At 39.2% G+C, this 49,820-nt stretch carries 42 protein-coding genes and 1 pseudogene; 34 read left to right on the top strand and 9 right to left on the bottom strand.

All coding sequences use genetic code 11. The annotated features are described in order from the left end of the window. Window positions 1–126 precede the first annotated feature (126 nt). A pseudogene (locus H5088_RS18370) lies at window positions 127–378 on the top strand (peptidylprolyl isomerase); the annotation flags it as partial. 71 nt (window positions 379–449) lie between these two features. Here the strand turns inward: H5088_RS18370 and H5088_RS18365 are convergent. Further along, window positions 450–866 carry an MAPEG family protein gene (locus H5088_RS18365; RefSeq protein ID WP_076925639.1) on the bottom strand — a complete coding sequence of 139 codons (417 nt, stop codon included), beginning with the start codon at window positions 864–866 and terminating at the stop codon, window positions 450–452. Window positions 867–1,102: 236 nt separating this feature from the next. Between H5088_RS18365 and H5088_RS18360 the strand changes: the two genes are divergently transcribed. After that, window positions 1,103–3,985 (top strand): insulinase family protein, encoded by a 2,883-nt coding sequence (locus H5088_RS18360; protein WP_182754080.1) that lies wholly within the window; start codon window positions 1,103–1,105, stop codon window positions 3,983–3,985. A 67-nt stretch (window positions 3,986–4,052) separates the two neighbouring features. On the opposite strand, the gene H5088_RS18355 is transcribed toward H5088_RS18360, so the two are convergent. Then, on the bottom strand, window positions 4,053–5,435 hold the full coding sequence (locus H5088_RS18355) for a Na+/H+ antiporter NhaC family protein (RefSeq protein WP_024604188.1): 1,383 nt from the start codon (window positions 5,433–5,435) through the stop codon (window positions 4,053–4,055). 323 nt (window positions 5,436–5,758) lie between these two features. Between H5088_RS18355 and H5088_RS18350 the strand changes: the two genes are divergently transcribed. Next, window positions 5,759–6,265 carry a GNAT family N-acetyltransferase gene (locus H5088_RS18350; RefSeq protein ID WP_182754078.1) on the top strand — a complete coding sequence of 169 codons (507 nt, stop codon included), beginning with the start codon at window positions 5,759–5,761 and terminating at the stop codon, window positions 6,263–6,265. On the opposite strand, the gene H5088_RS18345 is transcribed toward H5088_RS18350, so the two are convergent. The 3 genes from H5088_RS18345 to H5088_RS18335 are packed head-to-tail and all read right to left on the bottom strand — an operon-like array spanning window position 6,262 to window position 9,688. Further along, the gene (locus H5088_RS18345) at window positions 6,262–6,870 is read right to left on the bottom strand and encodes a PqiC family protein (RefSeq protein WP_024595769.1); all 609 of its coding nucleotides are present in this window, start codon (window positions 6,868–6,870) and stop codon (window positions 6,262–6,264) included. The two genes, H5088_RS18350 and H5088_RS18345, sit on opposite strands and share 4 nt — an antisense overlap. Beyond that, complete coding sequence (pqiB, locus tag H5088_RS18340; protein WP_182695179.1) at window positions 6,870–8,525, bottom strand: intermembrane transport protein PqiB; 1,656 nt, start codon at window positions 8,523–8,525, stop codon at window positions 6,870–6,872. The genes H5088_RS18345 and pqiB overlap by 1 nt, the downstream gene beginning before the upstream one ends. Then, window positions 8,522–9,688: a paraquat-inducible protein A gene (locus tag H5088_RS18335; RefSeq protein WP_024595565.1), complete on the bottom strand. Its 1,167-nt coding sequence runs from the start codon at window positions 9,686–9,688 to the stop codon at window positions 8,522–8,524. Before H5088_RS18335 ends, pqiB begins: the two co-directional genes overlap by 4 nt. A 164-nt stretch (window positions 9,689–9,852) precedes the next feature. Here H5088_RS18335 and H5088_RS18330 point away from each other — a divergent pair, with 164 nt between their 5' ends. Continuing rightward, window positions 9,853–10,599, top strand: a complete 747-nt coding sequence (locus H5088_RS18330) for an ABC transporter substrate-binding protein (RefSeq protein WP_182754076.1) — start codon at window positions 9,853–9,855, stop codon at window positions 10,597–10,599. Here the strand turns inward: H5088_RS18330 and H5088_RS18325 are convergent. After that, window positions 10,588–11,403, bottom strand: coding sequence for a thioesterase family protein (locus H5088_RS18325; RefSeq protein WP_182754074.1), 816 nt, complete (start codon window positions 11,401–11,403; stop codon window positions 10,588–10,590). The genes H5088_RS18330 and H5088_RS18325 overlap by 12 nt on opposite strands. Window positions 11,404–11,644: 241 nt before the next feature. Here H5088_RS18325 and dnaK point away from each other — a divergent pair, with 241 nt between their 5' ends. From dnaK to H5088_RS18265, 12 genes are all read left to right on the top strand, one after another. Next, window positions 11,645–13,561, top strand: a complete 1,917-nt coding sequence (gene dnaK, locus H5088_RS18320) for a molecular chaperone DnaK (protein ID WP_002959064.1) — start codon at window positions 11,645–11,647, stop codon at window positions 13,559–13,561. A gap of 202 nt (window positions 13,562–13,763) precedes the next feature. After that, a complete protein-coding gene (gene dnaJ, locus H5088_RS18315) occupies window positions 13,764–14,903 on the top strand; it encodes a molecular chaperone DnaJ (protein ID WP_002959065.1) in 1,140 nt (379 codons plus the stop codon). 100 nt (window positions 14,904–15,003) lie between these two features. Further along, window positions 15,004–15,465 carry a Cys-tRNA(Pro) deacylase gene (gene ybaK / locus H5088_RS18310; protein ID WP_182754072.1) on the top strand — a complete coding sequence of 154 codons (462 nt, stop codon included), beginning with the start codon at window positions 15,004–15,006 and terminating at the stop codon, window positions 15,463–15,465. Window positions 15,466–15,615: 150 nt separating this feature from the next. Continuing rightward, complete coding sequence (locus H5088_RS18305) at window positions 15,616–16,020, top strand: DUF1761 domain-containing protein (protein WP_182754068.1); 405 nt, start codon at window positions 15,616–15,618, stop codon at window positions 16,018–16,020. A gap of 92 nt (window positions 16,021–16,112) precedes the next feature. Further along, window positions 16,113–16,481, top strand: coding sequence for a response regulator (locus H5088_RS18300; RefSeq protein WP_024595560.1), 369 nt, complete (start codon window positions 16,113–16,115; stop codon window positions 16,479–16,481). A gap of 305 nt (window positions 16,482–16,786) precedes the next feature. After that, entirely contained in the window at window positions 16,787–17,038 is a 252-nt protein-coding gene (locus H5088_RS18295) for a hypothetical protein (protein ID WP_024595559.1), read from the top strand. A 161-nt stretch (window positions 17,039–17,199) separates the two neighbouring features. Further along, window positions 17,200–17,463, top strand: a complete 264-nt coding sequence (locus H5088_RS18290; RefSeq protein ID WP_024595558.1) for a hypothetical protein — start codon at window positions 17,200–17,202, stop codon at window positions 17,461–17,463. Between the two features lie 190 nt (window positions 17,464–17,653). Next, entirely contained in the window at window positions 17,654–19,384 is a 1,731-nt protein-coding gene (locus H5088_RS18285) for an ATP-binding protein (RefSeq protein ID WP_182712322.1), read from the top strand. After that, window positions 19,377–20,741: a sigma-54 dependent transcriptional regulator gene (locus tag H5088_RS18280; protein WP_039488492.1), complete on the top strand. Its 1,365-nt coding sequence runs from the start codon at window positions 19,377–19,379 to the stop codon at window positions 20,739–20,741. Before H5088_RS18285 ends, H5088_RS18280 begins: the two co-directional genes overlap by 8 nt. 176 nt (window positions 20,742–20,917) lie before the next feature. Continuing rightward, window positions 20,918–21,874, top strand: coding sequence for a porin (locus H5088_RS18275; RefSeq protein ID WP_182671145.1), 957 nt, complete (start codon window positions 20,918–20,920; stop codon window positions 21,872–21,874). 9 nt (window positions 21,875–21,883) lie between these two features. Further along, window positions 21,884–23,359 (top strand): SLC13 family permease, encoded by a 1,476-nt coding sequence (locus H5088_RS18270; RefSeq protein WP_182693760.1) that lies wholly within the window; start codon window positions 21,884–21,886, stop codon window positions 23,357–23,359. A 214-nt stretch (window positions 23,360–23,573) separates the two neighbouring features. Next, complete coding sequence (locus tag H5088_RS18265) at window positions 23,574–24,968, top strand: coniferyl aldehyde dehydrogenase (RefSeq protein ID WP_404936297.1); 1,395 nt, start codon at window positions 23,574–23,576, stop codon at window positions 24,966–24,968. 136 nt (window positions 24,969–25,104) lie between these two features. Here H5088_RS18265 and H5088_RS18260 read toward each other — a convergent pair whose 3' ends face one another. Further along, window positions 25,105–25,830 carry a tetratricopeptide repeat protein gene (locus H5088_RS18260; RefSeq protein WP_024595553.1) on the bottom strand — a complete coding sequence of 242 codons (726 nt, stop codon included), beginning with the start codon at window positions 25,828–25,830 and terminating at the stop codon, window positions 25,105–25,107. A gap of 782 nt (window positions 25,831–26,612) precedes the next feature. On the opposite strand from H5088_RS18260, the gene H5088_RS18255 reads away from it, so the two are divergent. From H5088_RS18255 to H5088_RS18225, 7 genes are all read left to right on the top strand, one after another. Further along, window positions 26,613–27,476, top strand: coding sequence for a DUF6279 family lipoprotein (locus H5088_RS18255; RefSeq protein WP_182754066.1), 864 nt, complete (start codon window positions 26,613–26,615; stop codon window positions 27,474–27,476). Between the two features lie 85 nt (window positions 27,477–27,561). Further along, on the top strand, window positions 27,562–28,590 hold the full coding sequence (locus H5088_RS18250; RefSeq protein WP_182754065.1) for an XdhC family protein: 1,029 nt from the start codon (window positions 27,562–27,564) through the stop codon (window positions 28,588–28,590). Beyond that, window positions 28,584–29,177, top strand: coding sequence for a nucleotidyltransferase family protein (locus tag H5088_RS18245; protein ID WP_182754064.1), 594 nt, complete (start codon window positions 28,584–28,586; stop codon window positions 29,175–29,177). Before H5088_RS18250 ends, H5088_RS18245 begins: the two co-directional genes overlap by 7 nt. A gap of 200 nt (window positions 29,178–29,377) precedes the next feature. Then, complete coding sequence (locus tag H5088_RS18240) at window positions 29,378–29,866, top strand: (2Fe-2S)-binding protein (protein WP_007582016.1); 489 nt, start codon at window positions 29,378–29,380, stop codon at window positions 29,864–29,866. Between the two features lie 12 nt (window positions 29,867–29,878). Continuing rightward, window positions 29,879–32,170 (top strand): xanthine dehydrogenase family protein molybdopterin-binding subunit, encoded by a 2,292-nt coding sequence (locus H5088_RS18235; RefSeq protein ID WP_182754063.1) that lies wholly within the window; start codon window positions 29,879–29,881, stop codon window positions 32,168–32,170. A gap of 186 nt (window positions 32,171–32,356) precedes the next feature. Further along, complete coding sequence (gene moaA, locus H5088_RS18230) at window positions 32,357–33,328, top strand: GTP 3',8-cyclase MoaA (RefSeq protein ID WP_007582018.1); 972 nt, start codon at window positions 32,357–32,359, stop codon at window positions 33,326–33,328. 168 nt (window positions 33,329–33,496) lie between these two features. Further along, window positions 33,497–34,534, top strand: a complete 1,038-nt coding sequence (locus H5088_RS18225; protein WP_182754062.1) for a GGDEF domain-containing protein — start codon at window positions 33,497–33,499, stop codon at window positions 34,532–34,534. A gap of 10 nt (window positions 34,535–34,544) precedes the next feature. On the opposite strand, the gene H5088_RS18220 is transcribed toward H5088_RS18225, so the two are convergent. Beyond that, window positions 34,545–35,483 (bottom strand): LysR family transcriptional regulator, encoded by a 939-nt coding sequence (locus H5088_RS18220; protein ID WP_076925596.1) that lies wholly within the window; start codon window positions 35,481–35,483, stop codon window positions 34,545–34,547. A 119-nt stretch (window positions 35,484–35,602) separates the two neighbouring features. Between H5088_RS18220 and H5088_RS18215 the strand changes: the two genes are divergently transcribed. The 5 genes from H5088_RS18215 (at window position 35,603) to H5088_RS18195 (ending at window position 44,973) form a co-directional block, all read left to right on the top strand. Then, window positions 35,603–36,772 carry an efflux RND transporter periplasmic adaptor subunit gene (locus tag H5088_RS18215; RefSeq protein WP_024595653.1) on the top strand — a complete coding sequence of 390 codons (1,170 nt, stop codon included), beginning with the start codon at window positions 35,603–35,605 and terminating at the stop codon, window positions 36,770–36,772. Window positions 36,773–36,781: 9 nt separating this feature from the next. Next, the gene (locus H5088_RS18210; protein WP_182754060.1) at window positions 36,782–39,934 is read left to right on the top strand and encodes an efflux RND transporter permease subunit; all 3,153 of its coding nucleotides are present in this window, start codon (window positions 36,782–36,784) and stop codon (window positions 39,932–39,934) included. Beyond that, window positions 39,927–41,339, top strand: a complete 1,413-nt coding sequence (locus tag H5088_RS18205; RefSeq protein ID WP_182754058.1) for a TolC family protein — start codon at window positions 39,927–39,929, stop codon at window positions 41,337–41,339. Before H5088_RS18210 ends, H5088_RS18205 begins: the two co-directional genes overlap by 8 nt. A gap of 10 nt (window positions 41,340–41,349) precedes the next feature. Next, window positions 41,350–42,378, top strand: coding sequence for a zinc-binding dehydrogenase (locus tag H5088_RS18200; protein ID WP_182754056.1), 1,029 nt, complete (start codon window positions 41,350–41,352; stop codon window positions 42,376–42,378). A gap of 339 nt (window positions 42,379–42,717) precedes the next feature. Beyond that, the gene (locus H5088_RS18195) at window positions 42,718–44,973 is read left to right on the top strand and encodes an acyl-CoA dehydrogenase (RefSeq protein WP_149603631.1); all 2,256 of its coding nucleotides are present in this window, start codon (window positions 42,718–42,720) and stop codon (window positions 44,971–44,973) included. A gap of 192 nt (window positions 44,974–45,165) precedes the next feature. Here H5088_RS18195 and H5088_RS18190 read toward each other — a convergent pair whose 3' ends face one another. Beyond that, complete coding sequence (locus tag H5088_RS18190; RefSeq protein WP_182695165.1) at window positions 45,166–46,134, bottom strand: integron integrase; 969 nt, start codon at window positions 46,132–46,134, stop codon at window positions 45,166–45,168. A gap of 105 nt (window positions 46,135–46,239) precedes the next feature. On the opposite strand from H5088_RS18190, the gene H5088_RS18185 reads away from it, so the two are divergent. The 6 genes from H5088_RS18185 to H5088_RS20205 all read left to right on the top strand — a co-directional run bounded on the left by H5088_RS18185 (window position 46,240) and on the right by H5088_RS20205 (window position 49,787). Then, entirely contained in the window at window positions 46,240–46,986 is a 747-nt protein-coding gene (locus H5088_RS18185) for a HEAT repeat domain-containing protein (protein ID WP_182754054.1), read from the top strand. Between the two features lie 161 nt (window positions 46,987–47,147). Next, window positions 47,148–47,564, top strand: coding sequence for a hypothetical protein (locus tag H5088_RS18180; RefSeq protein WP_058428809.1), 417 nt, complete (start codon window positions 47,148–47,150; stop codon window positions 47,562–47,564). A gap of 77 nt (window positions 47,565–47,641) precedes the next feature. Next, a complete protein-coding gene (locus tag H5088_RS18175) occupies window positions 47,642–48,013 on the top strand; it encodes a hypothetical protein (RefSeq protein ID WP_058558386.1) in 372 nt (123 codons plus the stop codon). A 117-nt stretch (window positions 48,014–48,130) separates the two neighbouring features. After that, window positions 48,131–48,823 (top strand): hypothetical protein, encoded by a 693-nt coding sequence (locus H5088_RS18170; protein ID WP_182696585.1) that lies wholly within the window; start codon window positions 48,131–48,133, stop codon window positions 48,821–48,823. Window positions 48,824–48,926: 103 nt separating this feature from the next. Continuing rightward, a complete protein-coding gene (locus H5088_RS18165; RefSeq protein WP_182754052.1) occupies window positions 48,927–49,325 on the top strand; it encodes a hypothetical protein in 399 nt (132 codons plus the stop codon). 111 nt (window positions 49,326–49,436) lie between these two features. Next, the gene (locus H5088_RS20205; RefSeq protein ID WP_220488897.1) at window positions 49,437–49,787 is read left to right on the top strand and encodes a hypothetical protein; all 351 of its coding nucleotides are present in this window, start codon (window positions 49,437–49,439) and stop codon (window positions 49,785–49,787) included. The last annotated feature ends 33 nt before the right edge of the window (window positions 49,788–49,820 follow it).

Raw genomic sequence — 49,820 nt, 5'->3', positions numbered from 1 at the left:
ATGCATGTTTAAAGTACTTATGGCAAACTGATGTCTCAGGCATAGCAGTTGTGACTTATGTGGGTTGTGGTGATTTACATAAGATCATAAATTGCTGTGCCTGTCACGTTTTGGGGATTCGTCAGACCGGTGATTGGTATTACCACTGAGCAATGCTCAAGCAGTGATGTAGCAATTAGTAGTGCTAATTTGGTAACTATTCAAAGTGTAACTGTTATGGATGATGATCCTAATTCAGCCGTAGGCCTTACTGTAACTGAAAACACGTTAATTGACTCAGGTGCACCAATAGGTTCAGATAGTAGTTCTGGCGGTGGGCTAGGGTGGCTTTTAGGCGCTTTTTTACTTGTGTTTCCTCGTTTAAAACGTGCTAAATAATTAAATCTTATGTAATAGTAATGTGGCAGACGTAAATTACCTTTCACATTACTCTTATTAAACTTTGCTATTTAAAGTAATACTCGCCAAACCATAGCAAGCCAAATTGAAAATACACAAATACAACCTAGCAAAAATACTTTAAAACGTGCGCGTACGTTATTTTCACCTAAATGAATAACACTATGCACAATGCGTGTTGCTACAAATAAACAGGCCAGTATAGCCACAAGTGTACTGGCGCTATTTAGTTGTAGTGCAAGTAAACATCCCGCGTAAAAAAGTACAGGTATTTCAAACTGATTCGAAAAGTTTCTATCTGCCACCCTAATAGTGTCGCCAGCCTTATCTAACTGCATTGTTTTAAAATCACTTAAATCTAGTTGTTTATTTTTAGCTGCGGCAAAGCGCCTTTTACCCATAATGAGCATGACAACCAGTGAAAGCGTAACTTGTGCAAACATGGCAAGTATGATGATTTTTTCCATTGTTTTTCCTTATTATTTAGAATTTGCGTATTTTTTGATATTGAATGATTTTTAGTCTCGCAAGGTTGGCAGACTCCCAACTAATATCCAATTATGAAGACATTTTTCACAATGTGTTACACAAAATAGCGTTATTTTGTAGAAAGTTATTAATTGAAAATGTTAGTTTAGCTTAACTATATTGCTTTGAATTGGCGCACGCTATTTTGCGCAATACTTTTTAATGGAAAACAAAAATGAAAAAGATTATTGGTTTTAGTGCAATCGCACTTGCAGTTTTAAGTGGTTGTTCAAATACGGCTTCGGTTTCAGTGGCGCCTCAGGCCTCTTTACTATCAGATACGTTAGTCGTAAGTCCTAACGATAACCGCGAATATAAAACACTTAAGCTGGCAAACGACATTGAAGTAATTTTAGTGTCAGATCCAGGTGCTGAAAAATCTGCAGCGGCACTAAGCGTTGGTGTTGGTTTACTGCACGACCCAATGTCGCAACAAGGTATGGCGCATTATTTAGAGCACATGTTGTTTTTAGGCACAGATCGCTACCCAGACACAAAAGGGTATTCTGATTTTATGACCAAAAATGGTGGCGCGCACAATGCTTACACGTGGCTCGATATTACTAATTACATGTTTAAAATTAATAACGACGCGTTTGATGAAGGGCTAGACCGTTTTGCTGACTTTTTCAAAGCGCCTAAGTTATACCCAGAATACACAGATAAAGAAAAAAATGCAGTGAATGCAGAGTGGTCAATGCGCCGTGAAATGGACTTTTTTGGACAATTTAAACTCGCGCGTAAAATGATGGGCGATCACCCGGCTAATCGCTTTTTAATTGGTAACCTAGAAACCCTTGGCGATAAAGAAAACAGTTCACTTCATAAAGAAACGGTTGATTTTTATAATAAATACTACTCTTCAAATATTATGAAAGTTGCGCTTATTTCTAATTTACCTATTGCTGAAATGGAGCAAAAAGCGCAAAAATACTTTGCTGACATAAAAAATAAAAATATCGAAAAACCAACAGTGACTGCAAAACTTGATTTTGATAACGCTGGCGGAAAACGCGTGTTTTATGCACCAAATGAAGATGTAAAACAGCTGCAACTTGATTTCACCATTGCTAATAATAATAGCGAATTTGCACTTAAACCAAACCGATTTGTAGCGTATTTACTAAGTAATGAAATGCCGGGCAGCCCAGCGCAACTTCTTCGTGATAAAGGGTGGGTGTCTCAGCTTTCAGCTTCAGCTGCACCAAATCAATATGGCAACTACGGTTCGTTAAATGTAAATGTAGAGCTTACCGATGAAGGCATGAAAAATCGTGACGAAATAGTTGCGACTATTATGCAGTACATCGATTTAATTAAAAAAGAAGGCGTTGATAGCAAGTATTTCAACGAAATTCGTACTTCCCTTAATAACCAGTTTAAGTTTTTAGAAAAAGGTGATGAGTTTAATTATGTAAGCTCGCTTACGCAAAGCATGCAAGACTATCCGTTAAATCACGCTATTAATGCACCTTATTATTATGCAAAGTTTGACGCTGACGCTGTAAACAATGTACTTGAGCAGTTAAATGCCGACACCCTTCGTATTTGGTATGTATCGCAGCAAGAAGAGACAGACTCACAACTACACTTTTACGACGGTAAATACCGCATCAGTGACATTAGCGATGATGAAATTGCCAGCTGGAAAAAACCAAGCGAATTTAAGTTAGCACTACCAACAGTAAACAATTTATTGCCTGAAAATTTTGCAATAAAAACGCAAGCATTTAAAGAGCAAAAACACCCAGAACTTGCTTACGATAAAAGTGGTGTAAAAGTATGGCGCCAAGCAAGTCAAAAATTTGCAGAGCAGCCAAAAGGGCTTGTTGAAGTTTATATAAATACTCAACCCGGTTTGAACGATATTAAAGCAGAAGTCCTTTATTCTGTTTGGGCCGATTTATATAATATTCAACAAAGTCAGTTAAGTACCGAAGCAGCGATCGCCGGTATGAGTGTAAGCTTAGCACCGAGTAATGGCCTTGTTTTATCTATGAGTGGTTTTACAGATAAGCAAGATGTATTGCTTAAACAAGCTTTAACCGGCTTAAAAGCTGATGAAACAGCACAAGCATTTAACCAAGCCGTAGATCGTTTTAAACGTAATTTACTAAACCAACAAAAGCAGTTTCCGTATGCACAAGCATTTGGCGAGTATTCAAAACTAACGCGTACAGGTGGCTTTGATACAGATGCGCTTATTAAAGCCGCTGACTCACTGAGTGTTGCCGACTTAGCACAATTAAAAACAGCTACGTTTGCACAAAACGATTTACGTGTATTTAGTTACGGTAACTACGATCAGCAAGATATTGACGCGATTGCACAAGAGTTAAGTGCAACATTACCAAGTAATCATAAGCGCAGTGAATTTGCACGAAGCAAAGCGTGGTTGCCACAACCGGGCGAAACACTGGTACTGCAAAAAGATATCGATGTAGCCGATGTAGCGGTGGTTGATATGACCGTTCACCCTGTTGCGGGTTACAAACAAAAAGCAGAAGCAGCTGTATTACAAAGCCACTTTAGAACTGTTGCGTTTGATAAAATGCGTACTGAGGAGCAACTTGCATACGCAGTAGGTGCGTTAGCTCGCCCAATTGAAGATTACTCAGCAATTGGTTTGTATATTCAAACACCGGTTAAAGGACCAAAAGAAATACAAGCTCGTTTTGATAAGTTTAAAAAAGAATACGCAGTTGAACTTGATAACATGAGCGAAGAGACTTTTGAGCAGCTGAAAAACTCTACCCTTGTATCACTTAAAGAGCAGCCTAAAAACTTAAGTGACGAAATGAGCCCACTGATAAACGATTGGTATCGTGAAAACTTTACCTTTGATTCTAAGCAAAAGCTGATTGATGAAGTTGAAAAAGTAACGCTTGCAGATATAAAAGACTACTACAAGCAAACAATGCTTAACCCTAATGCTGCACGTTTAAATGTGCAATTACGCGGGACTAAGTTTATAGAAAGTGACTTTGCCGATTTACCTAATCAAACTAAAATCACAACGCTTGATGCCCATTACAATGGTATTAAACTACAAAAATAAGCTTTATCTATGTAGCTAAAAATAAACCCCAATGTATCACTACATTGGGGTTTTTATTTAAGCAAATTTAAGCCATTATCAAAAAGCCTATAACAGCTAATGCCGCAGCAATCAGTGTATATGGCAATTGTGTAACGGCATGGCTCATTAAATTACAACCAGAACCTTGCGCTGCGAGTACGGTTGAATCTGAGTAAAAACACGCTTGGCTACCAAAAGAAGAAGCCGATAATAGCGCCCCAATGACTAGTGGTATGTTTGCATCAACCGCATTAGCCAGTGGCATAACAATGGGAATTGATACAGCAAAAATACCCCAGCTAGACCCCGTTGCAAACGCTAATATAGCCATTGAAATAAATACCACGGCTGGTAAGTATGCAGCGGTCATATAAGGGCTTAAGCTGCCAATAACAAACTGAGGCAAACCAATTAAGTCGCATACATCTTTAAATATAAACGCAGCTATAACAGTACCAATCGCGGGGATCATACTTTTAAAGCCATCAAGCATGCGTTCAATCATTTCACTTACACTCATTAATTTTTGTAGAGCATAAAACGGGAGAGTGACCGCCATTGTTGCTAATAAGCCTTTGTATACGTCTATTTCAAAGTAAACAGTAAATGCAACCAGTAAAATAATCGGCACCAAAAAGTTACGTAATTTACCTTTAGGATCAGCATCTTCAAAGTTTTCTTCTACGGCTTTTACCGCATATTCATCCGCTGTTTGAACGTCATTGTATTGAGCAGGGTCGACTTGAGCTTGCTCAATTTGCGCCATTTGCTCTGCTTTTTTCATTGGACCAATCGCAGGAATAATACCCAGCACAACAAGTAAAACAACAAGCACTGCAAACCACGCATAAAACATATACGGTATGGCTTGGATATAAACTGCAATCCCTTTGCCTTCTTCTGCAATACCGTTATCTACAAGTAAGCCACCAAAAAAAACCGCCCAAGTAGATAAAGGGACAAGTACACAAATTGGTGCAGCAGTAGAGTCTACAACATAGGCAAGCATCTCACGGCTCACTTTAAATTTATCGGTAATGCGTTTCATGGTTTCACCCACGGTAAGCGCATTTAAGTAGTCATCAATAAAAATAACTACACCCAAACAAAAGGTCATAAACAAAGATGAGCGTTTACCTTTAGTGTATTTAAGGGCTAACTTGCCAAAAGCCGATGCGCCACCTGTGCGCACTAATAGCGCGATCAAAGCACCAAAGCCACCACATACAAGTATTAGCCAGCCGATGGTTTCGTCTGTCATCACTTTTAGCGATGTACTCGCAAAGTTAGTAAGTACCTGTGCAGGATCGGCGATAACTAAACCAACTAAAGCACCAATAAGTAAAGATAAAATAGGGCGGCGTAATACAACAGCCAATACAACTACCACCAACGGTGGCAGTAAACTTAACGCAGAAGGTTCAAGCATTTAAGTATTCACAAAATTAAAAGCATGTATAAAAATTACAATAGTATTAATTTTTAAACTGCTTATACAAAAACAAAGAAGATGATAAGTTTGTTGTAAAATCATCTTCCAAGTCACTGCTTTTGTACGCGAGGGAGGGACACATAAACAGTCATGTTAAATAGCAGCTTAAGTGAAACGCGTTGGCTTTGGCGCCAGACGGTGCAAGGAGTGCAAACCGCTATTGTTGTGCCTGTAAAAACATCGGCGCAAAAATAATCTGCTTTTTAATTTCAGTCAACAAAAAGTTACATGCAAAACAAAGTTTTTTAAAGGAGCTTACATTGAACGCTGTATTTAAAACAAATCGACTGTTGTTGCGCCATGCAAATGAGCTTGATGCAGCTATTTTACTTAAGCTAGTTAATCAGGCGAGTTTCATAGAGCATATTGGTGATAAAGCAATCTATACCCTTGATGATGCCAAGTCGTACATCAATCAGTCATTTATTGCTTCTCATGTACGCCAAGGCTTTGGGCCTTACATTATTACTTTGCATAATGCTGTAGTGGTTGGCGTTGTTGGGTTTTATAAACGAGCAGCGTTACAACAACCTGATTTAGGTTTTGCACTTGTAAGCGGTTTTGAAAAAAAGGGTTATGTTTTTGAAGCGGCCAGCGCACTTTTGCAACATAAGCATGAATTTGGAATTACAAAACTGTGTGCAATAACATCACCAGATAATAGGGCATCGCAGAATGTGTTGTTAAAATTGGGTTTTAAAATAGAGGGCAAGGCGGTTATCAATGATGATAAAACCGCCGTGATTATATTGTCACTTAACGATTAAAGTCTTGCTTGTTCTATTTGTTTTGCAACATTTAGGTTTATATTTAGCCATGTTGCTTCAAGTGTTGAAACTAAACCGTCATAGCCATCATCATCAATAGGGACCAATTGCGAAAAATTATTAATACTTATAAGGCGTCGGCCTGTTTCAGGGTGTGTGTAATATAAACGCCAAAGCCCAGAAATATCAGCGTTACCTTGCATATCGCCATTAAAGTGGTGAATTTCGTATTCAAGCTCATAAAACGTTTGTTGATCAAGTTCAGTAATGACCGGTAAGCCTTTTATTACCATCCAGTTGGGCATAGCATTAAAAAGTGTTTGCTGGGCTGTTGCAGTAAGCATTACATCCGGCGATTCGCCCCACAGGTTATAATTTGCAGCATGAATTTGGTTGCTATCTATTTTCATAGCAATGCCCAAATTATTTAAAGCGCCTCTAAGTACAACAGTTTGTATTCTTAGTTGCGCATCTGTATCTGCAACGTTTCGAGACGATGCACCTATAGGCTGCTCAAACTGGTAATACTGTGTCGCAGTTTGTATTGATGAACTACAACCTGCCAATAGTAATAATAAACTTGCAGTTAAAAATAACGATTTCATTATTGCTTCCTTGGTTTTGGATCTGCTGGTAATGATTTATCAAAAATTAGCATATTAGGTTGCTCGTTTAATCCGCGAGTTAGAGGCTGTAGGCCCTCACTTAAACGTTTAAACTCTTTTAACGTTTGCTGTATTTGATGATGAAGTTCAGAACCGGCTTGGTAACTGGCCATGGTTTTATCAAATTGGCGCATAGTGACTTCAAACTGCTCCATGCTTTTTGTCATCTTTTCGAAATTACGGTTAAAGTCGCCAGGTAAGTTTTGTGTATCTTTTTGGCTTAGCAGCTCTCGCATTTCATTAGCAAGCGCTCGGTAATCGGTAAATGTAGCTTGCATTTGTGCCAAGCTATCTTCAACTTTTAAGTTATTTACCTTATTAAGTACGTCAGAAACTTGATCTGCTAATACAGTTATACCGCTTGAAATACTCGGAAAAACATCATACTGCACAAGTTTACCTAGGTGCGCTTCTGGCGCGTCGGGGTATATATCAAAATCTACATACACAGCACCCGTTAATAAATTACCAGGCTTTAACGAGGCGCGCATACCACTTTCAATCCAGCCCTTTAAACTGCCTTGCCAATACTCTTTTGCTGAAGCACTGTCATGATACAAGCGTCCGTATTCTACTTTTATAAGCACTGGAACCGCCGTATTATGGTTTCTAAAGTGGGCAGGTTTACCGTCAATAATTACATTGGCAGGGGTTTCAACAACAGTACCTACACGCATACCTCTGTATTCGACAGGTGCACCTGTGCGTAGTCCTCGAACTGATTGTTCAAATTCAATTAGGTAGTAATCAAAATCATAAAAGCGCTCTTCTAACGCCTCTTTATAGCTTTGGCTTAATGAAAAGCTATGCCCATCTTGTGCTATTTCACCCGGGGCCTGTTGTTCAGGTAAACCAACCGAAATACCGCCTTTTAATAGTTTACTCAAAGAGCCCGTATTAATATTGATACCATCGGCAGATAGGTCAATTTCAATTCCTGCGTTCACCCAAAAAATAGAGTTCATGGTGATCAGATTTTGATAAGGGGCTTTAATAAATACGCCGTACTTCATTGCTTGGTTTTCCCAATCAAAAGTGGCGGTTTCTATTTGCCCTATTTTATAATTTTTGAAGAATATACCGGTGCTTACATCAAGTACTTCAGCGTTGTAACTCATTAATTTAAAACGACCACCTTTCACATCTTTACCAATAAGGGCGGGTTCATCTTGTAACTTAAAACGCTCTTTTAGTTCTTTACTTTCACCGGGTGAAAACTCTAAATATACACCAGACAATAACGTACTCATCCCGCTAATACCTGTTTCATCAATGCGTGGTTTCACGACCCAAATTTTGGCATCGTTAGTCAGTAGCTCGTTGTAATTTTTATCTATTTGCGCGCGAGCAATTACGCTGTCTTGCGTGTCGGATAGCCTAACATGATCAATTTGACCTATTTTTACACTGCGCACTTTTATTTCAGTCTTACCTGCAATAATACCTTCTGCTTGTGGCATTTCGATAAAAATAGTAGGGCCTTTATTAGCTTGGTATTGGTATAACATCCACATGCCCACTAAAAGCGCAATTGCCGGAATGATCCAGATAGCGGAAATTTTCGGTTCTTTTGTTATTTCGGCGGTTTCGGTCATGCTTTGTTCTCTGATTTTTTGTTTTTAGGGGAATCCCACAATAAGCGTGGGTCAAAGGCATGGGCAGCCATCATTTGGCATATTACCATAACTGTAAAAAATACAATGCCTAATCCTGGCGTTACTGACATTAAATTACCCAGTTGAACTAAGGCCACTAAAATAGCAACCACGAATACATCTATCATCGACCATTTACCAATAAACTCAGTCAGTTGATAAATTCGGGTGTAACTTTTTGTATGTTTATTGGCAGGCCTTGTAACCATAAAGCATAAAAAGCTCAATACAAATGCCTTAGCAAGCGGTACAACCACACTGGCTAAAAATATAATAGCGGCAATAGGGTAGGAGCCACTTTTCCAAAGAGTAATAACACCACCAATTAAAGTCGAAGGGGATTCATCCCCAAGGCTAGTGGTGTGCATAATAGGTAAAACATTTGCTGGAATATAACAAACAACAGAAGTAATTAGCCAAGCTGCTGCTTTTTGTACGCTATAAGGGTTTCTGACGTGTGTTTTTGTATGGCAACGCTGGCAAATATTACCGGTACATAGTTGATGGCACACATGGCAGGCTTTAATATTTTCATCTATTGCACGTTTAGCATGCTCTGCGCCTTCGAGTACTTTTACAGGCTTTATTTGAGCCCATAAGCGTGGGCGATTTAAGTGAACAAGTGCAGCTATGTATAAAATAACAAACCCCACATAAGCCCAAAAACTCGTGCCGAAGCTAATATCAGCCAGCGACATGATTTTAACCATACTAACAAGTACGCCAATTAAAAATATTTCCGACATAATCCAAGGCTCTAACGCCAAAGTGAACTTTAGTAGTCGCCTTGCAATGCTCTCTGGTAATGCTTTTAAAAGCCCAAGATGCAAAGGAATTAAAATAACAAGCAAACCCATGGGCAGGGCAATAATGCTCAAATCAATAAATAAGCCAAGTAGCTCACTATCATAATTAAACAAAATTCGAGCCGCGTCGGGCAGTGTAATAGTTTGAGTTATACCGCTACTACTAAATGAAATAAAAGGGTAAAACATACTGCTGAGCAACATTAATAGTGCGCTAAAGCTTAGTGCTACTATGCGACTGTCGTGATTAACATCGGCTTCGCAAAGTTTATGGTGGCAATGTGGGCATATCGCCATTTGTTTTGCGATTATGCGAGGTATATCTATGATCAGATCGCAGCAGGGGCAGACAGTTTGCAATTTAATACCAAGCAAGAAGAATATTTCTTCAATTTTGCTATATTTAATACATTAATACAACGCGTTCTGCCATCAAGCTGCTCGTTATGTAAAGGAAGCGTGTGAAATATTATTTGTACTGCATACTAATGTGGCTCTTTATTTGTTCGCAAAATGCTGTGGCTAGTAATAAAGAGCGAGAAGTAATTATCGCCGCGAGCGCATCAATTCCGCCCTATGTTTTTGAAAAAACAGACTCGGGTATACACCTAGGTTTAATCAAAGCCGCGTTAAAGGCTAATGGATTTGCCAATATTAATGTGCAATATATGTCGAATAAACGCGCTGAGCATCAATTGCATAATAAAGGAGTAGATATACTTTTAAATTATGCAGGAGAAAGTAGTGCAGGTATTTACTCAAGTAAACCGGTACTTAGTTATGAAAATGTAGCCATCACACTCAAGCGAAATAAATATAATATTGATGAAATAGAAGGCATGTTTAATAAAAACGTCCTTGCTTTTCAAAATGCAACTGCATATCTGCCTTCTATATTTAAAAGTAATGTTAAACACTTTAGCTCATATCAAGAGGTTATTAATCAAAAGGCGCAGGTAGATAAGCTGTTAAAAGGTTGGGTGGATGTAATTGTGTTAGATAAGCGTATTTTTTACTATTACTACAATAAACATAAATCACCCGAAGTTGTGCAAATTTACACTTTATTTCCAAAAGCAGAGCGACCTGCTTATTTTAATAACCTATCTTTAGCTACTGAGTTTGATATAGGTTTGGCGCTCATCAAGCAAAACGGTACTTATAAAAGAATTGTTGATGAAGGCCAAACCCATTCATCAATCAAATAACGCCACTGTTTGACGTGTAAGCGCTATTAGCTCACCGGATTGTGACCATATACAGCCATCTTCTAAACCATAGCCATCTTTTGAATGATGAGTGATTGCTTCAAAGCCAAGCCATTCGCCAGGTGATAAGTTTGGCTCTTGTACAAACTCTAAATACCATGACATGCTACTAGCTGGAGCGGGTTGTTTAAACATTTGTAATAACGTAGGTGGCCATGCATCTGTTAATGCAATTACATGCGCTTCAGTTATTTGTTCGGGCGTATGTTTAAAGCGCATCCATCCCCCTAAGTGAGACGTTTCTGCGCTGCTAAATGGCATGGCACCTTGTTGAGGGCATAAATCAACATGTTGAAAAAATTCAGGCATCTGGCCTTTAATAAAAGGTAGAGTATGGCGCTCGTCTACCGGTTTTAACCCTAAAGACTTTGAAACAGGCACATTTACACCCGACTCTCTACTTTTAGCAAAACACGCTTGTACAATTACACACACTTGTTCATTTTGAATGGCTGTAGCGAGTACCTGTGTGCTGCTTTTACCTTGTCTTAATATTTCTACCGATAACGAAAAAGGAGTATCAGCTAGTAATGGCCCTACAAAATTTGTACTGAGTGAGAGTAGGCGACGATCACTGGATACTTTTCCTCTGATAGCTTGATACAACAGTGCGGCTGAGAGCCCACCAAAAGCAGTTCTGCCTTGGCACCAGTTTTCTGGAAATTGCATTGTGCTAGTTAATTGTTCGGTATTGTCTGAACTTCCAATTTTTGCAGCTTGGAGAAGTAATTGTTCAAAATGCATGAAGATGTCCTCTTATAGTGCGATTTAATAAATTTATAACACAACCAAACTAGTCAGACCAGTAATTAAAAACGTCTCTGGCGGTGCAAAAATCACCATTCCTTACAATTATTAGGGTTATTTTGTAAATAAATCACAAAAAATGGATTTTTTTTCATTTTTACAGTTGAAATAAGTTTGGCGCATCCCTATTTACTATGTCATCGAACGTATTAACGAATATTGAAGTTGGAGAAGTTTCATGGGTAAAATTATTGGAATCGATTTAGGTACTACAAACTCTTGTGTTGCAGTACTTGATGGTGGCAAAGCACGTGTTATTGAAAACGCGGAAGGCGATCGCACAACCCCGTCTATTATTGCTTACACGCAAGACGGCGAAACATTAGTAGGTCAATCTGCTAAGCGTCAAGCGGTTACTAACCCGACAAACACATTATTTGCAATCAAGCGTTTAATTGGTCGTCGTTTTGAAGACGAAGAAGTACAACGCGATATCGGCATTATGCCGTTTAAAATCATCAAAGCTGATAACGGCGATGCATGGGTAGAAGCGGGTGGCGAAAAACGCGCTGCACCACAAATTTCTGCTGAAGTACTGAAAAAAATGAAGAAAACGGCAGAGGACTTCTTAGGTGAAGAAGTAACTGAAGCTGTAATCACAGTACCTGCATACTTTAACGATTCACAACGTCAAGCAACGAAAGATGCTGGCCGTATTGCGGGTCTTGAAGTTAAACGTATTATCAATGAGCCAACTGCTGCGGCACTTGCTTACGGTATGGATAAAAACCGTGGCGAAAACATCGTTGCAGTATATGACTTAGGTGGCGGTACTTTCGATTTATCAATCATTGAAATTGATGAAGTTGAAGGCGAGCACACTTTTGAAGTACTTGCTACAAACGGTGATACTCACTTAGGTGGTGAAGATTTCGATAACCGTGTAATCAACTACTTAGTAGCTGAATTCAAGAAAGATCAAGGTTTAGACTTAAAAACTGATCCTCTTGCAATGCAACGTGTTAAAGAAGCTGCTGAAAAAGCAAAAATTGAACTGTCATCTGCACAATCAACTGAAGTAAACCTTCCGTATGTAACTGCTGATGCATCTGGTCCTAAGCACATGAACGTGAAACTAACACGTGCTAAGCTTGAATCACTAGTTGAAGATTTAGTAACTAAATCTCTAGAGCCACTTAAACGTGCACTTGCTGATGCTGATTTATCAGTAAGCGACATCAACGATATTATTCTTGTTGGTGGCCAAACACGTATGCCTTTAGTACAAAAAACAGTTGCTGATTTCTTCGGTAAAGAACCACGTAAAGACGTAAACCCTGATGAAGCAGTTGCAGTAGGCGCAGCGATTCAAGGTGGTGTACTTGCTGGTGACGTTAAAGATGTACTATTACTAGACGTTTCTCCATTATCTCTAGGTATTGAGACAATGGGCTCAGTAATGACTGCATTAATTGAGAAAAACACGACGATTCCTACTAAGAAATCGCAAACATTCTCAACAGCTGAAGATAACCAATCTGCTGTAACAATTCACGTGTTACAAGGTGAGCGTAAACGTTCAAGCGACAATAAATCTCTAGGTCAATTTAACCTAGAAGGTATTCGCCCAGCACAACGTGGTACACCGCAAATCGAAGTAACATTCGATGTTGATGCCGATGGTATCTTACATGTATCTGCAAAAGATAAAGATACAGGTAAAGAGCAAAAAATCACAATTCAAGCATCTTCAGGCTTAAGCGATGAAGAAGTTGAAAAAATGGTTCGTGATGCAGAAGCACATGCTGAAGACGATAAAAAGTTTGAAGAACTTGTAGCTGCTCGTAACCAAGCTGATGCTCTAGTACATGGTACTCGTAAGCAAATTGAAGAAGCTGGCGATGCATTACCAAGCGAAGACAAAGAAGCGATTGAAGCGGCTGTTGTAGATTTAGAAGCTGCTATTAAGAGCGACAACAAAGAAGAGATTGAAGCTAAAACTCAAGCTCTTGCTGAAAAGTCTCAAAAACTAATGGAAATTGCACAAGCGAAAGCACAGCAAGGTTCAGCAGATGCAGGCGAGCAACAGCAATCAGCTAAGCAAGACGACGACGTTGTTGATGCAGAGTTCGAAGAAGTGAAAGACGACAAGTAATTGTTGCTAACGCTTCTCGCTAGCCAAAAACACTTAACTCAATCGAGTGTTTAGGTTAGGATGAACAATTGAGGCGCGCGAGCAATAGCTTGTCGCGCCTTTTGCATGTATTTAAGGTTTAAAAATTCAATGATAAATCGATGCGATTTATCGGTTTATCCAGCAGCTCACGCTGCAAACAGAAAAGAGTAGTGTGATAGATATGTCAAAACGCGATTATTACGAAGCCCTCGGCGTAAGCAAAGATGCGAGTGAGCGAGACATAAAAAAAGCGTATAAACGCTTAGCGATGAAATATCATCCAGATCGTACCGCAGGCGATAAAGAGCTTGAAACTAAATTTAAAGAAGTTAAAGAAGCTTACGAGATTTTAACCGATCCTCAAAAACGCCAAATGTATGACCAACATGGTCACGCGGCATTTGAGCAAGGCGGTGGCGGTGGTCATGGCGGCTTTGGTGGCGGTCATGGCGATTTTGGTGATGTATTTGGTGACGTATTTGGCGATATTTTTGGTGGCGGCGGTGGTCGACGTCAATCTCGTCAACAACGTGGTTCTGACTTACGTTACAACATGGACTTGAGCTTAGAAGAAGCGGTTCGTGGTAAAGAAGTTGAAATTAAAGTGCCAACATGGGTGGGTTGTGAGCCGTGTGATGGCAGTGGTGCTAAAGCAGGTTCAAAGCCTAAAACATGTACTACATGTCATGGTGCTGGCCAAGTACAAATGCGCCAAGGTTTCTTTGCTGTTCAGCAAACGTGTCCAACGTGTCAGGGACAAGGTCAGATTATTTCAGACCCTTGTAACAAATGTCATGGCCAGGGCCGCGTAGAAAAAACTAAAACGCTTTCAGTTAAAATTCCAGCTGGCGTTGATACAGGAGACCGTATCCGCTTAACTGGTGAAGGTGAAGCCGGAATGCACGGCGCGCCATCTGGCGACTTGTACGTGCAAGTATCTGTTCGCGAACATGAAATATTTGTACGTGAAGCAAATAATTTATACTGTGAAGTACCAATTAGCTTTACAACAGCAGGTCTTGGTGGCGAAATTCAGGTGCCAACACTTGATGGTCGTGCAAAGCTTAAAATACCTTCTGAAACGCAAACGGGCAAAATGTTCCGTATGCGTGGCAAAGGCGTTAAGTCTGTTCGAAGTGGTGCCCAAGGCGATCTAATTTGTAAGGTAGTAATCGAAACGCCAGTTAATCTTAACGAGCGTCAACGTGAACTACTGCAAGAGTTAGATGAAAGTATGGGTACAGATAGCTCGAAAAATCGTCCTAAAGAGCAAGGCTTTTTTGACGGGGTTAAAAAGTTTTTTGATGATTTAACTAAGTAAATTTAAATTATTATTAATAATGAAACGGCGCTTTTTAGCGTCGTTTTTTTTGCTTTAAATTTTATTTTTGTTACTGTTAAAAAAAACACGATTAAATAGTATGACCCCAGCAATCGAATTACTTAAAAAACAAAAAATCCCCTTTGAAGTACTCAGTTACGAACACGATGCAGGTAATAGTCAATATGGGCTTGAAGCTGTTGAAAAGTTAAATTTAGATAGCGCCCAAGTATATAAAACCCTTGTTCTGGAAACGAATGAAAGGCAGCTAATTGTTGCTGTTACTCCTGTGTCGCAACAAGTTAACTTAAAACAGTTAGCAAAATTATGTGGTGCCAAAAAAGTAGCCATGGCTGCCCCGCAAAAAGTTCAAGCTAGCACTGGTTATATTTTAGGTGGAGTAAGTCCACTTGGGCAAAAAAAACGCTTAGCTACGTTTATTCATAGTAGTGCTTCACTTTTTGATACTATTTATGTGAGCGCCGGAAAGCGAGGTTTAGAAATCGCACTCTCCCCAACTAATTTAGCGGCGTTAACTAGCGCTAAATTTGGCGATTTATAGCCTTTATTTTTAAAATTACTCTCCATAAAGGCAATTAACTCAAGTTAAGCAATTTGCTCAATACCTTATTTGTAACTACATTGAGAGTATCTTTATACCGTTAATATTTAATACCAAACGGTATTACACATTTTGTATACGGCTATTTGTATGAACCTTTTCGATGTAGATTATTTTGCAATACTGGTGGCTGCACTGTCTTCTTTTATGCTTGGCGGCATATGGTACTCAAAAGCACTCTTTAAAAACGCTTGGCTAGAAAGTATTGGCTTAACCGACCTTGATTTGCAATCAGCCAATCCCAAGTTGATATTTGGCGGCAGCTTCTTTTTAGTATTTATAGCGGCTTTAATGTTGTCTCTATTTTTAGGTAAAGACGCAAGTTTAGTTGAGTGTGTAGGAACAGGCTTTGTGATCGGTTTTTTTTGGATCAGTAGTTCACTAGGGTTAAGTTATATATTCGAGCAACGCCCTTTAAAGCTATTTTTAATTAACGGGAGTTACTGTATTTTACAGTTTTCGTTAATGGGGCTTATTTTAGGTATTTGGCCGTAAGGGTTGAGTAGCCGATAATGCCCGGTTTGATTCTTACCTGAGAGTAGAGTAGGTTTATATAATCGTATTTACATGATTTGGTAGCGGTATTAATGAAAATATTAGTAGTTGATGATATGCCGCTTATGCGTCATGTTTTAATTAATATGCTAAGAAAGTTGGAGTATTGCAATATCGTTGAAGCTACAGATGGATTACAAGCTTTGGCTTTATTACGTGACCAGCATTTCGATTTGGTTATTACAGATCTTCATATGCCAAAAATGGATGGCGTTGATTTACTCACAAACATTCGAAAAGACAGAGCCCTTGCCGATATTCCTGTGTTGATGGTTACCTGTGAGGATAGTACAGATAAAGTTAAGCAAGTTATTGCAGCTAAAGTATCGGGGTTTATAATCAAACCTTTTAATATGAATGTACTATCATCTCAATTAAACCGCTTCTTTTTCAAAGATTAGGTTATATTTTTCATCATCATTAAATTATTATGAGCTCACTTTAGTATCCATACCGCGTAAAAATTTTAAAACCCAGTGGTCACCTTTACCCACCTAATACCAATGAGCAATAATACCTAATCATTTTGCGAGGCTAAATGTGTCGCTCCCTGTGTTAAAAAATTCTCATTTAGAACAGTTAAATAGCGAACTTTCGCCTAGCTATCAACACGTTTTTCTACCCTCTAAATAGATCACTTAATTAAACGAATTGCTATAAACTGGTATCATAAAGAATAATTTTTTATATAGTACTGAAGGACTTAATGGCAAAACCTAATAAAAAAGGCCCAACTAAAACGGTCGATATTTTTTGCTCTGCTTGTAAAGCTTCCTTATTTAAATATCGAAAAGGAGGCAAAGGAGCATTAGTTAAGTGTTTTAAAGAGCGTATTAGTCAAGACTTTACACAAGAGCCCTGTATTTGCCCTAACTGTAGTCGGCCTTTTGCCCGAGAAGCGATTATTCGTGGTGCGCCTGCCTATAAAATAATTGGTGGCAAAGTAACTTTTAAATAATTCAGATACAGTAAAATTTATTCATACGGACATATGGCCTTGTTAGAATTTACCATATTGATAGAATCGCCCGGTTTGCTGTTTCAATGAATGAAAAAATACCCTCCCCATGGATCGGGCCAGTTTATTGGGTTATTTAAAAATGGATAAAGGATAGTTTCGTGATAGCACTCTTATTTGACATCATAGGTATGACAGGTACTTTTTTAGTAGTTGGTTCATTTTTCTTACTGCAGCTAGGAAAGACGTCTCCATCTAGCCTAACGTATAATATGATGAATTTAACAGGGGCGATTTTGTTGTTAATTAGCCTTTGCTATAACTTTAATTTAGCGAGCTTTGTGATAGAAATATTTTGGATAGCTGCTTCATTAATTGGTTTATACAAATACCTAAAAAACAGATCAGCTTTAGCTACAAATTAATAACGTATTAATTTTGTTCTAAACCTTAAACACTGCAAGCACAACTGTTTGCGGTGTTTTTTGTTTTTAGGACTAAATTTAATTAACAAGTATAATTAAATTCATTTGTTAACAAAAAGTTTATATCCCTGCCTCATATAAGTCGTTACACTAGCGACCTTAAATTTTTAGGCTATTTCTCGGGTAGGCCATGTTTACGTTTTCTAAAAAAATAATTACAGTATGTATATTATTAGTATTAATTTTGGTTGTTACATTTTGGGTAGGCCGCGCTCACGATATTGAAAAAGCAACAGCTCAAGCGCAGCGTCAGGTTACTCAATTAAATAATTACATTGATACTGAACTCGCTCGTTTTTCGGCTATTCCCCAGCTACTTACTTATAATCAGTTAATGATTGAATTTGCAAACGGCGACCAAGCCCATTACAACGCTATAAATAACTACTTAGCTGATATACAACAAGCCAGTGGTGCATCAGATATATTTGTACTGAATGCCCAAGGCGCAGTAACGGCAAGTAGTAACTGGCAAGCCGATTACACATTTTTAGGTAGTAACTTTGCCTTTAGACCTTACTTTAAACGTGCATTTGCAGGTGAAAAAGTGGCCTACTTTGCACTAGGTATGCGTTCAAAAGAGCGTGGTATTTATTTTTCGCAGGCTGTTTATCACGACAACAAAGCGGTTGGTGTTGTTGTATTAAAAGTGAATGTAAGCAAATTTGAAAACGACAGAGAGCTTTTAAATACATCTAAAGGTAGCCATTTTTATTTAGAGCTTAGTGATAATGTAATTGCGATGTCTGATATGCAAACATGGCGTTTAAATAGCTTCAGTGAGTTTGATATAACAAAGCGACGTAATATAAAGTTACGCCGTGCTTATTTAGATCATCAACCTGTATATATTAAGCAGTTTCAATATAAGAGCCAGGGTATTTCGCATTTCAAAATTAATAAAAACCTTTATGTGAGTGCGACAAAACCATTGCGTTACTTTAGTGCACATATGAACGTACTTGTTGATATTACAAAAGTAAATTCAGCTCAATTAATACGCTTGTTTTGGGCATTTAGCATTTATGCTTTAGTTATTATTGTTGGTTATAGTTTACTTGCTCGTTTTGCGGGTTATAAAAAGCTCGTTTACTCTAGGCATAGTCTTGAGCAAAAAGTGATTGAGCGCACACAAGAGCTTGAGAAAACGCAAGTTGCATTAGTTCAATCAGCAAAACTTGCAACAATTGGGCAGTTAAGCGCAGGTATTAATCACGAAATAAACCAGCCGCTTAGCGCTATGAATACTTACCTAGCAAGCGCCAAACGTTTACTCGCTAAGCAAAATTACACCGCACTTGGCGAAAGCATAACTGTGATTGAGGGGCTTGTAGGTCGCGTACACAAAATAGTGGGGCAGCTAAAACATTTTAGCAAACCATCACAAACTCAATTAAGGCCTTATCCGTTAGCTGGTTTATTAAATAACGCCTTGATGATTGCCAGCTCACAACTAAAACAAGATAACGTACACGTAGAGCAGCCTAATTTAGATAGTGGGTTAATAGTGTGGGTTGATTCACTTAAATTTGAGCAAGTGTTGGTTAACTTAATAACTAACGCGAGCCAAGCTATGAATGGCGCAATAATACGTAAATTAAGTTTTAATGTTGAGTGCTTTGATAACCGAGTAAAACTCTCAATTTTAGATACAGGGCCTGGAATAGAGCAACATGCTTTTGGTAATATTTTCGAACCTTTTTATAGTACTAAAGAAAGTAACGGCTTAGGCCTTGGACTATCTATTTCAAAACAAATCATTGACTCGTTTAATGGCTCTTTAAGTGCGCACAATCGACTGCAAGGCGGGGCTGAGTTTATAATCAGTCTATCAAGCACGCAGGATAAAACAGATGATTGAAAACTCACCGTGTAAGCACATCATTGTAGTTGATGATGAAGCGATGATCAGAGATTCATTAAAGCAATTACTTACTCTCGAAGGCTATACAGTTGAGTGCTTTAATGATGCAAGTACGGCTCTAACAAAGCTTAATCGACGTTTTATGGGCGTTGTACTGAGTGACATAAATATGCCTGCAATGGATGGGCTTACTTTGCTTGAGCAAGTCACGGCATTTGATAGTGAACTGCCGGTTATATTTTTAACAGGGTACGCCGATGTAACTATTGCTGTTAAAGCTATGCAATTAGGCGCGTATGACTTATTTGAAAAACCAGTAAACGAAACATTGCTTGATTGCATAGCAAGAGCATGCGACAAGCGTAGCTTAGTGATTCAAAATCGTGCACTAAAACTTGCTGTACAAAAAACCTCAGCGCCGGGTGTACGAATACTGGGTGATACTCCTAAAATGCAAGATATGATGCATTTACTCAATACGGTTATTGATACCCCAGCTGATGTAATGATTGAAGGTGAAACTGGCACGGGTAAAGAGCTTGTAGCGCGTTACTTACACGATCAAAGTATTCGCTCAGCAAGTAACTTTGTGGCTATAAATTGCGGCGCGGTGCCTGAGCAGTTGATAGAAAGCGAGTTGTTTGGTGCTGCAAGTGGTGCCTATACCGGAGCAACTCACACTCGTAAGGGAAAGTTTGAATTTGCACAAGGTGGTACAGTTTTTTTAGATGAAATAGAAAGTACCCCAATGTCGTTGCAGGTTAAATTATTACGCGTATTAGAGGAGCGAAAAGTAACTCCAGTAGGTGATAATAAAGCAATTGAGTTAGATATAAGAATTGTTGCAGCCACTAAAGTAGATTTGCTTTCACTTGTTGAAAAAGGTGAATTTAGAGCAGATTTATATTATCGGCTAAGTTTGGTAAAAGTAGATATACCCCCACTTAGAGCTCGAAAAGCAGATATAGTATTACTGTTTAAGCACTTTAGCTCTATTGCAGCAACACGCTATCACAAGCCGCCAGCACCTCTTAATAGCGAAATACAACAGCGACTCTTAGCGTACGACTGGCCTGGTAATGTAAGGGAGCTTAGAAACCAAGCTGAACGCGCGGTTTTATTAGGAGTAGAACTTGCTTTTAGTGTTAGCAAAACGCAGGCTAAAGGTGAGCTTTCTCCCGATTTAAGCTTATCTGAAAAAGTTGCTTTTTATGAGCAGTCATTAATAGAAGAAGCCCTAGAGCGTAACCATGGCAGTATTAAAAATACGATGGATACACTGCAAATCGCTCGTAAAACCCTTTACGATAAAATGAGTAAATACAATTTAAACCGTGATATGTTTATTGACTAAATTGTGTGGTTTATGTGACAACTTCGTTTTTATGGTGTGTGGGAAACCGCACATTTATTCTATTTTTTATACGCAATACCCATTAACCATCTGAAATGTAATAGTATTTTACCATTGGCAGTAAAGTTGCCTTATTAGGTCTGACAACAAGTAGATTCTAATAATTAGGACACATAATGATAAAGTTTACACACTCTACTATTTTACTCACCTCAATAAGTAGCTTTGCTTTTTACTCGTACACGGCTTGCGCTACTGAATATGATGTTTATGGTAAAGCCGAAGTGCAAATTGCTAATACAGATACGGGTATTATGCGTTACGCAGAAGAAGGCACGCAGATTGAAGCGCCATTTTCGCGTATAGGTATTCAAGGGCAACACAAATTAAATGAATATTTAAACGTTGTTTTTAAATACGAAGTGCAAGTAAAAGGCTTTGAGCAAGATGACACCGAAGAGCCATTTAGTGCAAGGAATACTTATCTTGGTTTAAAAGGTCAATTTGGCGAGCTTGTAGTGGGAAGAAATGATACTCGCTTTAAATACTCTGAAGGCAAAGTTGATAACTTTAATGAAACCCAAGGTGACATAGCCCAAGTTATTGCAGGACAAGATAGACTTGGTGATACGCTAACATACACTTCTAAGCATTGGCATAATACGCAATTTTCGTTTACTTATGCTCCAAAAGACGACAACAAAGATAACGAAGCTGGATTTGCAGCAACTTTTATTTATGGTGATCGTAGCTTAAAAAACACCTCATATTACTTATCATTAAGCCATGTTGATTCTCTTAATAATATTAATGCGAGCCGAATAGCAGCAGCCTATAAATTTGAACAATTACAGCTTGGTGCACTATATCAGCATTCTGAATCAACAGATGGTATAAAATCAGGTAACGGTTATGTGTTAAGTGCAAGCTATACGCTTGATAAATGGGTACCTAAATTACAGTTTGCTAAAGATGACTCTTTACTTCGTCAAACTTCTGAGGCAACACAATGGACTACGGGCCTTGACTATGTATTTGACAAGCAAACAACTGCTTACCTTTTATACACCGACCTTAATTTAGAAGAACAAGACGACAGCAGTGTTGCGCTTGGTCTTAAATACAAATTTTAGAGGCCTGCCATGACAGATAATATACTCACGCAAAAACCAGATAAGAAAAGAAATTTCCAATGGCTTTTTTTGATACTAGGCCCTGTAGTAATGCTATTGACATGTTTACTCGATCCACCAACGGGTATGTCTGTAGCGGCATTTAAAACCGCAGGTTTAGCATTTTGGATGGCATCGTGGTGGGTGAGCGAAGTAGTACCAATTCCAGCAACTGCTTTGCTCCCTCTGGTAATATCACCACTGGCTGATATAGCAGCAATTAAAAGCGTGGCTGCCCCGTATGCGCACCCGCTAATATTTTTATTTTTAGGTGGTTTTTTAATTTCTATTGCTATGGAGCGTTGGGGGTTACATAAACGTATTGCGCTAAGCACCATGTTATATGCGGGTAAAAAGCCAAGCTTGCAAATTTTAGCCATGATGCTGGTAACCGCATTTTTGTCGATGTGGATGTCTAATACCGCAACAGCTGTAATGATGCTGCCTATTGCGCTTTCAATTACTAATTTAGTTAAGCAATCAGACCCGAGTAATGAAGGTTTTGGTAAGGCTTTACTGTTATCAATCGCTTATGGTGCAAGTATTGGTGGTATTGCTACCTTAATCGGTACTCCGCCTAATGCTTTAATGGCTGCTTACTTGTCAGATAGTTACCAAATAGAAATTGGCTTTGCGCAATGGATGATTGTAGGCGTACCACTGTCTTTAGGCATGCTAATTATTAGCTGGGTTTGGCTTACTAAATTTGCGTATAAAGTAGATGCTAATATTAAAAACGATCAAAAAATTGATACAAAAGCGGTGTTTTCAACGCAGTTAAAAAGCCTAGGTATAATGCAGCGCGCCGAAAAAGGCGTGTTATTTGTGTTTGTTTTAGCAGCACTGTGTTGGATATTTAGACCTTTATTAGGTGATATAACAGGTCTTAATATTTCAGATACTACTATTGCAATTGCAGCGGCATTGCTGTTGTTTGTAATGCCAGCGAATAAAGGCAAAGATGAGCGTATCCTTGATTGGGAAAGCGCAGCTAAAGTGCCGTGGGGCGTTTTATTATTATTTGGTGGCGGGCTTACACTTGCATCTCAAATTAAGTCATCAGGGCTTGCTGAATTTATTGCTCACCTAATTGAAGGCGCCAGCACTATTCCACTTGTTATGAGTGTACTTGTTGTTGTGGCATTAATTACGTTTTTAACTGAGATCACAAGCAATACAGCAACTGCAGCTGGCTTTCTTCCTTTGTTAGGGCCCGTTGCAGAGTCTATAACAGGTTCACCATTGGTTTGGGTTATTCCTGCAGCTATAGCGTGTAGTTGTGCGTTTATGATGCCGGTAGCGACACCACCAAATGCTATTGTGTTTGGCTCAGGGCAAATTCAAATGCGCGACATGATAAGAGCGGGTTTTGTGCTAAACATTGTGGCTATTGTATTAATTACGCTGGTTACAATGACGATTGCAGCCCAAGTATTTGGCTTTTAAAGCTGAACTAAATTAGTTCCAACCAACCTATTCCAGAGTAGCTTTGTTTATATTTACAGTTTTAAACAAAACTACTCTTTATACTTATTTGTAGTACTCAAGAAGCTCTTTTTTAGATAATTAGTGTTATTGCTCGAAAAACAGAACAAGGTTATAGTCGTTAATAACTTTAAAAATTGAGTAACCTATTTTGAGCACTGAGACATCACAGGCAATGCCTTTAATTCCCCAGTTTGATGAATTGCGAAAAAGCTTTCTCGAAACGCCTTACTTGCCAATTGATAAACGTCTCGTTTTATTAAAAAAACTCCGTGTACGTATTGTTGAACTTGAGCAAGAGCTAGTGGATGCTGCTTCAAAAGACTTTGGTTACAGAACCGCTTTCGATACTCTACTTGGCGATATATTGCCTACGGTTCAAACACTCGCGCACATTATCAAAAAGCTACCAAAATGGGCAAAGCCAAGTAATCGCTCTGTGGGTTTAAGCTTGTGGCCTTCAAAAGTAAGTGTTAATTACCAACCTAAAGGTGTGGTTGGTATTATTGCACCGTGGAATTACCCTATTCAGTTAGCGTTAGTACCTGTGCTTACCGCCATAGCTGCTGGTAATAGAGTTATGCTCAAATTAAGCGAGTTTACACCTCACACAAACGCCGTTATCGAAAAAATATTTAAAGACGACATGCAAGCGCATTGCAAAATAATACAAGGCGGTAGCGACGTAGCCGCGCAGTTTTCATCACTGCCATTTGCTCATTTATTATTTACGGGTTCAACGGCCGTTGGTAAATTAGTAATGGCTTCAGCGAGTCGTAATTTAACACCAGTAACGCTCGAACTCGGTGGTAAATCGCCAGTTATTATTACGCAAAATGCCGATATTAAAAAAGCGGCGCAAGCTTTACTGTTTGGAAAAATGGCCAACGCAGGGCAAATATGCGTTGCTCCCGACTACGTATTTGTACCCAAAGAGCTTGAGCATCAGCTTATTCAGCAATTATGCGAGTTGTATAAAAAGCATTTTAAAGACGGTGTTGAAGGTAAAAACTTAACTTCTATCATTAGCGATGCGCATTATAAACGTTTGGCAACCTACTTAGAGCAAGCCCAAGAACTGGGTGCAAACATTATTAAGCCACTTGAACACAATCAGCAAGACGAAGAAAAGCATCGTATGGGGCTGCATTTAGTGACTCAAGTAACTGACGAAATGCAGCTTATGCAAGATGAGTTATTTGGTCCAATACTGCCAATAATGAGTTATGAAAAGCTCGACAGCGCAATTGACTATATTAAAGCTCATCACCACCCATTAGCGCTTTATATTTTAGGCCAAGATAAGCAAGCTCAAGAATACATTATGAAGCAAACAATCAGTGGCACTGTGGCAATAAACGATACCTTAGTGCAAGTAACTGCTGACGATGCTCCTTTTGGTGGTGTAGGCCATTCAGGAATGGGGCATTATCATGGTATAGAAGGTTTTTTAACGTTTAGCCATGCTAAAAATACGTTAGTATCGGGCTCGTTTAATCCTCGCATTGTTATGCTACTAAAACAAAGCAAACTTATTATTAAGCTTCTAAAGTGGCTTTACATAAAATAATAGGGTGCTGATTTGGTAAAGTTGAATAGGTGTTAACTTGCTAATCAAGATATATTAAAAAGGCTGAATTACATTATGTAATTCAGCCTTTTTTAGATTAGTTTAAAGCTACGGTCTTAAACTCTAAAATAAGACTTTAAAATAAGCGACCTTCGCCAGCATAGGTACCCACTTGTATTTTTGCATAAATGGCATCGGCTTTTTCTTTAGCTGCTTCAATTTCTTTAGGCAGCATTTTACGCTCATCAAGTTTACGGCTATGACTCGCTTGCATATTACCGTTGTACTCAGCGATAGTATTCCAAATATATGACTTTTCAAGATCTTTTGGCATACCTAGTCCTTCAAAATACATGAGGGCTAAATTAAATTGCGCTAAAGAGTAATTGTTTGCAGCTGCTTTTTCGTACCAGTTACGTGCCGCTTCATAGTCTCGTGTAACACCCACGCCATTAGCGTACATTACGCCCAAATTAAATTGAGCTGCAGGTAAATTCTTCTTAGCTGCTTTTTCAAATAAGGTAACTGCCATTTGATGATCAAGTTTAACGCCTTTACCTTCATCGTATAAAACAGCTAGAGCAAACATCGAATCAGCATGGTTTTTTTTAACGCCTTGTTGATAAAGTGCAGCTGCTTTGCGGTAATCGCGTGTTACACCGTATCCACCTTCGTATAATTTGGCTAGTTCGTAAATTCCTGGCGCAAAACCTTTATCTGCTAGGTATTGGAATTCTTTTAGGGCGACTGCAAATTCACCTTCGTTAGCTGCTCTTATGCCATCTTCTAATGTTGCATGAGCGAAAGGGCTGGCAAGTAAAACGCCAGCAAGAATGAGTGCTTTTAAATTAAACTGTGACATATTAATGCCTCCAATTAGTAATAGTTTCGATAGATTCTAGGGCCAGTACATTTTTTAGATTAAACATCCACTGCTATTTAGGCTCGCCCTTGAGGCGGTTTGTTCTTTGTTGCTCGGTTTTTTAATGAGCTTACTAAGTTACAAACTTTGCGCGGCGATTAAGTAGCGCCTAGATAGAAAAAATTTTAATCCTAAAAGGTCAACAGGCCATAGTTAAATGCTAATTTAGTAAATTTTTGCACTATTTGCACATTATAAACGTTTAATACCCAACACATTTATGTAAAGACTAAATCGGTTACTATAAATAGATGCAAAAAAGGGTGTCTACTGTTATGTTTTACGCCAGCTTTAGTGTAAACGCAAGGCGGTACCTTATAAGATCGTGCGTATAAAATGTAAATAACAGCGCGGTGGATTTTCAAGGTAAGTAAATGAGTTTAAGAAGTGTAAGATACAGATTTTATAGAAAATTTAAAGATATAAAAAAAGCCCGTTAGGGCTTTTTTGAGTCATATTAACCGTCACTAATATGAGCAATGTAGCAAGTAAATGTGATATTTGGTGTTATTACTTGGGTCGAGTAAGTAATACCACGAAGCGGCACGTTCTTCTTTTAATGTGTCAGCATCCTTGCTGAATATCCTTCCATAGGCACTGAGGTCGGTACACTTTGTTTCTGATAATGATTATTAGTTAGATTACTGCGCAAGTCAATACTTAAATGATAATTATTATCAAATAGGATTTTCATGATTATAAAATTTAAAATAAGGAAAGTGATGCTTAATAATCTTAAAGCTAAAAAAGTGATAAATGCATGCTTTGCTATCAGCATGGTATTTTTGTGTAGCTGTTCAGCCTCATTCACTTATAACAACTTGAGCTGGCTTTCGTCATTTTGGGTAGATGATTATATTGATTTAAATAAAACACAAAATAAGCAGCTCAAACAGATTATTAACTCGACCCAAGCGTGGCATAGAAGTACGCAACTACCAGCCTACAAACAAGACATTCAAAATATTAAGGCACTTTTTAACACCACACTAAGCATTGATCAGTTAAAAGAGCAGGTGGTTTTTGCTAAAAAGCATTGGCAGAACCTACTTGAATACGCGCACATGCCTTTAGCTGAGCTTGGGGCAACCTTATCAAGTGAGCAAAGAGAAGAACTTTTAAACAATATTCAAATAAAAATTAACGACGAACGTGAAGAGTTTAACGAACAAACCCCGCTTGAGCGAAAAAGTGAGCGTTTGGAAGAGCAATTTGAATACTACGAGCAGTGGATAGGCAAACTTAATAAACAACAAAAAGCGCTGATTAAATCAACTAATGAGCAACATCAAGACTCAGGAGCGTTGTGGTTAGAGTACAAGCAAACCCGTTTGAATGCAGCCAAACAGGTATTTAAAAATGCTGAAATAACAAAAAAAGAATTTATAAATCAGTTGAGTATAGTTATTAAAGAGCGCGAACTATATATGAGCGACGCACTATTGAAAACCAATGAAGCAAACTTAGATTTATATATAAATTTACTCTACGAATTAAACTCAACCTTAAATGATAAACAACGCCAAAGCGTTAATGATCAATTTGATGAGTTAATTGAGACCTTAAACGATATAATAGAAAACTAAATTGTGCGTGAATTATTAAGTTTTAAATTAGCTGTTTAGGCTGATTTGTTTTTAAACGCAAAAAATGCTTTTTAAAGGGCAATATATGGTTACAGATTTGAAAAGTATCTTAAACACTTGGTATCCAAAAAGGGACAACCAAGAATGGGTTTTAGCTACTTTGTACAAAATTGAAGGCTCTAGCTACAGAAAGCTAGGTGCTATGATGCTTATTTCGAGCCTAGGCGAGCGCTTAGGGATGCTTTCGGGTGGCTGTTTAGAAGCTGACATACAGCGCCATGCTAAACAAGTAATGAGTACTTTAAGCAGTAAAACCATTAGTTATGATGCCACCGATGAAGATGATTTAACATTTCAACTTGGCATTGGTTGTGGGGGCATAGTACACATTTTACTGCAGCCTATTCATAAGGCTAATGACTATTTACAGTTAGAGCTTGTATCTAAAGCACTTAATGAGAATAAACCAGGGCGATACCTTCAACAAGTAAGCCCCATTTTGCCAGCCGGTAGTGGTGTATTTACGCAAAATGATGAGTTGCATGGTTTATCAATGAACCGCAAAGCGCAATTGGTAGAATTACAAGGCGCTACGTGCTTGCAAACCTCTATTTATCCACCGCCCCATCTATTAATAGTAGGTGGCGGCGCAGATGCAGTTCCGGTTTATACATTTGCCAAACAACTTGGTTGGAGTGTAACGGTATGGGATACACGCGCGGCTAATGCAAAAAGACAATATTTTAAAAATGCAGATGCTATTTTGCGCATCACACCGAGTGAGTTAAAAGAATATTGCATAACTCATAAAGTCGATGCGACTATTTTAATGGCTCACAGCGTTGAACTTGACGCCAGTACGTTGGCTCAATTTAAAGATGTTCCGTTTAAATATATAGGATTATTGGGTCCTAAGCACAGACGTGAACAAGTTTTAGAGCACGCAAATACGCGTGTTTCACAAATTAAGTCTCCTGTTTTTGGGCCTGTCGGTTTAAATTTAGGCGGCGACTCGCCAGAGAGTATTGCACTATCGCTGATCAGCGAAATACATGCAGTGCTGTGTGATAAAGATGCCCAATCACTAAGTCATTGGGGGCAAGAGCCGTGCTAATTGCAAAAGTTGTTTTAGCCGCAGGTCAATCATCTCGCTTTAACGGCTGTAAATTAACAGCTGATATTGGCTTTGGCAAAACAATGATTGAGCATGCTGTAAATACACTTCAAGCACTTGATGACACGCCCGTGTATGTAGTTACCGGGGCATGGCATAAAGAAGTAGCGCAGGCACTGGCAGGTTATCAAAGCATAGAGCTGATTGAGAACAAGCAATGGAGCCAAGGTTTGGGTAATTCAATCGCGACAGCTTCTCAAACTGTGTTTAAAAATAAGTCCTTTGATGGGATTTTATTTATGCTTGCGGATCAGGTTGAGCTAAAAGTAGCGCACTTAAGTGAGCTAGTTACTGGTTTTAAACGTAATCCATCGCGCTGGTGCGCAAACTATGGCGAGCGTTTAGGTGTACCCGCTATATTCCCAGCGGTTGATTTATCTCAGCTTGCAAGCTTAACTTCAGATAGAGGTGCGCAGCAATTACTGCGTTCCAGCAGTGAGGTCGTTAATACAATTAGTTTAAGTAGTGCGAGTGTAGACATAGATACTCAAAAGCAGCTAAGTAATTTTACAGCTAAAAATGAGTGAAAAAGTAGTCGTAGGGCAAAATAAGTTTTTAGCTGCGCTAACGCTTTAGTGCAGTGGTTATGGTATTTAGCTGTTAATGTAGCTGGTGCGGTAACTATATGTGTTATGGATTAGTAGTTACAACAATCTTAACTGTTATAACCTGCGTTTAAATTAAACAATATAAACGCAGGTTATAAAGCTTAATCAAGGGGCAAGCTATGGTGACGTTTACAATTAATGGCAAGGTGGTTGAATCACACGCAAGTGAAGATACACCATTGTTATGGGTTATTCGCGATGAAATTGGATTAAAAGGTACGAAGTTTGGTTGCGGTATTGCAATGTGTGGTGCGTGTACGGTGCATTTAGATGGGCAAGCAACTCGCTCATGTGTTTTACCAATTGGCGCAATTGCAGGAAAAAACATTACCACAATTGAAGGGCTTAATAACGAACACCCACTTCAAAAAGCATGGGTTGAAGAGCAAGTACCACAGTGCGGTTACTGTCAGTCGGGGCAAATAATGCAAGCTGCTACATTACTGGCAGCTAATCCAAGTCCTTCAGATGAAGAAATAGTCAGCCATATGAATGGTAACTACTGTCGCTGTATGGCTTATAAACGTATTAAAACTGCTATTCAACGCGCTGCAGATGAGTCACAAAGTGTCGTAAATATATTTGATCCAAATGCACAAGACGCTTAACTGGAGCCGATAATGAAAAAATTATTTCAAAAAAATAGCGAAACCGTTAATTTAAATCGTCGCTCGTTTATGATTGGCACTGCTAGCGCAGGCTTAGTCATGGCGTTTGCCCCTGCGTTATTTTCGGGTTCGCTCAGTGCAAAAGAATCAATTGCGCAACAGGCTTTTTCACCCACTATTTGGTGGACTATGAGCACCGACGGTGCCGTAGAAGTGAGTATTGCTAAAGCTGAAATGGGTCAACATATTGGTACTGCTCTTGCGCGCATTGTGGCTGATGAACTTGAATGTGATTGGGATAAAGTATCAATTACTTACGTAGATACTCATGAAAAATGGGGCTTTATGGTAACGGGTGGTTCGTGGTCTGTATTTCAAAGCTTTAAGCCATTATCTCAAGCCGGCGCTGCGGGTCGAATTGCATTAATAGAAGCTGGAGCTAAATTGCTCGGCGTGCCTGCAGATAAATGTCGTGCTGAAAAGGGCTATATTATTTCAGGCGAAAAATCGGTTAGTTACGCAGATATAGTTAAAAAAGGCGAGTTTAATCGTACATTTACCAGTGATGAAGTTGCAAACCTTCCACTAAAACCGGCTAATAAACGTCATTTAACTGGGCTTAAACAAGACTTTAAAGCGCTTGATATACCAGCCAAAACAAATGGTACAGCAGTATATGGGATAGATGTAGAAGTTGAAGGCATGCTGTACGCGCGTCCAGTTATTCCACCAACTCGTTATGGCAGTACAGTAACAAACGTTGATGATAGTGCAGCAAAAGCAATTAAAGGTTACAAAGGCTATGAAATTTTAAATGACCCTAGTAACACAGTGCAAGGCTGGGTTGTTGTATTAGCTGATAGTTACCCAAGTGCCATTAAAGCAGTAGATGCTTTAAAGGTGAGTTACAAAAAGGGTGAGTCGGCAAATATATCTGAAGCTGATATTCAAAAAGAAGGTAAGCGATTATGCGAGCAACGTGACTCGGGTACTTTGTTTGTTGATGAAGGCGATATAAAGAAAACTCAAGCAGACGCTAGTGAGTTGTTAGAATCAATGTATACCACAGCGACAGCGAGTCATTATCAGCTAGAGCCATTAAATGCGGTTGCAGAGTTTAAAGACGGAAATTGGATTATTCATACAGGTAACCAGTGGCAGTCACTTACGTTACCAGCGCTTGCTAAAGCACTCGATATAGAACAAAACAAAGTAATTATTCGTCCTTATTATTTAGGTGGTGGTTTTGGTCGTCGATTATTTGGTGATTGGACTGTACCTGCGGCTCTAACTGCAAAAGCAGTAGGTAAACCAGTAAAACTGGTATTTACACGAGCAGACGATAGTTTATTCGATCAGTCTCGTTCTGCATCTGCTGCAAAAATGACGGCGTCGTTTGATAAAAATGGTACCTTCACAGGAATGGAACATGCATTTGCTGCTGGTTGGCCTACTAAAGCTATGGCACCAGGGTTTTTATCACCGGGTGTTGATGGCAAAGGTAAATTTGATGCATTTTCGGCATCAGGCGCTGATCATTGGTATAGCATGAGCAGTCATCGTGCACGCGCTATTAATAACGAAGTTGCACAAAGCACCTTTAATCCAGGTTGGTTACGTTCAGTAGGGCCAGGCTGGATTGCATGGAGTCTTGAGTCGTTTATTGATGAAATTGCCCATAAGCAAGGCAAAGATCCTGTTCAATTTAGAATTGAAATGTTAGATGGTAAAGGCAAGCAAGCAGGTAAAGCACCTGAGAGCGTTGGCGGAGCACTGCGCTTACGTAATGTGCTTAAAACAGTGTCTGACAAAGTAGCTTCTGTAAAATTAGCGAAAGACGAAGGCATTGGTTTTTCTGTAAGCTCAGGGCAAGAACGTACCATGCCAGCATGGCTTGCAACCGCAGCGCATGTTCACGTTAACCGTGATAGTGGTAAAATAACGCTTAAAAGGCTTTATGTTGTTGTAGATGCGGGCTTAATAGTTCACCCAGATGGCGCACTGGCGCAAATTGAAGGGTCGTTACTATGGGGCAGCAGCCTTGCATTGCATGAATCAAATACGTATAAAGATGGGCAAGTATCTGCGACTAACTTTAATACTTATTTACCGCTAAGAATGCAAGATGTGCCAGATATGGACATCGAGTTTTTACAAAGCGATGAGTTTCCAGTTGGTTTAGGTGAGCCTGGCGTGATAGGAGTTGCTCCTGCTATTGGTAATGCAGTGTTTAATGCTGTAGGCGTGCGTTTACGTGACCTACCAATGAAGCCAAGCGAACTTAAAAAAGGCTTAAAAGCGTAAAACAAAAATAACTAAAGGGGTATGCTTTATGCAGCCCCTTTTAGTTATTAAATATATTTATGTAATTATTATTTATGTATCAATAGGTAGCGTTGTTTATACCAGTTTGCTTAATTAAACGATTAAGTATTATTGCAAATTGGTATTAGGTTGTTATTACGTGTTGATATTAGTTAAGGTTTATTTATGCTAATCGACCCAACAGGGCGAGAGTTTAGTTACCTACGTTTGTCTATTACGGATGTATGTAATTTTAAGTGTGTTTATTGTTTACCAGATGGTTATCAGGGCGGTCACGACCGTGGCTTCCTCACAATTGATGAAATTAGCAATACGCTTAAAGCGTTTGCACACCATGGTATTGAAAAAGTAAGGATCACTGGCGGAGAGCCAACCCTTAGAAAAGACTTTATAGATGTTGTTCGCGCGGCAAAAGATGTTGCGGGCATAAAAAAAATTGCAATGACCACCAATGGTTTTTCTCTTCATAAGAATATTCATGACTGGGTAGATGCAGGCTTAAACGCCATTAATGTAAGCATTGATAGTTTAGATTCGCGCATGTTTAACACCATTACTGGGCATGACAAATTTACCTCAGTAATGAAAGGTATTGATACTGCGCTTGAAACGGGTATTGATTCAGTAAAAATAAACAGCGTGCTGATGAAGCAATACAACGCAAAAGAGTTTGATACATTTTTAAATTGGGTTAAACACCGCCCCGTTACCATCCGCTTTATAGAATTGATGCAAACAAACGATAACAAAGCCTTTTTTGATGCTAACCATGTTTCTGGGCAAGTTTTAAAAACTCAGCTATTACAAACAGGTTGGCAGCAAGTTGCGCGTAGTGCATCAGCAGGTCCTGCTCAAGAGTTTGCGCATCCTGATTATCAAGGCAGAATTGGTTTAATAATGCCTTACAGCAATGATTTTTGTAGTACCTGTAATCGACTAAGGGTTACAGCAAAAGGAAATCTGCACTTGTGTTTGTTTTCTGAAGAGGGTATTTCGCTAAGAGAATATATGAACGACAGTTCGAATAGTGAATTAATGGCATTGTTATCTCGTTATATTAAAACTAAGAAGCCAACTCACCTTTTACACCAGGGTAATACAGGTATTACTACTAATTTATCCATGTTAGGTGGCTAGTTGTTAAAGCCACTTAGTGATATTAAAGTATCAAACGTGTTTCTAAAATACACTACATTATCCCTAAAATGTAAATAACTGGTTGTATCTACGTGGTTTATATGAACAAAGCTTGTTAAATTGTATTTTCACGTTAAACTTACTTTTTATTTTTATTAAGTGATTAGAATGGATATAGCGGCCCTTAATAGCACTAAATCATTAAGAAAGGACGTCCTGAGAGGGATGTGTCTTTGTTTTGGTTTTTTATCGCTAGTATTTGCGAGTGTTAATTTGACCGTAAATAATTTTCCATTGCTAGGCTATATCGAAATCTGTTTTTCTATTTATTGTATATTTACTTATATTTCACTTAAACGCCGTCCACTACAGTTTTGGCAATCCTTAATAATGTGTGCACTGGTAACGTTAATTATTATTATAGGTACATCCTTAGCAACGCCTAGTAATGGTGTGTTTGTATGGTCGTTTGCATTACCTATTTTGTACTACCTGTTACTAGGTAAACAATATGGTATAATTTTCTCTGCAAATTTATTAGTTATCCAAGTGTTTATTTTAGGGAGTAAGTCTACACTTGCCCCCTTTGAAACTTTTAACTTATCTCTTAATCTACTCTGTGCTTATTTAAGTATTTGGGCGATTTCTCATGTTTTTGAAGGGAGCCGCTCACATTTTTCAAGGCGACTTAAAAATTTAGCGTTACTTGACCCACTAACGGGTGCAGGCAATCGCCTTTCAATGAACCACTACTTTGAAGTAGAACTACAAGATAAGTCACAGTTATATTTGTTTTTACTCGATTTAGACTTTTTTAAGCAGATAAATGATGAGCATGGCCATGGTGTCGGTGACCAAGTACTTATCGAAGTGGCCACTTTACTAAGGGTTGTGCTTGGTAGAGGGTATGTATTTAGAGTAGGCGGTGAGGAGTTTGCTTTATTTAGCTCTTTTGAAAATGATGAGGCCGCGCTGAAAACCGCCGAACAAATAAGGGCACGTTTTGAAAGTACCACATTTGACATTGACGGCCTTGCAATCAATGTTACAACCAGTATTGGTGTCGCAAAATTTAAAAGTACCAATTCATTGGAAAGCTTTGTAAACCAAGCAGATAAACAGTTATACAAAGCAAAGCAATTTGGTCGCAATAAAGTGTATTGTAAGTTTAAAAAAGAAAATGATTACCAGGCAGTCGTTGCGTAAGTCGTGCTACTTAGTACATTTGTTCAAAGTTAGGGATCCCGTTTTCCCAAATCGGTTTATCTTTTCCTAAATGCTCGCGTACAGCATCAAAAAATAATCGGGTTCTTACTGGTAAATCTCGATGCGGATATACGGCATACATCGCGCTAAACTCCATCAGTTTTACATCGGTCAATAAAGGCACTAACTTACCTTGTATTATTTCATCACCAATAATAAATGCAGGTGCGACAAAGTAAGTTGTGCCCGATAACGTTTTCATTAACAATGATTCTGCATCGTTTGCACGAAACACACTTTTTATTTTTTGCTCGCAGCGTTCACCTTTACTATCGTAGTAATCTATAGCTTCTACTCGAATAGAATTACTGGCATAGCTTGCTGCTGGTAATTGCGCTAACTCTTCCATTGTTTTTGGCATACCATAAGTTTCAATAAACTGTGGCGCAGCTAAAATTAATAATCGATTACGCGCTATTTTACGTGCAATAAGTGACGAGTCTTTAGGCTCACCTACACGAAAAGCCAAATCAAATCCTTCAGAGACTATATCGACTAATCTATCGTCTAAACGCAGTTCAACTTCTACTTGCGGGAAGCGTTTTTGAAAATCATTAAGTACAGGTTGTAAATAACGACGACCAATAAGTGTTGATGAAGTGATTTTTAAAACGCCGCGCGGCTCTAAATGGTAGTTTTCAGCCATGCGCACGGTTTCGCCGAGCAGCTCTCTAAGCTCAGCTGCTTTTTTGATCATTTCGGCGCCTGCCGCTGTGAGCGAAAATGAACGGGTAGTTCGGTTAAGTAACCTAACGCCTAACTCATCCTCTAAACGGCTAATTTGTTTAGATATAACAGAGCGATCTATGTTGCGTATTTCTGCAGCTTTAGCAAAAGAGCCTTGCTCAACTACTTCAAGTAACATTAAAAGTCGACTTGTTGTATCCATTATTACACCTTAACTAATCTATTGATGCCATTTTGGCATTAATGAATTTAAAAATCTATGGTTTTTACACACGGGTTTAATCCGTATTATGCGAGGCTAATCAACAATGGAGCGTCTTCATGAACAAACATCTAATTGCTGCTGCACTTACTGCGGCATCTTTAACACTTGCGGGTTGTGCTGATGAGAGCACAGCTCAATCAGCACCTGCACAGCAACTTCAACCAATTGATGTAGCACAGGTGCTTGTTAAGCCGGTACAGAGCTGGCACACATATACAACTCGTTTAGAGTCTCCACAAGAAGTTGCTTTAATGCCGCGTGTATCAGGAATCATCGATAGCATTGAATTTAAAGAAGGCGACGTGGTTAAAGAAGGCGATGTTTTATTTCAATTAGATGCTCGCCCATTTGCAGCGGTTGTTGCAAGCTTAAAAGCACAAATTAAAAGTGCAGAAGCCGCACTTGAACAAGCTAAAAGTGAAGACAAACGTGCGGTACGCTTATTAGACCGTAAGGCAATCTCTACAGAGCAAGCACAAGCGCGTACTTCAACACTGCGCCAACGCGAAGCACAGCTTTCTGCACTTCAAGCACAACTTACCTCAGCAGAACTTGATTTAGAATTTACGTCAGTAGTATCACCAATTGATGGCATTATTTCTCGCGCAAATATTACCAAAGGTAATAACGTACTTGCGGGTCAAAGCGTATTAACGTCAATTGTTTCAAACCAAGCTATGTACGCTTATTTTGATGTTGATGAGCGCACATGGAATAGCTCTTTTAATGACGTTACTGCTGCGAGCCACCAAACTGTTGTAATGCAAAAAGTCGGTCAAAGTGATTTTGCATACAAAGGCTACATTAACTTTATTGATAACCAAATTAATTCATCAACGGGCACATTACGTGTACGTGCGGTATTTAATGAAGACAACAACCAATTACGCGCAGGCTCGTTTGCACGTATTAAGCTTGCAGCCAACTCTATTAGTGACGCGATTATTATCCCAGAACGTGCAATTGGTACTGACTTAAAAAATCGCTTTGTACTAACCGTTGGTGAAAACAACGTACTTGAATACAAACTAATTACTATTGGTGAACGTTACGGTGCATTACGTGCGGTTACTTCAGGCCTTAACGAAGGTGATGTAATTGCTGTAAATGGTCCTGCTCGCGTAGGTCCTGGTATGCCAATCTCTCCGCAAACAGTAACAATTGATACAAGCGGTGTGGCATTTACATTGTCAAACGACAACGCACAACTCGTGGCTAAGCAATAAGGTTTATTGATGAAATTTTCGCATTTCTTTATACAGCGCCCAATATTTGCGGCTATGCTGTCGTTGGTTATTTTAATTGCTGGTGGCATATCACTATTCCAATTACCAGTAAGTGAATACCCAGAAGTAGTTCCTCCAACAGTTGTTGTTACCGCCAACTACCCAGGTGCTAACCCTACCGTTATTGCGCAAACAGTGGCAACACCGCTGGAGCAAGAAATTAACGGCACTGAAAACATGCTATATATGTTTTCGCAAGGTACTAGCGATGGCCGTATGACTCTAACGGTAACATTTGCGTTAGGTACCGATTTAGACCGTGCTCAAGTACAAGTACAAAACCGTGTAAACAGTGCACTTCCGCGTTTGCCAGAAGAAGTACAACGTTTAGGTGTTGTGGCTGAAAAGTCATCACCCGATTTAACCATGGTAGTGCATTTATACTCACCTGAAAAAACGCACGACACAGCTTACTTATCTAACTATGCTGATTTAAACATTAAAGATGAAATTGCGCGCTTACCAGGCGTAGGTGATATTCGCATGTTTGGTGCTGGCAAATACTCAATGCGAGTATGGCTAAACCCAGATGCACTTGCTGCACGCGAATTAACAGCAACAGATGTAGTAACAGCACTTCGCTCGCAAAACCAGCAAGTTGCTGCAGGTAGCTTAGGTGCGCAACCAATTTCAAACGACAGTCAATTTCAAATACTTTTAAACGTTAAAGGTCGTTTAAACAGTATTGAAGAATTTGAACAAGTTATTATTAAAGTAGGCGACGAAGGTCAGTTAACGCGTTTATCTGATATAGCCCGTGTTGATCTAGGTCAAGACACTTACGCACTGCGTGCAGAGCTTGATAATCAACCGGCACTTGCAATGCCAATATTCCAACGCCCAGGTTCAAACGCTATTGAGCTTTCTGATCAAGTACGCGAAACAATGGCGCGCTTATCTAAAGATTTCCCTACTGGTGTTGAATACGACATTGTGTACGATCCTACAGTATTTGTTCGTGGCTCAATTGACGCGGTAATTGCCACTTTGCTTGAAGCAATTGTACTGGTAGTTATTGTTGTTATTGTATTTTTACAAACGTGGCGTGCATCAATTATTCCGCTAATTGCTGTGCCTATTTCACTTATTGGTACATTTGCCGTAATGCAGTGGTTAGGTGTCTCAATTAATACCTTGTCGCTGTTTGGTTTAGTTTTGGCCATAGGTATTGTTGTAGATGATGCGATTGTAGTTGTTGAAAACGTAGAGCGTAATATCGAAAAAGGCTTATCGCCACTTGAAGCAACCCGCGTTGCAATGAGCGAAGTAACAGGCCCTATTATTGCCATTGCGCTTGTACTAAGTGCTGTATTTATTCCTACTGCGTTTATTACCGGGCTGTCTGGTCAATTTTATAAGCAATTTGCACTTACAATTACAATTTCGACGATTATCTCAGCGTTTAACTCACTCACGTTATCGCCAGCGCTTGCTGCATTGTTATTAAAGTCGCACGATGCAAAACCAGATGCGTTTACTCGTTTACTTAATAAACTGTTTGGCCGTTGGTTGTTTGAACCATTTAACCGCGTATTTAATCGTGGTGCTAAAGGGTACGAAAAACTGGTACAAAAACTAATCCGTATGACCGTTGTTGTAATGGTGGCTTATATTGCACTTGTTGGCGGCACAATTAAGTTATTTGATACCGTACCAGGTGGCTTTATTCCACAGCAAGACAAACAGTATTTAGTGGCTATTGCGCAGTTACCTGACGCATCAAGCCTTGATCGTACTGAAGACGTACTTGCTCAAATGCAGCAAATTGCATTAGAAGTCCCAGGCGTGGCACATACTGTTGCTTTTCCTGGCTTATCAGTGAACGGTTTTACAAACAGCCCTAACAGCGGCATTGTATTTACACCACTTGAGAGCTTTGACAAACGTACCGACCCAAGCCAATCAGCGATGGCGATAGCGGCGCAGTTGAATAAACGTTTTGCTGCCATTGATGAAGCATTTGTAGCGGTATTTCCACCGCCGCCAATTCAAGGATTGGGCACAACAGGTGGTTTTAAACTGCAAATAGAAGACAGAGCTAATAAAGGATTTGAGGCACTATTTAATAGCCTGCAAGCCGTTATTGGTAAAGCGCAACAAGACCCAGCATTAATGGGCCTGTACTCAAGTTTCCGTATCCAAGTTCCACAAATGGATATTGATATTGACCGTGAGCAAGCGCTTATTCAAGGTATTCCACTTGATGAAGTATTTAATGCACTGCAAATTTACTTAGGCTCTGTGTACGTAAATGACTTTAATATGTTTGGTCGTACGTACCAAGTAAATGCACAGGCTGATGCTGACTATCGCTTAGACCCTGATCAAATACTTAATTTAAAAGTACGTAATCGCTCAGGTAATATGGTGCCATTAGGCTCTGTATTAACAGTAACACCAACAATTGGTCCTGACCGTGTTATGCATTATAACGGTTACCCAAGTGCAGAGTTAAATGGTAGCCCAGCGCCAGGTTATAGCTCTGATCAAGCACAAGTTGCTATTGAAAAAGTACTCGCAGACACACTACCAACAGGTATTGAGTATGAGTGGACTGAAGTAACGTACCAACAAGTACTTGCCGGTAACACCATGGTTTATGTATTCCCGTTAGTTGTATTACTAGTATTTATGGTACTTGCAGCGCAGTACGAGAGCTTACGTTTACCACTGGCAATTATATTAATTGTACCAATGACTATTTTCTCAGCCTTGTTAGGTGTGTGGTTTGTTGGCTCTGACAACAACATATTTACCCAAATAGCGTTAATAGTGCTGGTCGCGTTGGCTTCTAAAAATGCAATATTGATGGTTGAGTTTGCAAAAGATAGACACGACTCAGGCTTATCGCACTTAGAGGCAATACTTGAGGCATGTCGTATGCGCTTGCGCCCAATATTAATGACGTCGATTGCATTTACAGCAGGTGTTGTACCGTTAGTACTTGCCACCGGTGCGGGCGCCGAAATGCGACACGCAATGGGTAACGCAGTATTCTCAGGCATGATAGGTGTAACCGTGTTTGGCCTATTGTTTACGCCGGTATTTTATATGTTAGTGACTAATAAAAAAGAGAAAGCGCAGGAGAATACTCATGACTAAATTAATGCAAAAAAGACTTAAAACAAGTCTAACTGTCAGTGCGGTATTAGTCGCTGCGTTTTTAGCCGGGTGCGCGAGTAAAATAGACACCATGGGCGAGCAAAAAGCCGTTAACGAATTTGTTGCTAAAGCTAATATTGCTAGTAACGTTAGCGTTGCTGATGAAACAAACTGGTGGAAAAAGCTTAATTCTGATCAACTAAATGAGCTTGTTACTGGTGCGCTTGCAAATAACTATAATTTGCAAACAAGCCAGTTAACACTTAAAAGTGCATTAGCGCGATTAGGAGAGCAAAAAGCCCAATACCTACCACAAGGTGGCGTAAATGTTGGCGCAGCTCGAAGCGATGCACCAAGCGTGTTTGACCGTCAATCAAGTGCAAACGTTGCACTTGATTGGCAACTAGATTTATTTGGTCGCATAACGGCGTTGGTTGATGCTGCAAATGCATCGGCCATGAGCCAAGCAGAGCAAGTACGTTTACTGCAAATTGAAGTAGTATCGTCAGTTGTTAAAGGCTTTGTAAGTTATCAAGGCAATGTTGAAAAACAACACATTGTAGCACTTCAAATTGAAGCGCTTGAGCAAAGTATTGACGTTCTTCAAGCCCGTGTTGACGAAGGTGTTGCAAACGAGCTTGATTTAAACCGTACTATGGCGCAGCTTAGGCAGCAACAAGCACTCATGCCTGCCATTGAGTATGCAAAATACAGCGATTTATCTGCTCTTGCAGTACTAAGCGGTAAGTTAGCGCAAAATATTGCTATTGAAAACGAGCAAGGCGTGCTTGAACGTGACTTTAGCGTAGCATTAAAAAACGCTAATAATGCCATTGCCTTACGTCCTGATATTAGCCGTGCACTGTTTGACTTTAGCCAAGCAAATAGTTTAAGTGTTGCAGCTAGCAAAGCGTTATTACCAGATATTAGCTTATCTGCATTTGCAGGGGTTGTGAGTATAGACAGCACAGGCTTAAAAAATACTGATCAGCAGTGGCAAGTAGCGCCGCAGTTACAATGGTCGTTATTAAGTTACCCAGCATTATTAGCACAGCGCGACGCGCAGCAGTTTTTAAGTGAAGCCGCATACAGCGATTATCAACAAGTGGTATTAACTGCACTAAGTGAAAGTGAACTTTCACTGCAATTGTTGGTCAATCAGGCACAGCAAAAACGCTTTGCAGATGAGCGCTATGACTTTGCTAATAAAGCATTTTTACAAGCCCAAGCAATGTATGAAGAAGGCCAAATTCCTTACCTTGAGTTGTTAGATGCGCGTCAGGATGTTTTAATAGCACAAGAAAATGCTGTTGAAACAACAATTTCTTCACTGCTTGCCAAAGTAAATGCTTACCAGTCATTTAATGGCCAATGGAGTTATGCGTTAAACGACACTAATAAGTAGAGTTATATTGATGCCAAATACTGAAAATTTACATGAATACATTATCCCGCAAACGATGCGCGCTATTGTACTGCCAGAACCAAATGAAGCAATTGACTTAGCAGATGCTGAGCTGCCTGTTCCAGACTGTGCAGATAACGAGCTGCTTGTAAAAGTAGAGTACGTTGGTTTAAATCCAGTTGATGGTCAATTTGCTAAAACAGGCTTTTGTAAATGGCAGTATCCACACATTTTAGGCTTAGATGCTGTAGGTGTTGTGGTTAAAGCTAATAAAGGTGTGTTTCCAAATGTTGGCCAGCGGGTTATGTGGCATGCCAACATTGGTGAGCAAGGTGCTTTGAGCGAATACACCAAAGTACCTAACTTTGCAGTGTCGGTTGTGCCAAGCGGTTTAAATCCGGCCATAGCAGCAACACTTCCATGCGCCGGTATGGCAGCACTTATCAGCTTAGATAAAATAGGCATTAGTGAAGGCGATACTATTTTTATTGAAGGCGGAGCCGGAGCGGTAGGGCAGTTTGCTATTCAATATGCAAAACAGCGTGGTGCAGATGTATTTACCACCGCATCAAAGCGTAACCATAAATTGGTTAAGCAGCTAGGCGCTGATGTGGTTTTTGACTATAGCGATAAAAAGCTATGCGAAAAAATCCGCAGAGAACTTGGCCCGCAAGGCTTTGATGCGGTTATTGATACGATAGGTGGAGAGTGTACTCAGCGTAATATTGAGTTAATGCGTTTTTGCGGACGTATTGCCTGCTTAAATCCACTCCCTTGTTTTGATCAAGACTTAATGTATCACCGAGCGCCAAATATTAGCGTTGTATCGATTGGTGGTGCATGGCTTGCTAATAGTTTATGTGCACAACAACGCTTGAGCTTTATGGGCAACCTGTTACTTGAAGGAGCTGTTAGTGGGGACATTAAACACCCAGAAATAACGCCCGTAGATTTTAGTGCTGAGTCAGTATCGCAAGCGCTTAATAAACAACTTGCTGGTGGTTTTACCGGCAAGCAAATTGTTAAAGTTGCTAACTGAAGCGCTTATATAATTTGATTTAAATTTAGGTAGTTTTAGCTAGATTAACTGATAATGTAGCCTCTATAAATTGAATAAAAACGTAGCCTATTTGTGCTGCGTTTTTTTATGCCCATCAAAAAATAGATACAGCGCTAGAGCTTTTGCTGTTTTATTCATCATTTTAGTCAAAATACTTTTTTTCAGCGTACAACTGTAAGCCTTTGTGTTTCAACAGTTTACGTTCAGGTAAAGAAAATAAATTGAAAAAACTGTTAATTAATTGAATAGAGTAATTGATCTAAACGATTTTTTATGACGTAATGTAGGTATTATTTAGCTGGTCGGATGAGTTCAATCATGAGTTTACGTACAAAACTAAAAAAAGTATTACCAAGTATTTCTATCACAGAACAAGAAGCGCTAGACGCGGGTGATGTATGGCTTGAAGGTTCTATCTACCAAGGTAAACCTGATTTCAGTGCACTTCGCGACGTACCTGCTGCTACATTAAGCGCAGACGAGCAAGCATTCTTAGACGGTCCAGTAAAAGAGTTATTGGGCATGATTGACGATTCAGTGATTCAAAACGGCATTCATTTACCAAATGACATCTTAGAATTTTTGAAAAAAGAGCGTTTTTTCTCGCTTATCATTCCTAAGTCGTTTGGTGGTTTAGAGTTTAGCCCTTATGCAAACTCTACCATTGTTGGCACAATTGCGACTAAAAGCTCAGCAGTTGCGGTAACCGTAATGGTTCCTAACTCGTTAGGTCCAGGTGAGTTATTACTTCACTTTGGTACGCAAGAACAACAAGCACATTACTTACCACGCCTAGCAAATGGTACAGACATTCCATGTTTTGCATTAACAAGCCCAGAAGCGGGTTCTGATGCAGGTGGTATTCCTGATGTTGGTAAAGTAACTAAAGGTATGTACAACGGCGAAGAAGTCCTTGGTTTAGAAATTACCTGGGACAAGCGCTACATTACACTTGCGCCTATTGCTACCGTACTTGGTTTAGCATTTAAAGTAGTTGACCCTGATGGTCTGCTAGGTGGTAAAGAAAACCTAGGCATTACCTGTGCACTTATTCCTAAAGAGCACCCAGGTGTAGAGCTTGGTAATCGCCACGACCCAATGGGTATTCGTTTTTACAACGGTACTACACGTGGTAACAAAGTATTTGTACCAATGGATTTTGTTATTGGTGGACAGAAAAACATCGGCCGTGGTTGGCAAATGCTGGTTAGCTGTTTAGGTGCTGGCCGTGGTATTTCATTACCTGCGCTAGGTGTTAGTACAGCACAAGTAGCATTTAAATCAGCATCTGAATACGCAGCAGTGCGTGAACAGTTTGGTTTAGCCATTGGTCAGTTTGAAGGTATTCAAGAAAAACTAGCCGACATTGCAGGTAAAACATACCTACAAGAAGCAATGCGCGTACTTACAACTGAAGGCTTAGGCATGGGCTTAAAACCATCAGTTGTTACAGCAATCGCTAAATACCATATGACAGAGCTTGGTCGCGACGTGCTTGATTCAGCAATGGATATTCAAGCGGGTAAAGCGATTCAAAACGGTCCACAAAATACATTAGCAAGTGGTTATGTTGCTCAGCCGATTGCCATTACGGTAGAAGGCGCGAACATTCTTACACGTAACCTAATGATCTTTGGTCAAGGTGTTATGCGTTGTCACCCATATTTACAATCTATGGTTGAGTCAATTCACAGTGAAGACAAAGGCGCAGATAAAGAATTTAACGGCATTTTACGTAAAACAATTGGCTACAGCACAGCAAACAGCTTACGTGCTTTCCGCCTTGGTGTTTTACCATTTACAGCAAGTGCTAATTCTGAATTACCAGAAGTACGTGACTACGAAAAAGCAGTACATAAATTATCTGCAAAACTTGCAGTGTACGCAGACTTTTCGTTACTTGTACTTGGTGGTAAGTTAAAACAAGCAGAAATGCTATCGGCACGTTTAGGTGATGTAATGAGCTTCTTATATGCAGCTATGGCATCAATTAAATACTACGAGCAAAAAGTATCAAGTAGTGACCGTGAGCAAGCAGCGCCGTATTTCCATTACGCGACTCGTTTTGCACTACAAAGTGCTGAAGAAGCATTGCATAAGTTTTTAGATAACTTCCCTGCAAGTGGTACACGTAAGTTTATTCGTTTCATTACAATGAACTACTCAACTAAAATGCCAAAAATTAGCGACGATTTAATCCGCGAACTAGCTAAGCAAGCTCAGCTAGATACCGCATTTAAAGCGCAAATCACGCATTTAGTTAAACCAGTAGTGGGCGATGGCCATCATATTAATGAGCAAGCTTACAAAGCTAAAATGGCATCACTTGGCGAGCTGGCTAAAGTTAAAAAAGCACTACGTGCTAAAGTAATTAAACCAGGTGCACGTTTTAACATTACGCTTGATAACGCACTAGCGGCGAACGTAATTACCCAAGCTGAACACGTTCAGTTAATTGATTACAACATCAAACGTGAAAAGGCGATTCGTGTAGATGAGTTCGATTTTGATATGAACATACTAGACGATAACGCACAGCCAATTAACCCGCTTAAAAGCGTAGTTAATCAGTAAGTTAAAGTAACAATATTCAATAATGCAAAGCGCCCGCAGTATCGGCGCTTTTATTTTTGAGTAAATAATTAGTGTGGAGCCCCGCTTGTGTAAAAACAAGCGGGGCTTTTTTATGTGTTATTTAAAGTAGAAATAGATGACGGTATTGGTTTGAAAGTGAATATGTATCTGTAGAGGATTAAAAAGAGACGCTTATAATCTTGAAAAAGGGCTAACAACCCCGTTAGCACCTTGCTGTAGTACATGGGTATAAATTTGTGTAGTTTTAACATCAGAATGGCCAAGCTGAGCTTGAACAGTTCTTATATCGGCGCCACTTTGCAGTAGATGAGTAGCAAAAGAGTGTCTCAATGTATGAGGTGTTATTATTTTTGTTAACCCTGATTTTTGGACGGCTTTTTTAATCTCTTTTCTAATACAAGAGTGATGAAAATGATGTCGCCTTATTTCACCACTTTGAGGATCTGAACTTAATATATGAGAAGGAAATAAATATTGCCACGCAAGCGATTTTGCGGCACTTGGATATTTTTTTGTTAAAGCATATGGCATCCATACGCCAGAATATTCCGTATTATTTAAATCCAGTTTTAAATAGTCATCAACGTTCAAAATTTGATTTCTCAGCATAGGAATTAGCTCTGTGGCCAGCGTAACAATGCGGTGTTTATTACCTTTTCCATTCCATACTTGAATGCATTTATAATCAAAATCAATATCTTTTACTCTTAATTGCACCGCTTCCATTACTCTTAAGCCACTTCCATACATAAGGGCTGCAATTAAATAATAGCGCTTATTTAAATGAGCCATCAACATTTTAACTTCCTCTGGGGTCATCACGACAGGGAGCTTTGCTTGTTTTTTACTACGGGCAAAATTTAAATTTAATGAGAGTTCTTTTTTTATTATGTGCTTGTATAAAAATGACAATGAATTGAGTGCGGTGGCTTGCGTACGTGGTGCAACGTTTTGCTTTAACACTAAATGTTCTAAGTAGCGTTCGACTTCATTGTCCCCCATTGAGGCGGGATGGCGTTTATTATGAAAATGGATATAAGATGCAATCCATCTTAGGTAGGTATCGACGGTGCGTAATGAATATTGACGAACTAGCATATATTCAGCTATGTAATTTAAAAATGGGGAACGTGTTTTCATACTATTACCAACAATAGTGCTGTTTTTATATACAGTATAGTTGTGATGCACACATATTCAAGAAAATGAGCGGCGAGCGCATTTTGTCTTTTATTGAGAGTTTGAGTGCTAATAAAAATTATATATAGCAATGTATTAAGTTATTTGGTAAAAAAGATTTATAAAATACATGAGCGTATCGTTGGCAGAAATATGCGCGATGAGCGCACTATTAAATTGTTATACGTACTGGAGAGTTTTGTGCTAGATGAAATTATTTCTCAGCTTAAAGATAAAAAGTCACCTAAACGACGCTCTGCGGCTAAGAAATTACGCAAACTTAAAAATATCGATGCAGGCCCTTTTCTATTAAGTGCTTTGGAAGAAGAACTTAAAGATTTGCGTACTTGGGAAACTCAGTACCAAATGGTTATGGCCATTGGTGAATGCGGCTATAAACCTGCCCTAGATTTCCTTCAAGCACTGGGACACCGAAAATTCGAAGCAACAATGGTCTATGTTGCTATCGGTGATGCAATCCAAAGATTATCAATGAAAAATGAACAGGATGTTACAGCGGTATTTGATGCCATAGATTCAGGTAACGATATGCTAGTTGACGGAGCTATTCGAGCAATGGCAATGCTCAAGATCGTTCCAGTAGATCTACATATAGGAAAAATAATTAATTATGTTACCGCTCAAAACAAAAATGATGGAATGCACTTTTGGGTATTAGCTGCTGCTCCTGGTTGGTCAGGTAAAAAGATTGAGGAATACTTGGTTTTCTGCGCAACTTCAAAACGTGACGAAATAACTAATGCCGTTGAGTTAGCTAGAAAACAAAAATATAAAAATTGGTCTCCGTTGTAGCTACGTATAACAAGTACGTAAACCAGACCAGAAATGCGTCGCTCAATTTGTGTATGGGCTGCGCCCATTTTCACACAAACTGCCCGCCACATTTCTGGCTGGTTACGTAGGCGTTATATGTACGTTGTCGTTTTGAGGTTTAATTTAGAAAGGATGTCTTTATGTCGATGAGCTTATTCGTTGTTCTTGCACTTGATTGCAATACTTCTACTACAAAGTTAAATGAATATTCTGCTGAGCTTGGTTATTCTATCGAGTATGAAAAAAATATTGAGCTTAAGAGCCACAGCGGTTTTTTGCCAGCGAAGATTAACGGAGAAGTCGCAGGCGTTGAATCTTATTCATATCCCGTCACGAATTTACCTGATGATTTTACTTCTCAATTGCCCACCAAATTAACTAACGGGCAGGTTTATCAACTTCGTTTTGGTGGAAGAGAAAGTGAAGCTTTATCAGCCTTTACTACCGCCATCATACTAAATACTAAGTGTGAAGGTATCACGATCGACGATCAATCGGGTACAGTCCTGACAGTAGAACAGTTGACTCAAGGGCTGTCATATTTTGCTCAGATGTAAATGTACATATAACAAAACTATCAACCGGATTTGTGGAAGTGCGCCACAAACCGGTTATAGTAAGTGTTAGTTTTCTTATGATGATTCGTTTTATATTTTTAAGTTTGTTTATGATTGCAGGGACAACTATGGCTTCAAATGAAATAGGAGCACCTGAAGGAGTTTCGGCTGAAGATTGGGAAGCCTATCTAAAGCACAAAAAGGATTGGGAAGCCATGCTTCAGCAAAGGTTTGAAAGTGAACTCAAAGCGAATCCTCCTTTACCTCCTTGGGAAAAATTCCCTGAATATGAACCTAGCAATATATTTTGGCGAATGGGAACAGGTGAAGAGTATCTAATCGATTATTTTGGCGTTTATTTAAAGTACGCAAGTAAAGACGATATTCAAGCATATAAATTGAAATACCCCGCTCCTAAAATTTGGGAAAATTGGTATAACGAAAACTAACAAGTTAATTAAACAGTGGACGCAAAACAGCAGGCTTGCGCTCATGCTTCGCTTAGTTTAGCCTGCTATTTTTCGCCGTTTATTAAGGCGTTAAGGCCCAATAAGTCAGGAATCGAGATGGAAGAAAATAAAGTATTCAAAAACATATGGAGATTCAACGCCATCGTCATTATGTTGGTTGGCGTACTGGGCGTTGCACTAGCTTTATTTGCTTGCATTATGATCTATAAAGATATGACGCGTGACCGCAGTGTAAGAAATATAGTCAATATAGAAGAATCTCCCGAAGAGAAAGAGGAGTGGCAGCTTGGCAGCATTACAACCATTGATGGGTCTGACTTTCTAATGATGCCGCTTCATTCGGAGCAAAGCTATTCCAGAGGCTCATATAGTAAATCCGCATCATCGACAAGGAACTACCTATTTATTAATGTGGTAAGCAACCAAAAGCATTGGTTGTTTGGAAAAAATGACTATCTCATTACACAAACAAATCAGCTTCCAAATACAAGATTTGACGAGCAGTCTAAACATGCGAAAGCAATTCTTTACCATGTGGTTAAGTCCGATACAAATAATGATAAAGCACTAACTTCTTCTGATTTATTTACTGTTGCAATATCAAAACCGAACGGCAAAGAATATGTTGAGTTACTGAAAGATATCGATTTTGTTAATGGGTACAAAACCATTAACGAAAACACTGTGATATTAATATTTCAAAGAGATAATATCGGTTATTCGACAAGTATTGATTTAAATAGCTTATCAATTTCAGGTGAAGAGAAACTCCCTAGCGTTCAGCCTTAACAAAACAATCAACCGGACTCCGCTAAGCGTGGTTCGCTTTGCTCACAATACCACGCTTAGCTCCGCTCGGTTATTGTGGCGTTATGTGCCAAGGATGAAATCGATGCTCAAGTATTTATCAATTCTATTTTTTCTAATCCCGATTCAAGCTTTAGCTGGCAAGTATGCGAGTGAAGCAAATGATAATCCATTTCAAAATGGCGAGTTAAATGCAAAGTATGAAGGTGAAGCAACCGCTTTAGGTGGTACTGTTTTAAAACATATTGTCGTAAACAATAACAACTTATACTTACTAGACTTAAAAACTCCACCTATTAAAAATATATGGGTAACAAGTTTTATCAAACCTCAAGGTAAAGAGGTCGTCGAAGTTGGTGATAATGTCATTTTTAAAGGTTATATTTCTGTAGCTTCTAGTCTAGATGATACCGATAAACTGGAAAAAGCTATTAACTCAAAAACTTTATTAATGGCAATATACGCTTTAAATAAAGGCACATAACAAGTCGTTAAAGCAGGACAAAAAACAGTTGGCTTTTGCTCCTTCGTCGCTAATTTTAGCCAACTATTTTATTGCCTCTTAACGAGGCGTTATAAGCCATAGGAAAGATCGGTGTCCAAATCGTTAATAGGCAGACTCGATGTACTCAGCGTTTTTATCGCGTGGTTTCTTTTGATCACATTCTTTCTAGCGTTGGGTTACGGCAAGTTTTTCTCTCAACCTGAGGCTAGTGCGAGTCATTTGGTATACATCTTCGGTGCGTTTGTTGGCGCTGTAGCAGTACATATTGTGTTGGCATTGTTTAATCGTTGCCCTCACTGCAATAAGTGTTTAACTGTTCAAGGGTTTAAATCGCCACATCCAGCGTCAAGTGGCGACTGGACAAAAGTGGTTTGGCATTGGTTCTCTGGTTCCATAGTCTGTATTCATTGCGGGCAACGGGTAAATACAAATGGCTTATAACAAGTTGCTTAATTTCGTTCCGGCCACAAAAAG

It is taken from the genome of Pseudoalteromonas sp. SR43-3, from assembly GCF_014163875.1.
GTDB lineage: Bacteria > Pseudomonadota > Gammaproteobacteria > Enterobacterales > Alteromonadaceae > Pseudoalteromonas > Pseudoalteromonas distincta.
This window is presented reverse-complemented; position numbering and strand designations above follow the sequence as displayed.

Excerpts from the sequence above, each read along its gene's own strand:
- H5088_RS18345 (WP_024595769.1), bottom strand. The coding sequence starts at position 6,870 with ATGAAATCGTTATTTTTAACTGCAAGTTTATTATTACTATTGGCAGGT.
- dnaK (WP_002959064.1), top strand. The coding sequence starts at position 11,645 with ATGGGTAAAATTATTGGAATCGATTTAGGTACTACAAACTCTTGTGTT.
- ybaK (WP_182754072.1), top strand. The coding sequence starts at position 15,004 with ATGACCCCAGCAATCGAATTACTTAAAAAACAAAAAATCCCCTTTGAA.
- H5088_RS18325 (WP_182754074.1), bottom strand. The coding sequence starts at position 11,403 with ATGCATTTTGAACAATTACTTCTCCAAGCTGCAAAAATTGGAAGTTCA.
- H5088_RS18360 (WP_182754080.1), top strand. The coding sequence starts at position 1,103 with ATGAAAAAGATTATTGGTTTTAGTGCAATCGCACTTGCAGTTTTAAGT.
- H5088_RS18180 (WP_058428809.1), top strand. The coding sequence starts at position 47,148 with ATGTCGATGAGCTTATTCGTTGTTCTTGCACTTGATTGCAATACTTCT.
- H5088_RS18200 (WP_182754056.1), top strand. The coding sequence starts at position 41,350 with ATGCCAAATACTGAAAATTTACATGAATACATTATCCCGCAAACGATG.
- H5088_RS18335 (WP_024595565.1), bottom strand. The coding sequence starts at position 9,688 with ATGGCGATATGCCCACATTGCCACCATAAACTTTGCGAAGCCGATGTT.
- H5088_RS18280 (WP_039488492.1), top strand. The coding sequence starts at position 19,377 with ATGATTGAAAACTCACCGTGTAAGCACATCATTGTAGTTGATGATGAA.
- H5088_RS18220 (WP_076925596.1), bottom strand. The coding sequence starts at position 35,483 with ATGGATACAACAAGTCGACTTTTAATGTTACTTGAAGTAGTTGAGCAA.
- H5088_RS18240 (WP_007582016.1), top strand. The coding sequence starts at position 29,378 with ATGGTGACGTTTACAATTAATGGCAAGGTGGTTGAATCACACGCAAGT.
- H5088_RS18260 (WP_024595553.1), bottom strand. The coding sequence starts at position 25,830 with ATGTCACAGTTTAATTTAAAAGCACTCATTCTTGCTGGCGTTTTACTT.
- H5088_RS18275 (WP_182671145.1), top strand. The coding sequence starts at position 20,918 with ATGATAAAGTTTACACACTCTACTATTTTACTCACCTCAATAAGTAGC.
- H5088_RS18295 (WP_024595559.1), top strand. The coding sequence starts at position 16,787 with ATGGCAAAACCTAATAAAAAAGGCCCAACTAAAACGGTCGATATTTTT.
- H5088_RS18300 (WP_024595560.1), top strand. The coding sequence starts at position 16,113 with ATGAAAATATTAGTAGTTGATGATATGCCGCTTATGCGTCATGTTTTA.
- H5088_RS18210 (WP_182754060.1), top strand. The coding sequence starts at position 36,782 with ATGAAATTTTCGCATTTCTTTATACAGCGCCCAATATTTGCGGCTATG.
- H5088_RS18195 (WP_149603631.1), top strand. The coding sequence starts at position 42,718 with ATGAGTTTACGTACAAAACTAAAAAAAGTATTACCAAGTATTTCTATC.
- H5088_RS18235 (WP_182754063.1), top strand. The coding sequence starts at position 29,879 with ATGAAAAAATTATTTCAAAAAAATAGCGAAACCGTTAATTTAAATCGT.
- H5088_RS18355 (WP_024604188.1), bottom strand. The coding sequence starts at position 5,435 with ATGCTTGAACCTTCTGCGTTAAGTTTACTGCCACCGTTGGTGGTAGTT.
- dnaJ (WP_002959065.1), top strand. The coding sequence starts at position 13,764 with ATGTCAAAACGCGATTATTACGAAGCCCTCGGCGTAAGCAAAGATGCG.
- H5088_RS18205 (WP_182754058.1), top strand. The coding sequence starts at position 39,927 with ATGACTAAATTAATGCAAAAAAGACTTAAAACAAGTCTAACTGTCAGT.
- H5088_RS18365 (WP_076925639.1), bottom strand. The coding sequence starts at position 866 with ATGGAAAAAATCATCATACTTGCCATGTTTGCACAAGTTACGCTTTCA.
- H5088_RS18285 (WP_182712322.1), top strand. The coding sequence starts at position 17,654 with ATGTTTACGTTTTCTAAAAAAATAATTACAGTATGTATATTATTAGTA.
- H5088_RS18265 (WP_404936297.1), top strand. The coding sequence starts at position 23,574 with ATGCCTTTAATTCCCCAGTTTGATGAATTGCGAAAAAGCTTTCTCGAA.
- H5088_RS18270 (WP_182693760.1), top strand. The coding sequence starts at position 21,884 with ATGACAGATAATATACTCACGCAAAAACCAGATAAGAAAAGAAATTTC.
- pqiB (WP_182695179.1), bottom strand. The coding sequence starts at position 8,525 with ATGACCGAAACCGCCGAAATAACAAAAGAACCGAAAATTTCCGCTATC.
- H5088_RS18225 (WP_182754062.1), top strand. The coding sequence starts at position 33,497 with ATGGATATAGCGGCCCTTAATAGCACTAAATCATTAAGAAAGGACGTC.
- H5088_RS18175 (WP_058558386.1), top strand. The coding sequence starts at position 47,642 with ATGATGATTCGTTTTATATTTTTAAGTTTGTTTATGATTGCAGGGACA.
- H5088_RS18305 (WP_182754068.1), top strand. The coding sequence starts at position 15,616 with ATGAACCTTTTCGATGTAGATTATTTTGCAATACTGGTGGCTGCACTG.
- H5088_RS18170 (WP_182696585.1), top strand. The coding sequence starts at position 48,131 with ATGGAAGAAAATAAAGTATTCAAAAACATATGGAGATTCAACGCCATC.
- H5088_RS18255 (WP_182754066.1), top strand. The coding sequence starts at position 26,613 with ATGCTTAATAATCTTAAAGCTAAAAAAGTGATAAATGCATGCTTTGCT.
- moaA (WP_007582018.1), top strand. The coding sequence starts at position 32,357 with ATGCTAATCGACCCAACAGGGCGAGAGTTTAGTTACCTACGTTTGTCT.
- H5088_RS18190 (WP_182695165.1), bottom strand. The coding sequence starts at position 46,134 with ATGAAAACACGTTCCCCATTTTTAAATTACATAGCTGAATATATGCTA.
- H5088_RS18165 (WP_182754052.1), top strand. The coding sequence starts at position 48,927 with ATGCTCAAGTATTTATCAATTCTATTTTTTCTAATCCCGATTCAAGCT.
- H5088_RS18215 (WP_024595653.1), top strand. The coding sequence starts at position 35,603 with ATGAACAAACATCTAATTGCTGCTGCACTTACTGCGGCATCTTTAACA.
- H5088_RS18250 (WP_182754065.1), top strand. The coding sequence starts at position 27,562 with ATGGTTACAGATTTGAAAAGTATCTTAAACACTTGGTATCCAAAAAGG.